Annotated in this window: 56 protein-coding genes, 4 tRNA genes and 1 pseudogene (2 of these 61 running past the window's edge); 21 read left to right on the top strand and 40 right to left on the bottom strand. The window is 62.1% G+C overall.

From position 1 onward, the window contains the following. The 9 genes from secF to QMK32_RS15075 all read right to left on the bottom strand — a co-directional run. On the bottom strand, nucleotides 1-413 hold the 5' end (the start) of the coding sequence (gene secF / locus QMK32_RS15115; protein WP_283475819.1) for a protein translocase subunit SecF. 781 nt of this gene lie to the left of the window's left edge; the window shows 413 of its 1,194 coding nt (coding positions 1-413); its start codon is at nucleotides 411-413; its stop codon lies beyond the left edge, outside the window. A gap of 1 nt (nucleotide 414) precedes the next feature. After that, entirely contained in the window at nucleotides 415-2,160 is a 1,746-nt protein-coding gene (gene secD, locus QMK32_RS15110) for a protein translocase subunit SecD (protein ID WP_283475817.1), read from the bottom strand. Nucleotides 2,161-2,335: 175 nt separating this feature from the next. Beyond that, nucleotides 2,336-2,752: a preprotein translocase subunit YajC gene (gene yajC / locus QMK32_RS15105; protein ID WP_283475816.1), complete on the bottom strand. Its 417-nt coding sequence runs from the start codon at nucleotides 2,750-2,752 to the stop codon at nucleotides 2,336-2,338. Between the two features lie 204 nt (nucleotides 2,753-2,956). Continuing rightward, entirely contained in the window at nucleotides 2,957-4,039 is a 1,083-nt protein-coding gene (ruvB, locus tag QMK32_RS15100; protein WP_136169109.1) for a Holliday junction branch migration DNA helicase RuvB, read from the bottom strand. Beyond that, nucleotides 4,036-4,644, bottom strand: a complete 609-nt coding sequence (ruvA, locus tag QMK32_RS15095; protein WP_283475815.1) for a Holliday junction branch migration protein RuvA — start codon at nucleotides 4,642-4,644, stop codon at nucleotides 4,036-4,038. The genes ruvB and ruvA overlap by 4 nt, the downstream gene beginning before the upstream one ends. Next, a complete protein-coding gene (ruvC, locus tag QMK32_RS15090; RefSeq protein WP_283475814.1) occupies nucleotides 4,641-5,291 on the bottom strand; it encodes a crossover junction endodeoxyribonuclease RuvC in 651 nt (216 codons plus the stop codon). Before ruvC ends, ruvA begins: the two co-directional genes overlap by 4 nt. Before the next feature lie 109 nt (nucleotides 5,292-5,400). Beyond that, a complete protein-coding gene (locus QMK32_RS15085; protein ID WP_269305550.1) occupies nucleotides 5,401-6,156 on the bottom strand; it encodes a YebC/PmpR family DNA-binding transcriptional regulator in 756 nt (251 codons plus the stop codon). Nucleotides 6,157-6,287: 131 nt separating this feature from the next. Beyond that, entirely contained in the window at nucleotides 6,288-6,890 is a 603-nt protein-coding gene (gene pdxT / locus QMK32_RS15080) for a pyridoxal 5'-phosphate synthase glutaminase subunit PdxT (RefSeq protein ID WP_283475811.1), read from the bottom strand. Further along, a complete protein-coding gene (locus tag QMK32_RS15075) occupies nucleotides 6,887-7,738 on the bottom strand; it encodes an acyl-CoA thioesterase (RefSeq protein ID WP_136169114.1) in 852 nt (283 codons plus the stop codon). Before QMK32_RS15075 ends, pdxT begins: the two co-directional genes overlap by 4 nt. A gap of 98 nt (nucleotides 7,739-7,836) precedes the next feature. Here QMK32_RS15075 and QMK32_RS15070 point away from each other — a divergent pair, with 98 nt between their 5' ends. Further along, a complete protein-coding gene (locus QMK32_RS15070) occupies nucleotides 7,837-8,472 on the top strand; it encodes a nucleoside/nucleotide kinase family protein (protein ID WP_283475808.1) in 636 nt (211 codons plus the stop codon). 31 nt (nucleotides 8,473-8,503) lie between these two features. Here the strand turns inward: QMK32_RS15070 and pdxS are convergent, their stop codons facing one another. From pdxS to QMK32_RS15015, 11 genes are all read right to left on the bottom strand, one after another. Further along, entirely contained in the window at nucleotides 8,504-9,439 is a 936-nt protein-coding gene (gene pdxS / locus QMK32_RS15065) for a pyridoxal 5'-phosphate synthase lyase subunit PdxS (protein ID WP_442972392.1), read from the bottom strand. A 204-nt stretch (nucleotides 9,440-9,643) separates the two neighbouring features. Continuing rightward, nucleotides 9,644-10,669, bottom strand: coding sequence for an NUDIX hydrolase (locus tag QMK32_RS15060; protein ID WP_283475806.1), 1,026 nt, complete (start codon nucleotides 10,667-10,669; stop codon nucleotides 9,644-9,646). Further along, nucleotides 10,669-11,793, bottom strand: coding sequence for a glycosyltransferase family 4 protein (locus tag QMK32_RS15055; protein ID WP_283475805.1), 1,125 nt, complete (start codon nucleotides 11,791-11,793; stop codon nucleotides 10,669-10,671). Before QMK32_RS15055 ends, QMK32_RS15060 begins: the two co-directional genes overlap by 1 nt. Then, a complete protein-coding gene (locus QMK32_RS15050) occupies nucleotides 11,790-12,695 on the bottom strand; it encodes a phosphatidylinositol mannoside acyltransferase (protein ID WP_283475804.1) in 906 nt (301 codons plus the stop codon). The genes QMK32_RS15055 and QMK32_RS15050 overlap by 4 nt, the downstream gene beginning before the upstream one ends. A 2-nt stretch (nucleotides 12,696-12,697) precedes the next feature. Beyond that, nucleotides 12,698-13,381, bottom strand: a complete 684-nt coding sequence (pgsA, locus tag QMK32_RS15045) for a phosphatidylinositol phosphate synthase (RefSeq protein ID WP_283475803.1) — start codon at nucleotides 13,379-13,381, stop codon at nucleotides 12,698-12,700. Between the two features lie 25 nt (nucleotides 13,382-13,406). Then, entirely contained in the window at nucleotides 13,407-13,949 is a 543-nt protein-coding gene (locus QMK32_RS15040) for an ATP adenylyltransferase (protein WP_269305537.1), read from the bottom strand. Nucleotides 13,950-13,951: 2 nt separating this feature from the next. After that, a complete protein-coding gene (thrS, locus tag QMK32_RS15035; protein WP_283475801.1) occupies nucleotides 13,952-16,015 on the bottom strand; it encodes a threonine--tRNA ligase in 2,064 nt (687 codons plus the stop codon). A gap of 99 nt (nucleotides 16,016-16,114) precedes the next feature. After that, nucleotides 16,115-16,573, bottom strand: coding sequence for a TIGR02611 family protein (locus QMK32_RS15030; RefSeq protein WP_283475800.1), 459 nt, complete (start codon nucleotides 16,571-16,573; stop codon nucleotides 16,115-16,117). A gap of 99 nt (nucleotides 16,574-16,672) precedes the next feature. Continuing rightward, nucleotides 16,673-17,221 carry a hypothetical protein gene (locus QMK32_RS15025; protein ID WP_283475799.1) on the bottom strand — a complete coding sequence of 183 codons (549 nt, stop codon included), beginning with the start codon at nucleotides 17,219-17,221 and terminating at the stop codon, nucleotides 16,673-16,675. 289 nt (nucleotides 17,222-17,510) lie between these two features. Next, nucleotides 17,511-18,491 carry an alpha/beta hydrolase gene (locus QMK32_RS15020; protein WP_283475798.1) on the bottom strand — a complete coding sequence of 327 codons (981 nt, stop codon included), beginning with the start codon at nucleotides 18,489-18,491 and terminating at the stop codon, nucleotides 17,511-17,513. A gap of 457 nt (nucleotides 18,492-18,948) precedes the next feature. After that, a complete protein-coding gene (locus tag QMK32_RS15015) occupies nucleotides 18,949-19,635 on the bottom strand; it encodes an LppP/LprE family lipoprotein (protein WP_283475797.1) in 687 nt (228 codons plus the stop codon). Between the two features lie 531 nt (nucleotides 19,636-20,166). Between QMK32_RS15015 and QMK32_RS15010 the strand changes: the two genes are divergently transcribed. After that, nucleotides 20,167-21,090, top strand: a complete 924-nt coding sequence (locus QMK32_RS15010) for a glycosyltransferase 87 family protein (RefSeq protein WP_283475796.1) — start codon at nucleotides 20,167-20,169, stop codon at nucleotides 21,088-21,090. Between the two features lie 397 nt (nucleotides 21,091-21,487). Here the strand turns inward: QMK32_RS15010 and QMK32_RS15005 are convergent. Further along, nucleotides 21,488-21,559, bottom strand: a tRNA-Val gene (locus tag QMK32_RS15005). Between the two features lie 233 nt (nucleotides 21,560-21,792). Here QMK32_RS15005 and QMK32_RS15000 point away from each other — a divergent pair. From QMK32_RS15000 to QMK32_RS14990, 3 genes are all read left to right on the top strand, one after another. After that, nucleotides 21,793-21,864 (top strand) — tRNA-Gly (locus QMK32_RS15000). Nucleotides 21,865-21,883: 19 nt separating this feature from the next. Beyond that, nucleotides 21,884-21,954: transfer RNA gene (locus tag QMK32_RS14995), tRNA-Cys, on the top strand. A gap of 41 nt (nucleotides 21,955-21,995) precedes the next feature. Next, nucleotides 21,996-22,070, top strand: a tRNA-Val gene (locus QMK32_RS14990). A gap of 106 nt (nucleotides 22,071-22,176) precedes the next feature. Here the strand turns inward: QMK32_RS14990 and QMK32_RS14985 are convergent. The 10 genes from QMK32_RS14985 to QMK32_RS14940 form a co-directional block, all read right to left on the bottom strand. Continuing rightward, entirely contained in the window at nucleotides 22,177-22,626 is a 450-nt protein-coding gene (locus tag QMK32_RS14985; RefSeq protein WP_283475795.1) for a hypothetical protein, read from the bottom strand. A gap of 191 nt (nucleotides 22,627-22,817) precedes the next feature. Continuing rightward, the gene (locus QMK32_RS14980) at nucleotides 22,818-24,056 is read right to left on the bottom strand and encodes a phage major capsid protein (protein WP_283475794.1); all 1,239 of its coding nucleotides are present in this window, start codon (nucleotides 24,054-24,056) and stop codon (nucleotides 22,818-22,820) included. Between the two features lie 273 nt (nucleotides 24,057-24,329). Continuing rightward, a complete protein-coding gene (locus QMK32_RS14975; protein ID WP_283475793.1) occupies nucleotides 24,330-24,467 on the bottom strand; it encodes a hypothetical protein in 138 nt (45 codons plus the stop codon). Then, nucleotides 24,464-24,811 (bottom strand): hypothetical protein, encoded by a 348-nt coding sequence (locus QMK32_RS14970; RefSeq protein ID WP_283475792.1) that lies wholly within the window; start codon nucleotides 24,809-24,811, stop codon nucleotides 24,464-24,466. Before QMK32_RS14970 ends, QMK32_RS14975 begins: the two co-directional genes overlap by 4 nt. Continuing rightward, complete coding sequence (locus tag QMK32_RS14965; RefSeq protein ID WP_283475791.1) at nucleotides 24,808-25,299, bottom strand: P27 family phage terminase small subunit; 492 nt, start codon at nucleotides 25,297-25,299, stop codon at nucleotides 24,808-24,810. Before QMK32_RS14965 ends, QMK32_RS14970 begins: the two co-directional genes overlap by 4 nt. Before the next feature lie 657 nt (nucleotides 25,300-25,956). Further along, entirely contained in the window at nucleotides 25,957-26,241 is a 285-nt protein-coding gene (locus QMK32_RS14960) for a hypothetical protein (RefSeq protein WP_283475790.1), read from the bottom strand. 345 nt (nucleotides 26,242-26,586) lie between these two features. Then, nucleotides 26,587-29,106, bottom strand: a complete 2,520-nt coding sequence (locus tag QMK32_RS14955) for a bifunctional DNA primase/polymerase (RefSeq protein ID WP_283475789.1) — start codon at nucleotides 29,104-29,106, stop codon at nucleotides 26,587-26,589. Continuing rightward, on the bottom strand, nucleotides 29,103-29,330 hold the full coding sequence (locus tag QMK32_RS14950) for a hypothetical protein (RefSeq protein ID WP_283475788.1): 228 nt from the start codon (nucleotides 29,328-29,330) through the stop codon (nucleotides 29,103-29,105). The genes QMK32_RS14955 and QMK32_RS14950 overlap by 4 nt, the downstream gene beginning before the upstream one ends. 282 nt (nucleotides 29,331-29,612) lie before the next feature. Next, nucleotides 29,613-29,789: a helix-turn-helix domain-containing protein gene (locus QMK32_RS14945; protein WP_283475787.1), complete on the bottom strand. Its 177-nt coding sequence runs from the start codon at nucleotides 29,787-29,789 to the stop codon at nucleotides 29,613-29,615. Between the two features lie 185 nt (nucleotides 29,790-29,974). Then, nucleotides 29,975-31,105 (bottom strand): tyrosine-type recombinase/integrase, encoded by a 1,131-nt coding sequence (locus tag QMK32_RS14940; protein WP_283475885.1) that lies wholly within the window; start codon nucleotides 31,103-31,105, stop codon nucleotides 29,975-29,977. 331 nt (nucleotides 31,106-31,436) lie between these two features. On the opposite strand from QMK32_RS14940, the gene QMK32_RS14935 reads away from it, so the two are divergent. The 4 genes from QMK32_RS14935 to QMK32_RS14920 all read left to right on the top strand — a co-directional run bounded on the left by QMK32_RS14935 (nucleotide 31,437) and on the right by QMK32_RS14920 (nucleotide 33,460). Beyond that, nucleotides 31,437-31,700 carry a hypothetical protein gene (locus tag QMK32_RS14935; protein WP_283475786.1) on the top strand — a complete coding sequence of 88 codons (264 nt, stop codon included), beginning with the start codon at nucleotides 31,437-31,439 and terminating at the stop codon, nucleotides 31,698-31,700. Beyond that, the gene (locus tag QMK32_RS14930; protein WP_283475785.1) at nucleotides 31,697-32,380 is read left to right on the top strand and encodes an alpha/beta hydrolase family protein; all 684 of its coding nucleotides are present in this window, start codon (nucleotides 31,697-31,699) and stop codon (nucleotides 32,378-32,380) included. Before QMK32_RS14935 ends, QMK32_RS14930 begins: the two co-directional genes overlap by 4 nt. 94 nt (nucleotides 32,381-32,474) lie before the next feature. After that, entirely contained in the window at nucleotides 32,475-32,927 is a 453-nt protein-coding gene (locus QMK32_RS14925) for a ribosomal protein L7/L12 (protein WP_283475784.1), read from the top strand. Continuing rightward, complete coding sequence (locus QMK32_RS14920) at nucleotides 32,924-33,460, top strand: GNAT family N-acetyltransferase (RefSeq protein ID WP_283475783.1); 537 nt, start codon at nucleotides 32,924-32,926, stop codon at nucleotides 33,458-33,460. The genes QMK32_RS14925 and QMK32_RS14920 overlap by 4 nt, the downstream gene beginning before the upstream one ends. A 57-nt stretch (nucleotides 33,461-33,517) precedes the next feature. Here the strand turns inward: QMK32_RS14920 and zapE are convergent, their stop codons facing one another. Next, a complete protein-coding gene (gene zapE, locus QMK32_RS14915; RefSeq protein WP_283475782.1) occupies nucleotides 33,518-34,531 on the bottom strand; it encodes a cell division protein ZapE in 1,014 nt (337 codons plus the stop codon). 34 nt (nucleotides 34,532-34,565) lie between these two features. Here zapE and QMK32_RS14910 point away from each other — a divergent pair, with 34 nt between their 5' ends. From QMK32_RS14910 to QMK32_RS14890, 5 genes are all read left to right on the top strand, one after another. Further along, nucleotides 34,566-35,384, top strand: a complete 819-nt coding sequence (locus QMK32_RS14910; protein ID WP_283475781.1) for a pyrimidine reductase family protein — start codon at nucleotides 34,566-34,568, stop codon at nucleotides 35,382-35,384. A 13-nt stretch (nucleotides 35,385-35,397) separates the two neighbouring features. Continuing rightward, complete coding sequence (locus tag QMK32_RS14905) at nucleotides 35,398-36,969, top strand: alpha/beta hydrolase (RefSeq protein WP_283475780.1); 1,572 nt, start codon at nucleotides 35,398-35,400, stop codon at nucleotides 36,967-36,969. Nucleotides 36,970-37,060: 91 nt separating this feature from the next. Further along, complete coding sequence (locus tag QMK32_RS14900) at nucleotides 37,061-38,317, top strand: glycosyltransferase family 87 protein (RefSeq protein ID WP_283475779.1); 1,257 nt, start codon at nucleotides 37,061-37,063, stop codon at nucleotides 38,315-38,317. Nucleotides 38,318-38,326: 9 nt separating this feature from the next. Further along, complete coding sequence (gene msrB / locus QMK32_RS14895) at nucleotides 38,327-38,752, top strand: peptide-methionine (R)-S-oxide reductase MsrB (RefSeq protein ID WP_084348760.1); 426 nt, start codon at nucleotides 38,327-38,329, stop codon at nucleotides 38,750-38,752. A 37-nt stretch (nucleotides 38,753-38,789) separates the two neighbouring features. Beyond that, nucleotides 38,790-39,248, top strand: a complete 459-nt coding sequence (locus QMK32_RS14890; RefSeq protein WP_283475778.1) for a MaoC family dehydratase — start codon at nucleotides 38,790-38,792, stop codon at nucleotides 39,246-39,248. Here the strand turns inward: QMK32_RS14890 and QMK32_RS14885 are convergent. Genes QMK32_RS14885 through hemE form a run of 5 tightly spaced genes read right to left on the bottom strand, consistent with a single transcriptional unit; the run spans nucleotide 39,229 to nucleotide 45,427 of the window. Further along, nucleotides 39,229-41,562 (bottom strand): molybdopterin-dependent oxidoreductase, encoded by a 2,334-nt coding sequence (locus QMK32_RS14885; RefSeq protein WP_283475777.1) that lies wholly within the window; start codon nucleotides 41,560-41,562, stop codon nucleotides 39,229-39,231. The two genes, QMK32_RS14890 and QMK32_RS14885, sit on opposite strands and share 20 nt — an antisense overlap. Continuing rightward, entirely contained in the window at nucleotides 41,559-42,266 is a 708-nt protein-coding gene (locus tag QMK32_RS14880; protein WP_283475884.1) for an HAD family hydrolase, read from the bottom strand. The genes QMK32_RS14885 and QMK32_RS14880 overlap by 4 nt, the downstream gene beginning before the upstream one ends. Before the next feature lie 38 nt (nucleotides 42,267-42,304). Next, complete coding sequence (hemQ, locus tag QMK32_RS14875; RefSeq protein WP_269305513.1) at nucleotides 42,305-43,000, bottom strand: hydrogen peroxide-dependent heme synthase; 696 nt, start codon at nucleotides 42,998-43,000, stop codon at nucleotides 42,305-42,307. A gap of 4 nt (nucleotides 43,001-43,004) precedes the next feature. Beyond that, nucleotides 43,005-44,366: a protoporphyrinogen oxidase gene (locus tag QMK32_RS14870; RefSeq protein ID WP_283475776.1), complete on the bottom strand. Its 1,362-nt coding sequence runs from the start codon at nucleotides 44,364-44,366 to the stop codon at nucleotides 43,005-43,007. Then, entirely contained in the window at nucleotides 44,363-45,427 is a 1,065-nt protein-coding gene (gene hemE, locus QMK32_RS14865; protein WP_269305510.1) for a uroporphyrinogen decarboxylase, read from the bottom strand. Before hemE ends, QMK32_RS14870 begins: the two co-directional genes overlap by 4 nt. A 156-nt stretch (nucleotides 45,428-45,583) precedes the next feature. Between hemE and QMK32_RS14860 the strand changes: the two genes are divergently transcribed. The 6 genes from QMK32_RS14860 (at nucleotide 45,584) to QMK32_RS14835 (ending at nucleotide 52,907) form a co-directional block, all read left to right on the top strand. After that, entirely contained in the window at nucleotides 45,584-46,183 is a 600-nt protein-coding gene (locus tag QMK32_RS14860; protein ID WP_269305509.1) for a DUF3000 domain-containing protein, read from the top strand. 42 nt (nucleotides 46,184-46,225) lie between these two features. Further along, nucleotides 46,226-47,554 (top strand): HRDC domain-containing protein, encoded by a 1,329-nt coding sequence (locus QMK32_RS14855; RefSeq protein WP_283475775.1) that lies wholly within the window; start codon nucleotides 46,226-46,228, stop codon nucleotides 47,552-47,554. Between the two features lie 72 nt (nucleotides 47,555-47,626). Continuing rightward, nucleotides 47,627-48,853, top strand: a complete 1,227-nt coding sequence (locus QMK32_RS14850; protein WP_084348754.1) for a thiolase family protein — start codon at nucleotides 47,627-47,629, stop codon at nucleotides 48,851-48,853. Next, nucleotides 48,850-50,985: a 3-hydroxyacyl-CoA dehydrogenase NAD-binding domain-containing protein gene (locus QMK32_RS14845; protein ID WP_283475774.1), complete on the top strand. Its 2,136-nt coding sequence runs from the start codon at nucleotides 48,850-48,852 to the stop codon at nucleotides 50,983-50,985. Before QMK32_RS14850 ends, QMK32_RS14845 begins: the two co-directional genes overlap by 4 nt. Before the next feature lie 215 nt (nucleotides 50,986-51,200). Next, nucleotides 51,201-52,598, top strand: a complete 1,398-nt coding sequence (locus QMK32_RS14840) for a sugar porter family MFS transporter (protein WP_269305500.1) — start codon at nucleotides 51,201-51,203, stop codon at nucleotides 52,596-52,598. Nucleotides 52,599-52,625: 27 nt separating this feature from the next. Then, the gene (locus QMK32_RS14835; protein WP_283475773.1) at nucleotides 52,626-52,907 is read left to right on the top strand and encodes a YciI family protein; all 282 of its coding nucleotides are present in this window, start codon (nucleotides 52,626-52,628) and stop codon (nucleotides 52,905-52,907) included. A gap of 42 nt (nucleotides 52,908-52,949) precedes the next feature. Here the strand turns inward: QMK32_RS14835 and QMK32_RS14830 are convergent, their stop codons facing one another. The 3 genes and pseudogenes from QMK32_RS14830 to dxs all read right to left on the bottom strand — a co-directional run. After that, on the bottom strand, nucleotides 52,950-53,417 hold the full coding sequence (locus QMK32_RS14830) for a zinc-binding dehydrogenase (protein WP_283475772.1): 468 nt from the start codon (nucleotides 53,415-53,417) through the stop codon (nucleotides 52,950-52,952). After that, the gene (locus QMK32_RS14825) at nucleotides 53,393-53,869 is read right to left on the bottom strand and encodes an alcohol dehydrogenase catalytic domain-containing protein (protein ID WP_283475771.1); all 477 of its coding nucleotides are present in this window, start codon (nucleotides 53,867-53,869) and stop codon (nucleotides 53,393-53,395) included. The genes QMK32_RS14830 and QMK32_RS14825 overlap by 25 nt, the downstream gene beginning before the upstream one ends. 68 nt (nucleotides 53,870-53,937) lie before the next feature. Beyond that, nucleotides 53,938-55,803, bottom strand: a pseudogene (gene dxs, locus QMK32_RS14820) (1-deoxy-D-xylulose-5-phosphate synthase); the annotation flags it as partial. 215 nt (nucleotides 55,804-56,018) lie between these two features. Between dxs and glsA the strand changes: the two are divergent. Continuing rightward, nucleotides 56,019-57,671, top strand: partial view of a glutaminase A gene (gene glsA / locus QMK32_RS14815; protein ID WP_283475769.1) — the 5' portion only. Its footprint extends 174 nt past the window's final position; only the first 1,653 of its 1,827 coding nucleotides appear in the window; the start codon lies at nucleotides 56,019-56,021; its stop codon lies beyond the right edge, outside the window.

Below are 57,671 nucleotides of genomic sequence, written 5' to 3'. Positions count from 1 at the left end.
ACCGAATTCACTTCGGCAGCATCGAGGGCCTCGGAACGAACCTGCACGGTGGCAGCCGCGCCGGAACCGACGGTCTGTACCGACACCGGATCGAATCCGAGGGTGTCGGCGAACACTGTCTCGACCTGCTCGGTGCTGACGTTGTCCGCGGCCGGGATCTGAATCCGGGTGCCGCCTTCGAAATCGATCCCGAGGGTGAATCCACGGACGGCGATGCTCAACAGGCAGATCAAGACGATCGTTGCGGTCAAGATGTAATAGAAGCGACGTCGACCGACGATCTCGAAAGCTCCGGTACCCGTGTACAGCCGATTCATCCAGCTGTGCTGCGGCTGATCCATCTGTTCGGCACCGGAATCCGTCAGCAGTGTCGAGGTCGGTCCTGAAGTGTTCTTCTCCGGTGAATCGGACATATCACGCCCCCTTGGTCGACGCGTCGGCCGATACCGTACTCGATGTCGTTCGGGCAGCCGCCCGCTTGCGTTCCTGCGCGACCTCCGCCACTGCGCCGAGGCCGTTGACACCTGGTTTCGACCAGAATGTCGACTTCGTGCACAGGTAGACCAGCGGCCAGGTCACCAGGAAGACGACCACTACGTCGAGGATCGTCGTCAGGCCGAGAGTGAAGGCAAATCCTCGGACCTGCCCGACGGCAAGTGCATAGAGCACCGCAGCGGCGATGAAGCTGACCGCGTTTCCGGACAGGACGGTCTTTCGCGCACGTGCCCAGCCTCGCGGCACCGCAGATCTGAAGCTTCGACCCTCACGAATCTCGTCCTTGATTCGTTCGAAGAACACGACGAACGAGTCCGCTGTCATACCGATACCGATGATCAACCCGGCAATGCCTGCCAGGTCGAGGGTGAAGCTGATCCACCGTCCGAGCAGAACCAGAATTCCGTAGACCATCAGACCTGCCAGCACCAACGACAGCGCCGTCAGCAGTCCCAATGCGCGGTAGTAGACGAGGCAGTAGAGCAGGACCAACACCAGACCGATGGCGCCGGCGATCAAACCTGCCTCCAACGACGCAAGCCCAAGCGTCGCAGAGACTGTTTCTGCTTCCGAGGAGGCAAAGGACAGCGGCAGTGAACCGTACTTGAGGGTGTTCGCCAACTCCGAGGCGCTCTGCGCGGTGAACTGGCCGGTAATCGAGGTGGCGCTCCCGGCAGGTGTCGCACCCTGGATCTGCGGTGCACTGACGACCTTCGAGTCGAGTGTGAACGCTGCCTGCTTGCCGATGTTGGCGCCAGTGAACTTCGCCCAGGTGTTACTACCTTCCGAGTCGAAACTCAGACTGACCTCGTGGCGCGACTGCTGGCTGTTGAAGCCCGACGTAGCATCGTCGATCTGCTGACCGTCGATGATGCTCGGCCCGAGTACATAGACGGAGGCACCGTCGGTCGAGCACGCAACGAGGGGTAATTCGGGGTCGTCGTTGCCTTGCAGTGGGTCGGGTGCATTGCAATCGATCGTCGCGAGGGCGGCCTGCTGAACCTGAGGGTCCTCGCTCTGCCTTAGCGCCTTCGCCTCGGTGATCTGATTGGCTGCCTCATCGGCTTCGGAGACCTCCGGGGGTGCCACTGCCGCCGGGGCTTCGGGGCTGCCTGGATCGCCGGTGTCAGGAGCCACCGGCACCGGATCGACCGCGCTGGGGTCCTGTGCCGGGAACGGACGGCCCTGAGGTACCGAATCGCCGGCCGGGGCCTGCTCGCCCGCAGCGGGCGCAGGTGCTCCGTTCGCGGGAGCTTGCTGTCCTGCCGCCGGCTGTCCTGCCGCCGGTTGCGCTGCGGTCAACACGGGACGAATGAAAAGCCGTGCGGTCTGGCCGAGCGAACGAGCCTGCGAACTGTCGTCACCGGGAACGGTGATGACGAGATTGTCGCCGTCGATCACCACTTCGGACCCGGACACACCGAGCCCGTTCACGCGAGTCTCGATGATCTGCTGCGCCTGCTTCAGAGAGTCCTGACTCGGCTGGCTGCCGTCAGGCGTCCTGGCGGTAAGCGTGACACGCGTGCCACCCTGCAGGTCGATTCCCAACTTGGGAGTTGGCGACTTGTCTCCGGTGAAAAAGACCAGCGCATACACAGCGGCCATCAATACCGCGAAGACGGCGAGATAGCGGGCTGGATGCACCGATCCGCTGGAAGGTGCCACGGTGTGTGATTCTCCTCTTGGCGTGGGACAACATGCGGTCGATCAGGGGACGCAAGCGGTCTCTGTCGGGTGATACGCGTCGGAACAGGTGATTCCAGACGAACTGGGCAGCATGTGCGCGGCAAGCGAAACCGCTGCCGGAGTTTCCCCGGCAGCGGTTTCGTTCACAGGTCGATCACTCTTTTTCGAGACGACGCGCGCTCTGCTCCACGGTCTCTTCCGAAGACGACGGGGATGCGTCCTTGTCGAGTGTCGTGCTTTTCTCGAGCGACGGAGTCGCGTCGTCGGACTCGATGACGTCCGCGGATCCGGCGAAATCGGAATCGAGATCGTCGGAATCCGGGGGCAAGACCTCTTTCACGACGGCGCGCGACCATGTCGTCACGATGCCGTCGGCGATCTCGAGGTCCACGGTGTCGTCTTCGACCAGCACTACGCGGGCGTACAGACCGGCTGTGGTGACTACTTCGTCACCGACCTTCAGCGAATCCTGCAAAGTCTGAGTCTGGGCAAGAGCCTTCTTTTGGCGCCGGACGTTCAGGAACATCGGCACGAGCAGAGCCACGATGAGAAGGGGGAATAGCAGTTCCATCTTTTACGTCAGTCCTCGAAGTTTCGGTTGTCTATCGGTTTCGGCATTGGTGCCCACGGTGTGTTCACGGTGGTTTCTTACGTTCGCGTACAGCCGAAGTAGGCGACAATTCGGTCACCGCGGCTGTGCTGAAGAACCACGCAAAGAACCAGTGTGCCATTACTGGACCGGTGATCCGGTCAGCTCCCACCGATTATCAGCAGATTATTCGGATAACTCCTGCTGAGCCTCGTTGGTTCGAACGGAAATTCCGCCGATGGCCAGATCAGGCGGCGGTACGAGTCCGAGGTGTTGCCACGCCGCAGCAGTGGCTACTCGACCGCGTGGTGTGCGGGCAACCATCCCGGCGCGAACCAGAAATGGCTCGCACACCTCCTCGACGGTTGCCGGTTCTTCCCCGACGGCCACTGCAAGAGTGGAAACTCCCACCGGTCCGCCGCCGAAACTACGAATCAGCGCGCTGAGCACCGCTCTGTCCAACCGGTCGAGACCGAGTTGATCGACGTCGTAGACCACGAGAGCCGCGCGGGCTGTGGCTTTGGTGATGGTGCCGTCACCGCGTACTTCCGCGTAGTCACGAACTCGGCGCAGTAGCCGGTTGGCGATGCGCGGTGTGCCTCGCGAGCGTCCAGCGATCTCGGTGCACGCAGCCTTGTCGATCGGAACACCGAGTATGCCGGCCGATCGCTGGAGAATGAGTTCCAATTCCGCAGGCTCGTAGAAGTCCATGTGTGCGACGAACCCGAAACGATCACGAAGCGGACCGGTCAGCGCTCCCGATCTAGTAGTAGCCCCTACCAGGGTGAACGGTGCTACTTCGAGGGGAATCGATGTTGCTCCTGGCCCCTTACCCACCACGACGTCGACCCGGAAATCTTCCATGGCCAGGTAGAGCATTTCCTCTGCCGGGCGCGCAATCCGATGTATTTCGTCGATGAAGAGGACATCACCCTCGACGAGATTGCTGAGCATCGCCGCTAGATCGCCGGCTCGCTCGAGCGCCGGGCCCGATGTGAGACGCAACGAGGTGTTCAACTCTTGCGCGATGATCATGGCCATCGAGGTCTTGCCTAGGCCCGGCGGACCGGACATCAAAATATGATCGGGGGTACTGCCGCGCAGCTTGGCGCCTGTCAACACCAACTGCAGTTGCTCACGCACGCGTGGTTGACCGATGAAATCAGTGAGGGTTTTGGGTCTCAGGCTCGTCTCGACATCTGCGTCGTCCGCGATCAACCCGGCCGCGAGCTGCGAATCCGCAAACTCCTCTTCCGGATCTCCGGTCATCTGCTCTTACCCAGATAGGCCAGCGCGGATCGTAGAGCTACCGACGTAGACGCATCGGGACTCTCGACCAAAACCGAATCCGTCGCGTCCTCGGCCTGCTTGGCCGGGAAGCCGAGTCCGGTGAGCGCCTCGACGATCTGGTCACGAACGGAGTTGACCGTTCCGGGTCCGGACTGCACGATCGTGGTGTTCCCTGCTGCCACGATTGCATCGACCTTGTCACGCAATTCCACGATCATGCGCTCGGCACCTCGTTTACCGATTCCCGGAACCCTGGTCAGCGCGGCCACGTTGCTGTCTGCCAGTGCCGTCCGCAGCGCCTGAGGATCGAGTACCGCCAATGTCGCCATGGCAATACGGGGGCCTACGCCGGAGACCGACAGCAATAGTGAGAACAGCTCGCGCGATTCACTGTCCGAAAAGCCGTACAGGGTCATCGAGTCCTCGCGGACGATCATCGTCGTCAGCAATCTCGACGCGGAACCTCGGCTCAACGTGCCGAGTGTGTCTGGCGTCGCATTGATTCGGTATCCGACACCCGATGCCTCGATGACCACGTGATCGAGGGCGATATCGAGGACCTCGCCGCTGATCGAGGAGATCATCGTGCCCCAGCCTCTCCTGCTGCACGAACCGGAGCGGCAGCAACAGCTGCAAGTCTGGCGCGTTCGACCTTCCGCGCTGCCTGTGCTCGCGATTTACGTTCCTCGGCGAGCCGAATCTCGTACTTCCGCTTCTGCTGCGCGGCCATCGCTTCGGCCTGCGCCATTCTGGCAATCATCGGCGCACGCCAACAATGGCAAATGCCCAGTGCCAGCGCATCCGCGGCATCGGCAGGAGTAGGGGCGGTCTGCAGACCGAGAATTCTCATGACCATTGCGGTGACCTGCGCTTTGTCGGCGCTACCGTTACCGGTTACAGCGGCCTTGACCTCGCTCGGAGTGTGAAAACACACGTCGATCCCGCGACGTGCTGCCGCAAGCGCGATAACTCCCCCCGCCTGGGCGGTGCCCATGGCTGTCCGCACGTTGTGCTGCGCAAAAACGCGCTCGATCGCGACCACCGTCGGCTTGTGCGTATCCAGCCAGTACTCCGCTGCCTCGGAGATTCGAAGTAGACGCTGCGCCAGATCCATATCGGGCGGCGTTCGCACCACGTCTACATCGAGCGCCACGACACTGCGACCGGCCCCGCCTTCGATCAAGCTCAGACCGCACCTGGTCAAACCTGGATCGACGCCCATCACTCGCACACTGACACCTTCCGCTTACGAACTTTTGTTCGATAGCGTATCGGAGCGGTGCGACCTATCGGGTGCGCGACACCCGTAAGCGAGATCAGTCTTCGCGCCCCGAACGGTTTCACTCCTCGTCGAGTGCAGCCATCACTTCATCGGACAGTTCGACGTTCGAGTACACGTTCTGCACGTCATCGCTTTCTTCCAATGCGTCGATGAGCTTGAACACCTTGCGGGCACCGTCGACGTCCACGGGAACGGACACCGATGCTTGGAAGGTGGCCTCCGCCGAGTCGTACTCGATGCCGGCTTCCTGCAGTGCAGTGCGGACCGCAACGAGGTCGGTGGGTTCACTGACAATTTCGAAGGTATCTCCGGTGTCGGTGATCTCCTCGGCACCTGCATCGAGGACGGCCATCAGTACGTCGTCCTCGCTTTGCCCGTTCTTCTCCAACGTGACGAGGCCCTTGCGGGTGAACAGGTACGACACCGAGCCCGGATCGGCCATGTTGCCGCCGTTGCGCGTCATGGCGACGCGAACTTCTCCGGCAGCCCGATTTCGGTTGTCGGTCAGGCACTCGATGAGCATCGCCACCCCGCTGGGGCCGTATCCCTCGTACATGATCGTCTGCCAGTCGGCGCCACCGGCTTCTTCACCTGCGCCGCGCTTGCGGGCACGCTCGATGTTGTCGTTGGGAACCGAGGTGCGCTTCGCCTTCTGAATGGCATCGAACAGGGTGGGGTTACCCACCGGATCGCCACCACCGGTGCGAGCCGCCACCTCGATGTTCTTGACGAGTTTGGCGAAGGACTTGCCTCGACGGGCGTCGATTACCGCCTTCTTGTGCTTGGTGGTGGCCCATTTGGAGTGGCCGCTCATGCGATAGAGCCCCTTTCCTGCTTCAGCTAAGTGTTGTGTACTTTACCCATGTGCTCGAGTGACCGGATCCACTATCTCGGTTCCGTCATCCATCGACTGCCATCCATGCGCTACTGCGCCCTGTCGTTCCACTAGGTAGTGCGTACCAAGTCTACGAACAGTTCGTGGACTCGGCGGTCACCGGTGATTTCCGGATGGAAGCTCGTTGCCATCACTGCGCCCTGCCGGACCGCAACGATCCGCCCAGCGGCCGGGCCATCCGGAACTTCGGCCAGAACCTCGACGCCGTTCCCGATTCGTTCCACCCATGGGGCACGAATGAATACCGCGCGTACCTTCTCACCTTCGATGCCCGCGAACGTCAGGTCGGTTTCGAACGAGTCGACCTGCCTGCCGAACGCATTGCGCCGCACAGCGATGTCCAGCGCATCGAGATGCTGGGCGTCGGGACGAGTATCGAAAATCTCCGATGCAAGCAGGATCATCCCCGCGCAGGACCCGTAGGCGGGCAACCCGTCCTTCAGTTTCGCTCTCAGCGGTTCGAGCAACTCGAAGACCGACAGCAGAGTACTCATCGTCGTCGATTCCCCACCGGGAATCACCAATCCGTCTACCTCGTCCAGTTCGCCAGGTCTGCGAACCGTCGTGGCGGTGGCGCCACAAGATTCCAGCGCGGCGAGATGCTCGCGGACGTCCCCCTGCAACGCGAGTACACCGATCTTGGGACCACTCACTGGGGCCTGGCCAGATCTTTGTTCACCCGGTCGGGGTTGCGATCGAAACGCATAAGCCCCTCCTGGACCACGGCAGCGACCATCCGTCCCTGCCGATCGAAGATTCGTCCCTGTGTCAGCGCCCGACCGAAATCAGCGGAGGGCGAAGTCTGGTCGTACAACAACCACTCGTCGGCCCGAAACGGCCGGAGAAACCACAGGGCGTGGTCGAGTGACGCGGTCTGCGTCGACACGTCGGGATGCGGGACCAATGCCGACCCGAGAAGCGTCATATCGCTCATGTAGGCGAGAGTGCAGACGTGAAAAACCTGATTGTCCGGCAGCTTGTCCCGGTACCGAAACCACACGCGCTGTTGGGCGGCAAAATCCGGGTGCTTCTCGGTCTGCTCATCCGGTACCAGCCTGACGTCCCATTCTTTCCACTCTCGAAAGAATGGACTTCCCCCGTCCGGGAGATCACGCGAGTCGGCCAGAGACTCGGGGTCGACGACCTTGGGCATCGTGTCCTGATGCGAAATACCCTCGTCCTCGACATGAAAGGACGCGGACATGGTGAAGATCGGCTTACCAGCCTGAATGCCAGTGACCCGACGCGTGCTGAACGACCTTCCGTCGCGGAGGCGATCCACCAGATAGATCGTCGGCTCGGTCGGGTTGCCCGGCCGAATGAAGTATCCGTGCAAAGAATGGACGCGATACTGCTCGCCTACCGTTCGGACGGCAGAAACCAGCGCTTGTCCGGCTACCTGTCCCCCGAATGTCCGCTGCAGCAGACTGGGAAATGTTCGACCGCGAAAGATGTCGTCCTCGATGCGCTCGAGCTCGAGAATGTCTTCGATACTCGCCATGATCCACCTTTCTGTACCAGCTGCCTGAAGGCTAACAAGGAGATGAACTCGTTCTGCGGCCGCCGCGACTTGAGCCTGTGCAGGAAGGATGTTCTTCTATGACCCAACTCGAACCGATCTCGCCGGCACGACTCGTCGAGACGTTCAGCGCTTTGCTTCCGTCGGGCCGTCGCTGCGTCGCGGTCGTCGACGGGCCAGACGGTGCTGATCCCGTCGACTTCGCCTATCGGACAAGCGCATTCGTTTCCAGTACCGGTCGCCCGTGTTATGTCGTCGACCTTCACGACTTCGTTCGTCCTGCCTCGCTTCGATTCGAGTACTCCAGAACGGACGAAATAACCTATCGCACAGGTTGGTTCGATTTCGACGCGATCGAACGCGAGGTGATCGCCCCACTAAGGCCCGGCGGTCGAGGCCAATTCCTGCCCCGCTTGTGGGACGAGAAGAGCGATCGCTCGGCGCGCGCTACGCTGCACGATGCAGCACAGACACACGTAGTGATCCTTGCCGGACCGATGATGCTGGGCCGAGGCCTCGACGTCGACGCGACGATCAGACTCGACCTCTCGGCAGGCGCATTGCGTCGTCGGACACGGCCAGAGGAACAGTGGACGATCGAGCCACTACTCACCTACTACCGTGAGATGGACCTACGCTTGGGCAATGCGTCCGCGGGACCGGCGCTCTGGGTTCGCTGGGACCATCCCGATCGGCCTGCGGTCCGGCTGGGGTGACGACCCCGGTGAATCCGTCACCGACGAGGATTCACCAGCCGCGCTCGGACAACCTGTGCCCAACCGGGAGATCGTCCACGTTGATTCCCACCATTGCTTCGCCGAGACCGCGCGACACCTTGGCCAGCACATCGGGGTCATCGAAGAAGGTGGTCGCCTTCACGATTGCCTCTGCGCGCTGTTGAGGGTTGCCCGACTTGAAGATTCCCGAACCGACGAACACGCCCTCTGCACCGAGTTGCATCATCATCGCCGCGTCGGCGGGCGTTGCAATGCCGCCTGCAGTGAAGAGCGTGACCGGGAGTTTCCCTGCGCGTGCAACTTCCACGACGAGATCGTAAGGCGCCTGCAATTCCTTTGCTGCAACGTACAACTCGTCCTCGGGAAGCGAGGTGAGTCGGCGAATCTCGTCGCGGATCTTACGCATGTGCGTTGTTGCGTTCGATACGTCTCCGGTGCCTGCCTCGCCCTTGGAGCGGATCATCGCAGCACCTTCGGTGATGCGACGCAGGGCTTCGCCCAGGTTGGTCGCGCCACACACGAACGGGGCGGTGAAGTTCCACTTGTCGATGTGGTTGGCGTAGTCGGCGGGGGTCAGGACCTCGGACTCGTCGATGTAGTCGACCCCGAGACTTTGCAGGATCTGAGCCTCTACGAAGTGGCCGATCCGTGCCTTGGCCATCACCGGAATGCTCACGGTGGCCATGATGCTGTCGATCATGTCCGGATCGCTCATTCGGGACACGCCGCCCTGCGCACGAATGTCTGCCGGGACACGCTCGAGTGCCATCACTGCGACCGCGCCTGCGTCCTCGGCGATCTTGGCCTGCTCAGCGGTGACGACGTCCATGATCACGCCACCCTTCAGCATTTCGGCCATGCCGCGCTTGACGCGGGAGGTTCCGATTCCGGGCTTCGAAACCTTCTCCTGGGAGCCGCTGGTGTCGGTCTCGGTGGGGGTACTCACGGCAAACTCCTGTGTTTGATCGAATGCATTCTCGATGTCGAATCATCCTTCAACGGCAGCGGGCGCACGTGCCCGCGGATCCGAAAGGACGTATTTGTTCGAGGTCGATTCTAGGCTGGCCTTCGACCACCACCTATAACCACTCGGCGATTGCTGGACTGGTAGCCCTCGATCACCGAGCAGTCGATCTGCCGCCGAAGGATGTCAGCGAATGGCTCGGACGTCCGGCTCCACTCGGCGGGCAAGCACGATGTTGACTTCGTCGAGCAGCTCGGCAAGTTCGAGGGGATAGACGGTTTCGCCGGTCGTACCCAAGGCTCGGATGTCGTCCTCCTCACACCAACGATGGCCGGTGACAGTTCGTCGTTCGAAATCGGTGAAGCCACCGTGCTGAGGTTCGAACTCCTGAGTGCGGTAGGCAAAGAACAGCTCTTCCGACCGAATCAGGGTTCCGTTGAAAGGGAACGTGGCTACCCGCCGCCACATCGGACCCCTGAGATCAGCTGCTTCGACTTCGAGACCTGTTTCCTCGTAGACCTCACGCACGGCCGCTTCACGCAGACTCTCGCCGGATTCGACCGCGCCGCCGATCGTGAACCAGAAGAAGATTTCCGGAACGATCGGGTCATGTCCACGCAACAACAGAACCCGGCCGCGTTCGTCGACGAGCACCACTCTCGCCGAGGTCCGCTGCACGGCTCTTTCCTTGTGGCCGAAGGTCTCCGACGCCGATCTTTCGGCAATTTCGAAGTACGTCGGCAAGGGCGCGGTACCGCCCAGATGCAAGATCCGCACGGGTGTGGTCGTTCGCAGCGCCAAGGTGTCCCGCACCGCGTCGTTATGGAAACGCCTCGCGATCAATACACGCGCTTCGGAATCTGCCAGTTCGGCAACCAGCTGCGGCGGAAGATCCGCCGGATCGAGAGCTGCGAGTGCCCCGGACACGGCATTCTCGGCGTCCTCACGTCGCGATCTCTCCGCCCTTTCGGCGGTGTCGGCCAAAGCGGCGAGTCGTTTACTGTCCTCGAGCTGATCGCGAGTCGCTGCCGACACTGCACGGGCCACCACGGCACGTCTGGCCAACGCCGAATCGAGTGATTGCCATGCGAGGTCCGACCGAACGTGAAGGCGATCCAATCGATTGGCCGTGGCGTAGGCCCACAGGCCGATGACCAGTATCACCACGGAAACCAAGCCCAGTACGAGAATTGTCAACGCAGACAGTGTCATCAGCTCGCCGCCCGCACCTTCTGGCCTCCGACGGTGACTGTCTCGTAGACGCGCATGATCTGTTCGGCGACCACCGGCCAGTCGTAGTCGACAACGGCTCGAACTGCGGCTTCGACCAATCCGACCCGTAGTTTCTCCGAGGACAACAGAGAATCGACAGCGGTCGCCAGCGCCTCGGAGTCGCCGATCGGAACGAGAAGCCCGGCGGCACCGTCGCGTAGCACTCGACGAAACGCATCGAGCTCACTGGCAACGACTGCTGTTCCCGACGCCATCGCTTCGACGAGCACGATTCCGAAACTCTCACCACCGAGGTTCGGCGCGCAGTAGACGTCTGCACTGCGCATCGCAGAAGCCTTTTCCGCGTCGTCGACCTGTCCGAGGAATCTCAGATGATGGCCGAGCACGCCTGCGTCGTTCCGCAGGCTTTCCGCGTCACCGCGACCGACGATGAGAATCTCGATATCGGGATGCCGCGCTACGAGCGACGGGAGGGCACCGAGGAGCACCCCCATACCTTTACGCGGTTCGTCGAAGCGCCCGAGAAACAGCACGGTTTTCCCCGCTCGCGGATAACCGGGCAAAAGCGGCGCCCCCGCGAATGCGGCGACGTCGACGCCATTGGGGATCTCGACGGCGTCGCCACCGAGGGCTTCGACCTGCCACCGTCGGGCAAGCTCGGACACCGCAATTCTGCCGCTGATCTTCTCGTGGTAAGGCCGAAGCACCCCTTGGAATGTGCTCAGGAACAACGACTTCGTGGTCGAGGTATGAAAAGTGGCGACGATCGGCCCGTCGGCGGCTTTGAGGGCGAGCATCGACAGACTCGGCGCATTGGGCTCATGAATGTGCAGAACGTCGAAATCGTTCTCACTGATCCATCGACGGATTCTCGAATAGGTCACGGGCCCGAAACGCAGACGGGCAACAGAGCCGTTGTACGGAATCGCCAATGCCTCACCGGCCGAGACGACGAAGTCCGGGAGCAGAGTCTCTTCCGATGCCGGCGCCAACACGCTGACACGGTGTCCGCGCTCGATGAACACTTCGGCAAGTTGTTGTACGTGCGCTTGCACTCCGCCCGGAACGTCGAAGGAGTACGGGCAGACCATCCCGATCCTCACGACTCCTCGATTCGTGCTCTTCGCTTGTCCGAAAGGTCGGACATCCACAGAGGTTGCAACATGTGCCAGTCCGCTGGGTGCTCGGCGATGTGCGAGGCGAACGAGTCGGCGAGCGCCTGAGTAGCAACGGCGACACCCTCGCCGACGTCGATGCGAGGTGAAATGGTGAAACCCCACCCGTCACCGTCGAAGTAGCCGTGTACCGGTAGCAGGTGTGCCCCGGTATCGAGGGCGAGCTTCGCAGGCCCGGCCGCCATCCGGGTCTGCTCTCCGAAGAACGAGACTGGCACACCGTGTTTCGCCAGGTCGCGTTCACTGAGCAGGCAGACGACCCCATTGGCTCGAAGCCTCTCGGACAATGCCGCGAAGGGCGGGGATTCTCCCCCGCTCAGCGGAAATATCTCGAATCCGAGGCCTTCGCGGTAGTCGACGAATCGCTGATACAACGATTCGGGATTCAGTCGTTCCGCAACGGTGGCGAAACGTCCGTAGGTTCGGACCAACCACATCCCTGCCATGTCCCAATTCCCGCTGTGCGGCAGAGCCAGCACCGCCCCGGAACCCTCACTCAGTGCGGCGTCGAGATGCTCACGCCCGTAAACACATTTGTCGATCACCGCGGCCTGGGAATCCAAGTCCATCGAGGGCAGCCGGAACGCTTCACGCCAGTAACGTGCATACGATCGGACGCTGTCGCGAATCAACTCGTCCGGCACCAAATGCGGGTGCACGTCGAGCACCCGAGCCAGATTCTTTCGCAATTGCTCCGGTCCACCGCGACGACGAGCAGCGAAATCTGCACCCTTGTCGAACAGCTTCCGAGCCAACGGGTCCGGAAGCGCTCGAACCACTCGCCACCCTGCGGCATACCCAGCATCGGTGGCGCGCTCGACGAGCGTCATCTCTATTCGGCCTTCCCATCGGATCCGGCTTCTGGCTGCGTGGTCGGCGGGAAGATGATCTCACGTGCGCCCTCGGACCGCCGCACGGCGAGTACTCGCTGAAAGACCGTGACCACGCTCGCCGCAGCGAGAATCCACATCGCCGGATAGACCAGGCTCTGGAGCCAAGGAATGTCGAAATGGAGACCGACACCGGTCAATCCAGCACCGACGAGCACAATCACCAGACGGTCCGGGCGTTCTATCCAACCACCGTCCGCCGACAGACCTGATGCTTCGGCACGGGCCTTGGCGTAGGAGATGACCTGCGAGGTGACGAGGCAGATCAGCGTTGCGATCAGCAACGGCTTGTCGTTCTCGGTGAACACAGCCCACCAGGCGAGGCCACCGAAAATGGCACCATCGGCGACCCGATCGCAGGTGGCGTCGAGAACCGCGCCGTATTTGGTACCACCACCTCTGGCCCGAGCCATTGCACCATCGAGCATGTCGAACAAGACGAACAACGTGATGACGACCGCTCCCCACCACAGGTGTCCGGCCGGGAACAGCGTCACCGCGGCAGCCACTGTCGCGACCGTTCCGATCAACGTCACCGCGTTTGGTGTCAGCCCGGTGCTGTTCAACGCCTTACCCAGCGGGGCGGTCAGTTTCGATACCGAGGCCCGTCCGAAGACGCTCAGCATGACGACGTCCCGTCGCCGCGTCTACTCATTCGTTCCATGCCGATGACAGGAGAGCACGAGTCTCACGTAGCAACTGAGGCATCACCTTGGTGCCGCTGATCACGGTGATGAAATTCGCGTCGCCTCCCCATCGTGGAACGATGTGCTGATGCAGATGCTCGGACAACGAACCCCCTGCTGCAGCACCGAGATTGAGGCCGACGTTGAATCCGTGTGGCCGCGACACTCTTTTGATGACGCGAATGGTGTTTTGAGTGAACTCCATCAGCTCGGCGCTCTCGGCGGAGGTGAGATCCTCGAGCGCGGCGACACGCCGGTACGGCACAACCATCGTGTGCCCGGGGTTGTACGGATAGAGATTGAGCACGGCATACACCTGCTCGCCCCGCGCCACGACGAGACCGTCCTCGTCACTCATCTGCGGAATGTCGGAGAACGGTTCGCTGGACTGATTTTTTGCCCCGGGTGCCTCGGCTATGTACGACATCCGATGCGGCGTCCACAACCGCTGCAGACGATCGGGATGACCGAGACCGGTATCGACGATCGCCGCATCCTGTTCGGGCATTGTCAGCTCACTCCTGAAGTGTCGGGAACAAAGAGCGCGGCAGTAGGAGATGTATTGGTGCGTGCGGTAACCCAGGCGACGATCAGAGTTACCGCATCAGCGGTCGGGACACCGTTGACCTGTGTGCCGTCACGGAAACGGAAACTGACAGCACCTGCCTCGACGTCGCGCTCTCCTGCCAGGAGCATGAAAGGAACCTTCTGCGCGGTCTGGTTGAAAATCTTCTTCTGCATTCGGTCGTCGCTCGCGTCGACCTCCGCACGTATCCCGAGCTTCTTCAAGTCGGCAATCACGGAGAACAAGTGATCCTGATGGACTTCTGCGACGGGGATGCCAACGACCTGCACCGGTGACAACCACGCTGGGAACGCTCCCGCGTAATGCTCGGTGAGTAGGCCGAAGAATCGCTCGATGGAGCCGAACAGAGCCCGGTGAATCATGACCGGACGCTCCTTCGTCCCACCGGACGCGGTGTACTCGAGCTCGAACCTCTCGGGCAAGTTGAAATCGAGTTGAATGGTCGACATCTGCCAGGTTCGACCGAGAGCGTCTCTGGCTTGCACCGAGATCTTCGGACCGTAGAACGCGGCACCACCCGGATCCGGCACCAAGTCCAGGCCCGATGCGGCAGCGACCTCGGCGAGAGTGTTCGTTGCCTCCTCCCACACCTCTTCGCTGCCCACGGACTTGTCCGGGTTACGAGTCGACAGTTCGAGATAGAACTCGTCGAGCCCGTAGTCCTTCAGGAGGCCGAGCACGAATTCCAACGCTCGAGTGAGCTCTTCGTGCATCTGATCCCGTGTGCAGAAGATGTGAGCATCGTCCTGAGTCATTCCGCGCACACGAGTGAGCCCGTGGATCACACCGGACTTCTCGTAGCGATACACCGACCCGAATTCGAACAAGCGCAGTGGCAGTTCGCGATACGACCGACCCCGCGAGCGGAAGATCAAGTTGTGCATCGGACAATTCATCGGCTTGAGGTAGTAATCCTGGCCGGGCTTGCGCACCGCGCCGTCCTCATCGAGTTCGGCGTCGAGATGCATCGCGGGGAACATGCCGTCGCGGTACCAATCCAAATGGCCGGAAACCTCGTACAGGTGGCCCTTGGTGATATGCGGGGTGTTGACGAACTCGTAGCCCTCTTCGATATGACGTTGTCGTGAATAGTTCTCGAGCTCGTTCCTGATCACGCCACCCTTCGGGTGGAAAACAGGAAGGCCCGAGCCCAGCTCATCCGGGAAGCTGAACAAGTCGAGCTCCGAACCCAATTTGCGGTGGTCTCGACGCTCGGCTTCCGCCAGCAACTCGAGGTGCTTGTCCAACGCCTCGGTCGACTCCCAGGCAGTGCCGTAAATCCGCTGCAGGTCCGCATTGTCTTGGTTTCCCCGCCAATATGCCGCGGAGCTGCGAGTCAATTTGAACGCCGGCACGTATTTGGTCGTCGGAATATGGGGCCCGCGGCACAAATCCCCCCAAATGCGTTCTCCGGTTCGGGGATTCAAGTTGTCGTACGCGGTGAGTTCGCCGCCGCCGATTTCCATGATCTCGGGATCGTCGATACCGGACTTGTCGTTCACGAGCTCGAGCTTGTACGGCTCATCTGCGAGTTCTTCGCGTGCCTGGTCGATCGACTCGTACACCCGCCGCGAGAATCGCTGGCCGGCCTTGACGATCTGCTTCATCTTCTTCTCTAGAGCAATCAGATCTTCGGGAGTGAACGGAGTCTTCACGTCGAAGTCGTAGTAGAAGCCGTCCTTGATAAAGGGACCGATTCCCAGTTTGGCGTCCGGAAAGAGTTCTTGCACGGCCTGCGCGAGGACGTGCGCGGCCGAATGACGGATCACGCTTCGCCCGTCTTCGGTGTTCGCGGCCACCGGTTCGACCTCGGCATCGCCCTCAGGAGCCCACGACAGGTCGCGAAGGTGCCCTTCGGCGTCTCGGACCACCACGATGGCGTCGGGCCCCTTGTTCGGGAGACCGGTGTCCCGTAACGCCGTTCCAGCGGTCGTTCCAGCCGGCACCATGATGCGGGCGGGTGAGACGTCTGTTGCGGGCATGGTCACGGCGATGTACTCCTCGATAGGTCATTTCGGTCGGGTGAGACCGAAGGACAGCCTATCGGGAACTCACTTCGGACTCTTACCTCACTCCGGCCTGCATGCTCAGAGTGGGCTCGCGAGCCAGTGCCAGTCCGGCCCGACCCAACCGGCGACCAGATACAGACCGCCGATCAACCACAACGTAGCGAGGACCACACCTGCGGTGAACAGCACTCCCAATGCCCTGATTGCGATCGACTGGCGCGAGAACCATTCCATGAACGCGTCGTACTTCCCGCGGGCGAACTGCAGGAGTCGATGCGCCCAGGTGAACTCGGATGCGAGGATGCCCAACCCGGCGAAGACGATCAGCCAGCCCGGACCCGGGTACGGGATCGCAATGATGCCGAGAACCAGGACTGCAAACCCGACGACACCGACTACGACGCGGTAAGTCAGGTCGACAGCAGGATTGGACCCGATCTTGGCGCGAAGTCGATGTCTCCGCTGAGAGAGGCGATCGAGAACACTGTTCTCGTCGTCGGTCTCTGCCTGATCGGTGCGAACGTCGTCGGCTGCCACGGTCCCAGGCTAGACGAATCAGCCACGCGGCGTGCCGCACCAACCACCTCGGCAGCGTGAGCTATCTCGGTCCGATCAGCATGCTGCCTGGCGAGCGGGCTATGGGTTGAGAAGCCCCACAGCAGGCACACCAATGGGAATAGGGGACGACACAGCGGTGGCCCAGATGCCGACGGGCCCGTTGCCTGTGGTGATGGTCGTAGGTGTCGACCCGACAACCGTGGCACCGCTGGCCCCATTTGCGAAGTTGATCCACCTCACCGACAAATCTTGGGTGAACCCAGCGCACCGTGGTCCCAGCGGGTTGCACATCGGACCAGCACTGAAACGGACGTTGCCGGTTCCATTGGTGGCTGCGTCGAGTATCTCGTATCCGAAGGGGAACGGGTCGCCTGCGACGAAGTCGGTTCGGAAAGTGTGCGAGGTGAACGCCGGTTCGTCCACCGGTGCGGCCGCCGCGGGAGCGGTGCCCACTACTGCCGCACCTGCCAGGGCACACCCAACCACGGCAGAGCGAATGAGATTCGTACGACGTGAAAGCATCGATGACTCCTCGGGTGGGCGCTGTGTGTGCCGTATCAACACGGCGCCACCGTACCGCTGCACCTGGATCTGGATCAATGGTTCGCGGCGCACACTCTCGTCCATCTAGTTACCAGCAAAAGAAGACGAGCGCAGTGAAATTCGATCGAGCGAGTCACTGGTGTGAGTTGGTGTACGAGCGAATCAAGAGAACGGCTACCGTGCCTAGCGAGGCACCAATAACCACGGTAGCCAGAGCCGCGACGAAAGAATCGCTTGTAATCCACACGGACACTGCGCCGAACGTCAGTCCGATGGCACCAGCGATCGCCGCTTGCTTTTCATTCGATCTCATCGAACCACGCCCGTCTCCGGCTTTGGACGATCCGCCCGGAGGTTTCTCGCGCCGGCACCACTATCGAGTATGCAGGGCAGGGGCAAGGGTGGTGCGCCAGGCTTCGCGGAGCTCGTCTTCGAACAGTCCCCAGGTATGCGCGCCTTCGGCGCGCATCGACACCGTCGCCGGCACCCCCTGCACTCGCAGCGCGTCGACGAAGATGCCGGTGCAATAGTGCACCAACGCTTCGACTGCCATCCCCCCGAACGGAGGGATGGCCCCGGCTGGAGTCTGGTCGACCGGCCCTGGATTTCCCTGCGAGGCAGAGACATACACCGCAGTTCCGCGTAGCCGCTCGACGTTGACGGCCGGGTCGTGCTCACGCCAGCCCGGGCTTCCCGGTAGACCCCACATGTTGAACGGATTGTTCAATCCTCCCGCGATCATTGCCGATATCCCAGCTACGGCAAGGGGGTCCGAGGGGGCCGGGCAACCACTGAACGAGGCAGCAGCATCGAATACATCCGGAGCCTGAATCGCCAAGTCCAATGCAGGGCCACCGGACATCGACAACCCCGCTACCGCACGACGCCCGTTCGAGCCGTACGCGGCGTCGATCGCCGCCGGCAGTTCCCGGGTGAGGTAGGTCTGCCAGCGATTGGTCCCCAGCACCGGATCAGGTGCCTGCCAATCGGTGTAGAAACTGAACCGGCCCCCGATCGGTAGCACCACCGTCACGTTCTTGTCTGCGAAGAACCCTTCGACACCGGAATTGTCGAGCCACCCCACCCCGTCCTCGTTACCCAAAGCGCCGTTAAGTAGAACCAGCGACGGGGTCACTCCACCAGATGCGGGACGGAGGACTTCGTTGGCGATGACCCTGTTCATCGACGGTGAAAACACCTCGAGAACCTCTCGGGTCGCCGACACCGGACGCCGTTCCACCGTCTGTCCAATCTCTGCCGAGCCGGAACCGGGCGGTTGCGCATACGCTGGAACCACGACAGAAGCCATCGTCGTGACCGCGACGGCAACCACCGCAACCGCTTTCGGCCCCATGCACTTCGTACCGGGCTTCCGACTCGATTTCTGTCTCATTGGCCACATACGCACCAGACGAGCATTCCACGAGCATCGTTGCCCTCCGCTAACGATCGAGTCACAAAACCGTTCGCTCCGTCCGTGTCGAGACCGCGTGAATGCAGCTTCTGCTCGACGGCCTGCACCTACTCGGCACCCGTTCGGTATGAGCAAGAGCGTAGACAGCACCAAAACATCCTCACCCGCACGCACAACACCTCGAAATACCGCTGCCCGGGCTACACCCAGAGGCAAATATGGCCGAACCCGGCCCCGCGACACCCGGGTCGTCATGATCGCGATATCGACGGTGATTACCTGCCGCAGCATCCGCTGGATGTGTTCGCGAACGGATCGGCCGCGCCGGTACCGCGTCGAATCCAATCCATTGAGTGATCGACGCAATGCATGGCTGAGCTACCACTACCATCGATAATCAACCGAAGTTGTATACCTCGGTCGGCACCGGTACGTCCGACACGACGTTCGAGCCGTCCCAGCTGAACGTCACGTCTGCATTGCCCTGCGGGCAGCAGTTCGGCTCGTTGCCCACCAGCCACGAATAGTGCACGGTCACCGAATCATCGGTGCTACCGGATATCGATGTGAACGCGGACGGGCTCGGGGTGGCAAGCCGGGCGAACTTGTCGGCGTGAAAAAACATGATGTTTTCAGGCGAACTACCGGTGCCACTGGGGGTCTCGGCGACCGCCCACGTGAGCGTCGGGCAGTTCGGCATTGCCGCCGTTGTGTGCTCACCGATTTCGTAGTAATCACTTCCCGGCGGCGGGCCCAATGTGGCTATGACATTCTGCACCAGGTCGGAACTGGTGTCCAAGCACGGATCCCCTTGGTGCACCGGCACCGTCGCCGATGGATCCGTCGGGTTGTCCACCGGCGTCGGCGGCGGTGGCGCGTCCGGAGTCGCCGGAGCACCCGACTCGCCCGCCCGGGACGACGCACCTACCGAACCGCTCACCCGGGTGGGTGCAGATGGCTGCGACTTCACCGCATCGACGGTGCTGGTTGCAGCCGCCCCCACACTGCCGTCGTCGGAACATCCGGTCGCCAAAGCTAGCACCACAACTGCAGCTATTGCTGCGTGCACAAGTGTCTTCATCATCCCCTCGGTCCTCCCGACTGTCGGGCGACCGCCAATCACCATCGCTCAACAGGTCTCTCGCATTGGGCGGGGTGACTGTTACGCCCGTCACGTAACGACTTGATCCAATAGGCAGGACATGCGCCGGTCCGCCAGCACCTCGCCCACAGATCCGCCCGCCGCTGTCCGGAGTGTCTGTCGGTCATGCCGGCATCACACCTGGCATATTCCATAGCATGGTGAACGAACTGCACCGTCCGGATCGGGCGGATGTGGAGGGGCACCCGACGTGGCTTCTCGCACTACTGGGGGTCACAGCAGCCGTGGCCTTTGTTGCGCATGACAGATTGTTGTCGTTCGAGCAGTTCTATGGTCCCTTCGGTAACTTCATCGACGCGGTGGTGTATCGGTACGGAGGCCACACCTTCCTGGAAAGTGAGCCGCTCTATACCTTCATGCTCGAGGATGCGTTGCCGTTCACGTATCTGCCATTCGCTGCGCTGATTTTCGCTCCACTCGCTTACTTGTCCCGTCGTTGGTGCGCAAACGCTGGTGGCGGTACTCGATATCGGACTCTTGTATGTGGCCGTTCACCTGAGCTGGCGTCAATTGGGATACGAGAACACGACGCGTTTACGCCTGCTGAGTATGTTTCTTGCAGGCGCTTTCACATGGCTGGAACCTGTGCGGATGACGATCTGGCTCGGACAGATCAACTTGCTGCTGCTCGTGTTGGTGCTGTGGGATCTTGGACGACCCGCAGACAGCCGCCTGCGTGGGGTCGGCGTGGGTATCGCCGCAGGGCTGAAACTGACCCCGGCCTTGTTCATCGTGCTTCTCGCCGTAGTCCGAGATACCCGAGCGTTCATTTGTGCCTCGGTGACGTTTGTCGCCACGATCATCGTGGGATTCGTTGTGATTCCGGGCGACTCCTGGACTTACTGGGCGGGGACCATCGTCCGATCGGATCGAATCGGACTGATCTCTTCACCGGCCAACCAGTCGATTCGCGGCATTCTGGCCCGTGTGTTGCACACCGAGAATCCGCCGATGGTGTTGTGGATCGCGTGCGCCGGCGTAGTAGCCATGGGCGGATTGTGGGCCGCCCACATAGCTCACAGTCGCGGTGAGCACTTGCTTGCTATAACCATCTGCGGCCTGACAGCTCCCATGATTTCGCCTTTCTCGTGGGGCCATCACTGGGTATGGACCGTCCCTCTGATAGTTCTGACCTTGCATTACGCAGCGCGCATCGGGACGTGGTGGTCAGCCGTCCTGCCCGTCGTGCTCGTTCTTCCCTTGTTCGCCTGGTACAAGACTTACCCAGACGGGACGGTCACGATCGGCATTTTCATGACCCATGGCATCCCAGTCGTTCGTGTCGCTGCGCAGACTGCGTATCCGATCGTCTACCTTCTGATGCTCACCACTGCAGTGGTGTGCCTGGCCCGCCGACCGGTGAGGTCGCCGATCTGAAGACCGGGGAGGGTAGCGGCAGAAGACAAGGCGGAACTCCAGATTTGCTGGACTGTTCCGAACGGCAGGTAACTTCTTGCGGCCGGCGTCATGTGAGAGGACTGCTGTTATCCCCGAGTTTCCTTTTCGCGACCTGCGGCGATAAACCGTCCGATCACTGCTCTCGGTAGGTGTTTGCCTACCACCGGGGGGCGTAGTTGCTCCGATGCCAGGTCAAGTTGTCGCAGAAGGAGCAGCGCCCACAGAGACCCACAAACCTGTCGGGCCTACGAGCCCAAGAACCGGGACCACCTGAAACGCAAGAAACGCAAGAAACGCAAGAAACGCAAGAAACGCAAGAAACGCAAGAAACGCAAGAAACGCAAGAAACCGCCTGTTACCAGGCGGTTTCTAGTTGTGGTCCCGGCTGGGATCGAACCAGCGACCTTCCGCGTGTGAAGCGGACGCTCTCCCACTGAGCCACGGGACCGTTGTCTGATCACGTCATGCGTGATCGAACGAGGCAAACGTTAACACGGGTCTCACCCGGATCTCGACTCGGCCTTATCCCGTTCTCCGGGCGCCATCTACGACCCCCGATTGCCGGCTCCTGCCACCTTTGACTCTCAAATCCACTTCTGACCACGCGATTTGTGAGTTCGTCTGCCGTTGGTCTAATGTTTTGACCGCACCGCAGAGAGAGCAACTGCCTCTGAGGAGCATGCGGATGTGGCGCAGTGGTAGCGCATCACCTTGCCAAGGTGAGGGTCGCGGGTTCGAATCCCGTCATCCGCTCGAGGGACTAGGGCCCGTTGGTGGAGTGGCCGAGTGGTGAGGCAACGGCCTGCAAAGCCGTGCACACGGGTTCGATTCCCGTCTCCACCTCGTAACGAAGCGAAGGTTCCCGACCTTCAACTTCTGATCTTGCGCGATTAGCTCAGCGGGAGAGCGCTTCCCTGACACGGAAGAGGTCACTGGTTCAATCCCAGTATCGCGCACCATAGAAATACCAGGTCAGACCCCCTTTCGAGGGGGTCTTTCTTGTGTTTGCACCACGTGTGCACGACGTGGTCGTGCACACCATGGCCGCCGAGCGGTCACCGAAAGTCATATGACGCTGTGCGTCCATGTCTCGTGGACCTGGCCCTCACGTTCGAGTTCGAGCTGGTTACGCAACTCTCGATCGCCTGGTGCCGCGTCGAGCCGCGCAGCTTCCTTCTTTGTGATGACGCGATAGTCGACAAGTAATTCGTCTCCCGGCATCACCCCCGAGACGTTGAGCACTAGATAGTCGCCCTTGCGCAGGGTTCGCCAGTCCGAATGCGGGTTCGCGCTATTGACGGGTATCTGACCGTAATCGAATATCCACGTGCCGCGCAGCTGCACAGGCTTACGCCCGGTCCGTGTCAACACAACGACGTCTGTCGGCGTTCTTCCAGTGAGCGTGAACGGCGGCGGGCGCAGGAACGCCTTAGCGTCACGCAGTCCCGCCGGGGCCGCGAATATGGCCGCTGCCACGGCGGCAATGGCGGTGACGATAATCAGTGATAGTTCCACTGCGAAAGATTCTCATAGCAACAGAGAGCGACCACAAACAACTGCCGCCGAGCGGTCACCGAACGCATCCGAGCGGTGACAGAACAGTGCCCCCGGCCTCGTGAGAGACCGGGGACGTTACTGCTGTTGTCGGCACCGCACCGACCGCACGGTGCCAACGCCGCCCGCCGTCGGTAGCGGGTGGGGTCTGGTTACGCGGTGAGGCTCACCTTGGCGACACCGAGGGGTGCGAACACGTCCACGTTGGCGCGTGTCTCCACGCGGCAACGTAGCTGGTTGCGGTTGAAATCGTCGCCCACGTTCTCGGACCACTTGACCTCGAACGCGCCGGTGATGCCGACGGCAACCGCCGCCTTGTCGATCACAAGGCCGGTGCCCGAGGGAACCGCCAACGAGGTACCCACGGACACGCCCCATAGCTTCAATTCGGCGCGGGCTACCGGCAACGCGCTACCCGCGTCGAACTGTCCATCGGATCGGCGGGCAAGCTCGATTGCCTCCCAATCGAACGGTGAGAGCAGAACGACGCCCGCGATGTGTCCGACGTTCTCCAACGCCGTGATCGCCTTGCGGATCGTCGTCGTGCGGTCGACCGCGTAATCGACGAGCTGGATACCGCTTGTCCCTAGGATGCCCGTCACCTTGACGGTCGGGTCGACGACCTCGGGCGCGGTGCCCGAGATGACGAGACGTTCGAGCGCCTCGGCCAACCCACCGACGAGTTCGTTCTGCACGAACTGGGTGAGGCTTGCCGCATCTTCGAGCCAGAACTTGTCCACCGGATCGCTCAAGTGAGCTACAACCTTCAGGTGCGACTCGATCCGTTCGAGGCTCATCTTGCTCGTGGGCTTGAGCGCGCCGGTCGCCACGACCGCGGCGTTGTTCTCCCGAGTGACCTGCCTCAAGTAGGCGTAGATCGCCCCGCGTTGGATCGCCGGGATGACGTCGAGCGCCGAGGTGGCGATACGCCCGAGGTCGTATGGCGCGTCGGTGAGTGGAATGTCGGTGACCGTGGTGCCGGGTGAGGCAATGGCTTTCTGCCCGAGCGCATCGGTGGCACCCATCTTGGAGCTGATTGCCCGCGTGGCGGCCTTACGGCCCGAACTGTGCAGGTCGATCCGGCCCATGCGCTCACCGCTGCCCTTGTACTCGACGTTGCCGTTGTGGTCGACGCTCACGTTCTTGAACTGTGCGGCCACCCCCGCGGAACGCTTGGCGGCTTGGATTGTCTTGTCGAGTTCGGTGACTCGATCCGCGGCTTTGCCGAGCGCGTCGGCCTCGTCCGCACTCGGTGCGCGGCCCTCACCTTGATACTCGGCAATAATTTCCTGTGCCGTCTCGATAAGTTTCTTGCGCAGTTCTTCCAAGGTCAATCCCGCGGCGGCGGGGTCGGCCTTGGATAGCTGGATTGCGCGCTGTGATGTGTTCATGGTGGTGCCCCTTTGGACTCACGCGCCTTGCGGCACAGTTGAATTGGTGAGCCATGCGGGCCGTTTATGCGACGGTCGGGGCGTTCGGCGGGCCATTTCGTTGTGCACATGGTTGGCCGATGCCCCGCTGCTCATACGGGTGGCATAGGCGACGACCTCGACGGGCCGGTCTGCCGCGGCGTATTGCAAGGCCCACGAACCCGGTTGGTCAAGATCGACGCAAGGGCCACGATACCCGCGGAACGTGTTGTGCAGCAATGCTACCCCTCGGGACTAGCGCCAGATTGCAGGATTCCAATGATCCGCGGCAAGGGGGGATTCACACTCGACGGTGTCCCACGGTTCCATCGGGTCGGGCGCGACCGTCAACGTCGACGGCTCGGGCACCGGGGCCTCGTCGTGGTCACTCATATGTCCTCACTCGGTGGTAGTGCGTCCTCGACGGTCTCGGCGTCGAAATCCCACTCAGCAGGTAGAGCGGGCTTGGCGGCCACCACCGACTCTTTCGGCCAGGAACCTAGGGTGTCGTAATGATACTGGGCACAAAGCGCCTCGGGGCGGTCGACATACTTGCCGACCAAGGCGGTGCACCGCTCGAAATCACCTTGATAACCCCACGAAATCCGCACCGCACCCCTCCCGAGGCACCAATAGACCCTTGGATGATCCGCGTCGGGGTCGGTGTTCTGCCCCTCGAACTTGAGGCGTAGTGCGGCGGTGGCGAAATAGGCCCGCAGCTCGGCCTCGGTACTCACGATTGCCCCGCGAATGGATTAGGGACGCCGTCGAGGGCGTCCTCGGTCGGCGCGCTGCCACGTGAGGCCGCACCCTCACTCACCGGGTTCAAACCGAACGTCGAGGTCATCAGTCGGTGCTCGACGAGGAAACCACGGTACAGCTTGACCTCGGGCCGTTCGCGGTACAGGGCCGTCACCGCACCGGCGGCGTCACGGACGGTGACACGTTGCTTGAATCCGTTCTTGCGCAGGTACTTTCGTAGCCGCACGAGTTCCGACCACGTTTCGCACAGGTTGACGAGTGCGGCGCGGTCACCGATCTTGAGCCAGTGCCCAATCGACTCGATAATCCGATCCCATTCGAGGCTTGCCTCGGCGGTGAGGTCGGCGGGCTTATCGGGTTCGTGACGCTCGACCCGAGGGTTCGGCATTGCGCGACCGGCAGAGTCGACGCCCTCGTGGCGGGCCGTGAGTAGCCGCAATTCGTAGGGCTTTTTGGCGGGCATCGGCAACGCCTCCGTTCGTGTGAACCGAGGCCCCGAGGACAGGTCGCCTCGGGGCATCGGGTGCGGGCATCTTGGGAAGGCACGCACCCCGACCTTACAGGTTTGTACCGCCCATTGTATTGCTACCCCGCGGCGCATGTGCATTTGTGCACCTTAGGGTGCCCTACTAAACCGCTTCCCCCAGGTCGGGGCCGATTAGTGGCCGATGCCAGGCCCCAATACGGGGTCGGACTGCCACTCACGTACCGATTCCCGGCCCTGAGAGCCACGCTCACAGCCGAACGCGCCGGTTGTGCAGGTAAATTAAGCCCGACAGAGGGGGGTCTCAGACCGACTCAGGGGCTTAGAACGGAACTCAGGGGGTGTCTCGGGTCGGTGACGTCGTCGCCCCGACCCGAAGCCGTTCCCACCGAGTCGTGCATTTCTGCACATGTGCATTTTTGCAGATCGACCTATGCCCCGGCGGCCCGTTGCCGGTCGATTATCTCACCGATCTGTCGAGCCGCCTCGGCGCGCCGGTCGATCCTCTGCCGGTCGAGCTTGTTCTCGAAATGCGACGGCGGGTTCCTGTACGGATCACCCCGCAACGCCTCACGGTGCCTACGTTCCCTGAGACCGTCGTGAGCCTGTTGGTACCACTCGTCGAGCGACGAGCCACTACCGCGGCGCACCGTCGTTGCCGCCCTCTGTGTAGTTCGCTGCCGCCTGCATATCCTCTGCCCACGCCGCAAGGTTGCCGAGCGCGCCGGCGGTTTCGAGAACGTCGCACAGCAGTGCCGCTTGAGCGGTCACAAGTTCGTTGACGCCGCAATCACCCGAGGCGGTGACTTGATCGAGTAGCAACGCCATAGCCGCTTGGTCGTTCGTCGAGACGCATAGCGCGGCGCGTGCGGCCCAAGCCTGGTGCAATACAGCGGGTTGGTATCGGTTCGATGTAGCCATGGTCGTGTCCTTCGGTTGTCGTCGGTTGATTGCTTGCCGGTGCGTCTTGGCGTCAATGCGCTACCGCTTGAGTGCGTAGCCGCATACGGCCCGGCGGCGGTGATCTGCTACCAAGGCCCACCTCGACCCGCACCGCCCGCCTCGGTACGTGATCGGTGAACCAAGGACCCAAGGACCCAAGGACCCTCGGTGTGCGGTGAGAATTGCTCACTCGGCAACCGACACCGCCGAACCGCATTTCCGCAGGTAAATAGGTATATATATTGATAAATATCATTTCACAGGTGAGGCGTTTTGACAGAGAGAGACGCGCTAGGGTCCTTGGGTCCTTGGGTCCTTGGTTCGTCACGACTCGACCGCCCTGTCGGCGTTCCACTCGAACGTTGCGGTGCCGGTCCTCGACGGTGCGCCATGACGCACCGTGCCCTCGTCGACGAGGACCGCCAACGCGTCGGCGCAGAACGCGTGCCGAGTGCTGCCGGTCTTGCACGCGTCCCGCACCTGTGCCCCGGTGAACAACTTGCCCTTTCGCTTGGCACCGGCCAACCACGAGTGGATCGCCGCCGCCGCCGCCTCGACCGACTTGTCACGTGTCTTGCGTGCGCCCTCGTCTCGGTGGGCATCGGCGGCCCCACGAGCCTCGTGGCCGGTTCGGGCGGCCTCGGCAAGCACTCGTTGCACCCCGGCCCTCACACGGTCACTGTGAGCCAACAACAGGCCCGCAAGGTGCCAATCCTCGGCGGTCACGTCGGCGCGACTGTGCAAGACCGCTACCGCCCCGGCCAACTTGAGGCGTACGAGGTTGCGGTGCGCCGCGAGGCCGGTGAGTGCGTCCTTGCTTCTCACGAGCACGTTCTCACGGTCTGTGACGATCTGCTCGACCACCGAGGGGTCGACGCCCATGAACACGACCTCGTTGTCCCCTCGGTTCCACGAGGGCGGCGGAACGACCAACGTGACCCGTTCCCCACGGTGCCCGCCGACGGTGCGCCCGAGGTCGGCGGTATCGGCCCACACGAGGCGTTGCGGTAGGCCGCCGCCCTCACCGGCCAACATTTCACCGGCCCGCTCGGGTTGGACGCCGAGCGTGACCACGGCGCGGTAGGTGAACGCCGCCAACTCGGATCGACGATCCTGTTCCTTGGTGTGCACGCCGAGGCCCTTGCCGTCCCACAACCGGCGTAGCTCGGAACTGAAGTGCAACGATTCACTTTTCATCATCGAACTTGCGCTGTCGACCTCGGCAAAGTCGATCCACGCGGCGCGTCGGACGAGCTTGTGCACCGGAATGGCGGCGGGGGTCTTGCCGGTGACGGGATCTTTCGGTTGCGGCACCTTGATCCACTCTCGGAACAGGGTTGCGAACGCCTGCCCCGACCCGACTGTGATTGCCGTAAGTGCGCTGTCGACGGTCTGCCCCGCCTCGACCAATCCGTCGTCGTCGAGCGGGTCACGCTGCCAGTCGAGAATGCCGCCGTCCGATCCGACGCCCTTACCGGCACCCGACCCGCCCACGAGGGCCGTTATCGAGTTGAGAGACGCCCCGGTGTTACCGATTACGGCGGGCAGGCGCACCCACCACGGCGTCAACAGGGCGGCGTGGGTGAGCGATAGGAACAACGCCGCCCACGGCCCCACGAGGCGAATGCGGGCCTGTTCGAGTATGTGCTCGGTGACCGGCGAATGACCGAACACCTCGGCCATGAGTGCCTTGTCGTGCGGGTCGGTCGAGGTGTCGGTGCCGAACAACATCGAGGCCGCCGAGGCGTCACCGTTGTCGGACACCGGGATACCGAGGGCCTTGGCCGCCGCCCCAATATCGCCGCCGTGACGAGTTGCCGCCACGAACTGCACCTTGCTCAAGGTCGACGCACCAAGCTCGGCGGCGGCGGTGTCGGACCATACGTGCAACGGCCCTTGCTTGTCGGTGTCGGTGTCGTACCGCTCGTCACTGCACCCGACGTCGTGAGCTACCGCCGACTTGGGATCACTCGCACCCGGCCTCGTCCACGTCGGGCACCCGCAGGTCTCGGTCTTGCTGTTCGGTGTCCATCCCTCGGCGGTGAGCAAGTCGGCCCACGTGACCGATGCCGCCCACGTGTCGAGGTTCGAGGTATCGCCGGATCGGTTGGCGGCCTTGGTTTCTCGTCGCTCGGACTGCTCGGTGATCCGTTCGAGCAACCACACCGGCAACTCACGGACATTGCCGGGGTGCCACTCGTAAGCCCCCTCGGCGCGCACGCTCGGCGGCACCAACACGAACCTGTTGTTCCAATAGGCCGTCCACCCGTCGGTCGAGTACGAACCGTTGCTCGGCAAGGTGACGCCCTCGGGCACGATGAACCAAAAGTGTGCACCGCCCTTGTGTTGCCACTGCCCGGCGGCGTCGATCACGCCGGGTGTCGACACGGTCGGTTGAGCGGCGGGCACCGTCGGGTCTGCCAACGCCCACGCCGCTTGAAACGCCTCGACGTCGGCGGCGTTGTCGGCGTCGACAGCGAGAATGTTGGACCGGCCCACCTCGACACCGAGGTTGACGGCGTCGACGCCGTATCGCTTCTCACCGTTGTCGACGTACTTGCCGAGCCGTGCGGCGTCGGTGGTGGCAAGGTGCGAACCACCTTGCGACTTGGCCCGCATCCAATCGGCGTTCCCAGCGGCCTTGGCAATCTCTTGCGCCTCGGTGTCGTCGAGGCGTGTCTCGGCGGTCGTGCGCAGGTCGAGTGGTTTCTTACCGTTCGGCTCAACGAACACGACGGCCAGCCCGGCGTCGGCCAATGCCTGCACGTACCCGCCGAGGTTGGTCTTATCGCCCGGCGCACGCGAACCGAGCACGGCCTCAAGGTCGTACACGGTCGCGGTCATCGTTTACCGCCACTCTTGCGTGCGCTGCGACGTGCGGCACGGTTGCACCCGCCGCCGTAGAACGGGCAGGTTGGCGCATGGATGACGTTGACGAGCACGGTGCCGTCGTTCTCGCTCAACACGCGGAACGTGGCGTTGCAATCGGAGCACGGTGCCGTCGGCACCTCGTGGGCCTCGAATCGTGACACGTACCCGCCAACTCGGTTACCATGGTTCTCGAACATGCTGTAGTTCCTGTCTGGTTCGGACTTAACCCCTGGTGTGGTGGCCGGGGGTTTTGTCATGTATGGGCGTGTCGGCTCACACAGCGCGCAGTGGGTTACGTTGTGGCAGTTGGGGTTACGCGACACGAACAAGGCCGGGCGGTTCACAAGCGGTTACCGGCCCCTGATATGTCCGGTACGTCACGTCACCGGCCTCGGGTACGGCACAGGACGGTTGAAACCGGCCCATACCGCATAGGTAGCCGAGGAACACGCCGAGGCCCACGAGGGCAAGGGCGGTAATCATGCCGACCGGATCGGTGTCAGCACGTTGTCGAGGGATGCGGCATCGACGCGGACGCCGTGACCGGCGAGCTTGAACCCGTCGAGCTTCCCGGCGGCAAGCCACCGACGGATTGTTGTCACGTCGACGGCCAGAACCTCGGCGGCTTGGGCTTGGGTGATGAGCTTTCGGGCCATGGCAATTCAACCTTTACGGGAGTGCGGTTTCCGCTGTCTCTCCGTACAAGGGTTCGCGTATGCGCCCTATGGGGACTAACGAGATACGTTGGCGTCTCGTCGGTGTCCCACAGTTCTACACCAATGTGTAGACATGTGGCAACCCGTACTTGATTGTGTACCAACACGTTTGAATATGCACGATTCTATCCGGTGCCGTTCACCATGGCCGACAGTGCCGCCGCAATCGCCTTGTCGCGTCCACCGGCCACGTGCTGATACCTCAAGGCCGCGGCTGGTGTCGAGTGCCCTAGGCGGCCCATCAACTCGGCCAGCGTGGCACCTGTAGCCGCGGCCAACACCGCGCCCGAGTGGCGTAGGTCGTGGAACCGTAGGTCGTCGCGCCCGGCGGCGGTACGTGCGGTGTAGAACCTCCGGTAGAGCGTTGCCGGGGCGAGGTGCCCGCCGTGCTGTGCAGGGAACAACAGGGCATCCTTGCCGGGGCCGACGAACTCGGCAAGGTGGGCCTCGATTGCGGGCACGAGGTGAGGCGGGATCGCCACGTCGCGGGTGTCCGCGTCACTCTTGGGGTCACCGACGACGAACTCACCGCCCACGCGGACGACGGCGCGGCGTATGCGGATCACCTCGTCGGTGAGGTCGACGTCGCGCCGACGTAGCTCGGTGAGTTCACCGAACCGCATCGCGCACCACGAGGCGAGCAAGATCATGGCGCGGTATTGGGCGGGCATGGCCTCGGTGAGAGCGGTGAGTTCCGGCAACGTGGCGGGCCGGATCTTATGAACTCGTTTGGCTGACCCGGCACCGCGTATGTGGCATGGGTTGACGGTGATCTTGCCGTCACTGGCGGCGGTCGCCATGATCGTTCTCACGAGTCCGTAGGCGTGACTTCTCAGTGTCGGCGTAGCGGTGCCGAGGGCGGTGTACCAACCTCGTACATCGTCGGGCGTGATCGAGCCGAGGGGTAGTGCGCCGAGGCCCGGCAACACGTGGGCGTCGAGCAACTTGCGGTAGTGCTCCCGCGTGCGGGGTTTGACGTCTCGGTGCACGAGCCATTGCTCGGCATAGTCACCGAACGTCACGCGCCGAGCCGCCGCCTTGGCCGGTGCCGCGTCACTCGGTGGTGACCACAACTCACGGTCTATCTCACGTCGACGGTCAACGAGCCATGCCTCGGCGTCGATCTTGGCCCCGAACGTCGAGGGTGCGTCGTAGAGCCGTCCGTCGGGGCCGGTGTAGCTCGCTTTCCACCGACCGCTACGGAATTGCCGTAGCCGCCCGAATCCACGTTGAGCCTTGCCCTTGGCACCGGCCATTACGTCACCCTCGACTGTCGCATCTTGCACCACGTTTGCACCACGTCAGAGTACATCGGTGCATATCTGTGCCGAGTTACGCACCGCGATACTGGTACTTGAATCTGCACGTCAGAGCGTTTTTGACGAGGCCGGTAGGCGTGTCGCCAGTATCGCGTTGAGCTAATTCAATCCCAGTATCGCGCACCACGTAAAAAGACCCCGGCCATGCGGCCGGGGTCTTTTTTGTACCGTCAGGTCTGTCGAGATGTTTACCGTCGATCGCGAGTGGTGATTCACGTCATAGACGTGCACTCTGGTTTTCCAGCCCGCGATCGAAAGGACGCCTGCGATGGCCGACGACAATCAACCGAGCACCGAGGGCAGCGAACCTCAGGTCAGTTCCGATGCGCACAAGCGCGCGCAAGATGAAGTGGCCGGCATAGATGCCAAGTACGAGGCGGGTTCGAGGCCGACGGTTGTTCTTCCGGGAACCAACGGAATGGTGTCGGGTACGGCTTTCGCCGACATGGTCGATGACGACGGAAACTTGAAGGAAAACCATTCCGAGGACACCGCCGACAGTGCACCGACGGCCGACGACCGAGACGAATGACCGAAGGAACCGAGAATTCCGACGACGTCTACGTGCCCGAGTGCGTCGATGTAGCCGAGGTACGCGGATTTCTGCATGCGCCCTCGGGGCCATCGTCGGGTTCTCTCGCACTCACTCACGGCGCGGGTGGAAACTTCGACGCTCCGCTGCTTGTCGCTTCGGCCGATGCGTGGTCGGCACGAGGATTCACGGTTCTACGGTTCGATCTGGCGTTCCGACGTCGAAAGCCGTCCGGTCCCCCGCACCCGTCGAAGGCCGATGCCGACCGTGCGTCGATCGAAGCAGCGGTGACGTACCTCCGAAGGCTTCGCAGCGGCCCTATTCTGCTCGGTGGCCACTCGTACGGGGGTCGGCAGGCATCGATGCTTGTCGCCGAACAGCCGGAACTCGTCGATGGGCTGATTCTGATGTCGTATCCGTTGCATCCGCCCGGAAAACCGGAGAAGCCCCGCACTGCGCACCTTCCCCAGCTGCGCACTCGAACGATGTTCGTACACGGCACCAAGGACCCATTCGGTTCACCCGCCGAGCTGTCCGAGGCAATCGCGTTGGTGCCTGCTCATACCGCCGCGATCGAGATCTCCGGTGCAGGCCACGATCTGTCGGCGCAAAAATATGGAGTGGCCGACCTGGTTCAGGAGGAAGCGTTCAAATTCTTCGACGTGGGGTCCTGGAATTAGGGCGAGCGGGTCACTGGGCGCGCTCGCGCTCGTCGTTATGCAATCGTCATGCCGCCGACTGTCGACTTACGAGTGAGGTGTTCTACTTAGAACTATGCCCACCTGGGGATGGTTCATCGTCGCATTGGTACTCATCGATGCCGCAGTGCTCGCGGTGTGGCTCCTCGCGCGCAAGAGTCCACCCAAGAACGTCGCTGCCACAACACAATTGATGCTCGCGGGTTTGGATCACTCGGCACGCGAGGACATATACCGCCTCGTGGGCGAAAAGAAGAAGATCCACGCGATCAAGTTGTTCCGCGAGAGAACCGGCGCAGGACTCCAAGAAGCCAAGGATGTTGTCGAGTCCGTCGGTCGCGGAAACCCTATTCCCACGCTCGGCGCCCCGATGGGTGCATCAGGCATGGACACCGCCGCTTGGGCGGACATCATTCCCAGGCTTCGCACCCTCAAGGCCGAAGGCAACACAATTTCTGCCATCAAGCTCTTGCGCGCGCGATCCGAGCTTTCGTTGCGTGAGGCGAAGGCAGCGGTCGACCGCCTGTGACTGTCACCGTATCCCCCGCAGGCCTGTGGGACGCCGAACAGCTAGCCGATGTCGCGGCCGTCACCTTTCCACTGGCATGCCCGCCTGGTTCTTCCAGAGCAGCAATAGCGGCGTTCATAGACGGTGTTCTCTCGCATGAGCGGTTCGGTGAGTACCTGGCGGATCCGCGACGCAAAATTCTGGCGGCTACCGAGAATGATTCCATAGTCGGTTACGCCATGCTCGTGTCCGGACCACCATCGGATCCCGACATCGCGCGAGCGCTGACGTACGCACCGACGATGGAAATCTCCAAGATGTACGTGCTGCCCGACCATCACGGGAGCGAAGTGGCGGCGGCCCTGATGGCTGAATCACTGGCCCGAGCAACCCTGGGCGGCTGCGAAGGTATCTGGCTTGGAGTCAACCAACAGAACCTGCGCGCTCAACGCTTCTATGCCAAACAGGGATTCGAGATCGTCGGAACCAAAACCTTCACGCTCGGCTCCGAAATCCACGACGACTTCGTGATGGAACGAGGACTACGTTCGTGAATCTGCCGACCCGAGCGTCACCCGGCTGACCTGAGCGTCATCCGACTGATCTGAGCGTCATCCGACGGCGGCGAAGCGAGACAAGGCAAGCAGACGAGACGTCGCGCGGAGGTACTTCTTACGGTATCCACCGGCCAGCATCTCTTCGGTGAAGATCTCGTCGAGCTTGCTACCTGACCCGGTCACCGGAATGCCTGCGTCGTACAGGCGGTCGGCGAGCACCACGAGTCGAAGCGCGACAGCTTGATCCGCAGCCGGATGCACGTTCTTCCAGAACACCGCCTGCACACCATCGAGCAGCTTTCCGTATCGCGATGGATGCAGAGTGCTCAAATGTGCCAACAACTCGTCGAAATCGTCGAGGGTCGCGTCCGCCACAGAATCTGCCCGTTCGATCAATTCGGCCTCGGACGTCGGGTCCGGGGCCGGAGGCAGGTCACGGTGTCGGTAGTCGGGTCCATCCACCCGGATGGACTCGAAGATAGATCCAAGCTTCTTGATTTCCCGCATGAAGTCCTCGGCTGCAAATCTTCCTTCGCCGAGCTGACCGGGCAGGGTGTTGGACGTCGCCACGATGGACACGCCGCGCTGGGAAAGCTCGGACAGCAATCGGGACACGAGCATCGTGTCGCCTGGATCGTCGAGTTCGAACTCGTCGATACACAGAACGCTGTGACCCGACAACTCCTCGAGCGCCTTGTTGAAGCCGAGCGCGCCCACCACGTGAGTCAATTCGACGAACGTACCGAATGCCTTCGGTTCGGGGACGCTGTGGAAGATCGAGGCCAGGAGGTGGGTCTTACCGACGCCGAAACCGCCGTCGAGGTACAAGCCTGCGCCGGTAGAGGGCGCCTTCTTGCCGAAAAGTCCGCGTTTTCCCTTCCCGCGAATTTTCGTTACCTTCTCCGCGAACAACTCGGCTTTGGCGACTGCCTCGGCCTGGCTGGGTTCGTTCGGATCCGGGATGTACGAGGCAAAACTGACTTCGTCGAACATGGCCGGGGGGACCATCTGCGCGATCAACTGATCGGAGGGAACGACAGGATTACGATCGGCAAGACGTCCAGGCATCTAGTAAGCGTAACGAGGTGGTCTTATCTACAATGTGCGCCTACTCGATATTGCGACCTACTTCACATCCGACTCCGGCTCCTCGTACCCGGCCGACGGCGTCGTCCACCTGGCCGAACTACGCCGGTTGTACGCCTATCCGGACAACCTGACCGCGCCGTGGATCCGGGCGAACTTCGTCTCCAGCATCGACGGAGCCGTCAGCGCCAACGGCGTGTCCTCAGGTCTCTGTACACCCTCTGACAAAACAGTGTTCGATGTCCTTCGGACCCTGGCGGATGCGGTTCTCGTGGGGGCCGGGACGGTTCGAAGCGAGAATTACGGGGGTGTCCGTCTTACGGAGTCACAGCAGAGCCAGCGAATCGACGCGGGCCTGGCACCGATCCCCCCGGTAGTGGTCGTCACTGCTTCGGCCTCGATCGATCCGAGATCGCGTCTGCTCACCGACACCGAAGTACCGCCGACGATCATCACGACGACCTCCGCGTCGGCCGAGTCACGTTCGATGCTTCGCGAAGCAGGTGCGCACGTGATCGACGTCGAGGGAACGACCGTTCCGACCTCTGCTGTCCTGGCTACCCTGGGAGAAATGAGTCTGAGGCGAGTCCTGTGCGAAGGCGGCCCAGGCCTGTTCGGAACGCTGCTTGCAGACGATTGTGTAGACGAACTATGCCTGACGACTTCGCCGAACCTGCTTGCGGGAAAGTCGGGGCGTATTGCGCACTCGAACGCCGCGGTACTGCACCGGATGAAACGAATCCACGTGCTCGCCGACGACGACGGAACCCTGCTGACCAGATGGGTCCGAGTACGCCCGGCCGGGACCGGTGAAGTTCCCGGTGCGGAAAAGTAGATAGCCTCGCAGCGTGACGCAGAAAAGATCGTTGCTCGCAGTTCTTCTCACGGTCTCGATGTTGGGGGCGGCATGCAGTGCTGGGCCGTCCGGACGTCCGGACGTCGCCGTCGAGCAGAACTCCCCTGGGCAACCCGAAGAGTCGACTGCCGACGCGGAGCCGGAGAATCCAGAACTACAGGCTCCGGTGAACGATCTTGCGTGGACCGAGTGCACACAGAGCACCTTCGATCTCTACGGCCTCACCTCTCGCACTCCCGGGGTCGTCCTCGAATGCGCAGACTTCGACGCGCCCGTCGACCCATCCGGTCAGATGTTCGGGTCCTTCTCCGTCGGCGCACTGCGTGCGAAATTGGACAGGACGCCGCCCGATGCCGCACCCCTGGTCTTCACCTCTGGGTCCGACCGTGCGTCGATCGCCACACTTGCCGACCTTGCGGCCGGCAACAGCACGACGATGCTGGAGGCTCACCCGCTCGTCGCCATCGATCGGCGCGGAATCGGCAGGTCGACAGCCATCGATTGCGTGAAAGCCGACACCCGCAAGACCCGCGAGACGCTGGCCAACCTGGGGCAATTCGCGGTGTCCGACGGTGATGCCGTGGACCGAGCCGTCGCCGTCGGACGCGAAGCGACGATCGAATGCACCGATTTACTGCAGCCACAGGAGATAGCTTTCGCCACCAGTTATGCCGCAGGCGATCTGGAACAGCTTCGAATCGCCTGGGGAATCGATGCACTCGGCATCATCGGCACGGGGAACGGTGCATCCACGGCGTTGGCGTTTGCGGCCCAGTACCCGGACCGAGTGGCGCGGTTGATTCTCGATTCGCCCACCGGAATGAACGTAGATCAAATGACCGTGGCCCAGCAGAAAACGGAAGGACGAGAAGCCGCGTTCACTGCGTTCGTGCAGCGGTGCCAGGCCCTCCAGTGCTCGCTCGGATCCGACCCCAAGGCCGCGGTATCCGAACTACTGACACAGGTGGCAAACGGAGCCTTGGCACCTCTGTCGACCCACTCTGTGCTCGACGGGATCGCCTATGCACTCGCCTCGTCCTCCGGCGACCCGTCGAGCCGGACACTCGAGCTTGCCGATGCACTATCTGCAGCCAAGTCCGGCGATCCGTCCGCACTGAGCCGGTTGTCCTCACGCGGTGCAGTTGCCTACGGAACGGACGGTCAGTTCGTCGCACGGTGCATCGACGGCCAGCAGTGGCCGTCCCCGCAGGCCGTGCGCGATGCCGGTGCAAGTTGGAGCGAGCAGTACCCCATCTTCGGCATCGACGCCGCTCTGACAGCACTCACGTGCTCGTCGTGGCCGACCGCACCCGCTCCGCCCTTGCCGACGTCGTTGTCCGTTCCGGTTCTCGAACTCAGTGGCGCCGGCGACCCGGTCGTCGGGAATGGGGGGTTCGCCGGTGTGACCGGGCTTGTTGCCGCCACCGGCGCGCGTTCGGCCGCCATGACGTGGCAGGGTGCCGGCCACCCGGTGATCGGCGGGTCCGTGTGCGGCCAAGCCGCGGCCGCTGCATATGCGACCGACGCGTCGCTTCCTCCCGATGGCAGCGTCTGTCCCGCGTGACACGTCTGGTGCCGATCCACGGAGTGGTACCGAACACACCCAACGGGTGTCGACGGTCATTGCCCGAGCCCGGTCAAGGTACCGTTCCCACGTGTCACTTAGCTTCCTCGAGCCCCGCAACGGCCGGACGACCGCGGATGTAGTCCGGTTCGCGCTATGGCCGATCGCCATCATGACTGTTCTCAACCGGGCGATCGTACGGGCGGTCAACGGTGACTTCACCAATGATTTCATCCCCGTATACCGGGCTGCTCTCGCGTTTCTCAATCGCGAGCCGGTGTATACGGCGAACTTCGACTCGGTTGATCCGCATTATCTCTATCAGCCGAGCGCGACGATGCTGTTGTCGCCTCTCGCAATCATCGACCCCGAACGTTCTCGCTGGTTGTTCATCTTGGCGAGCACGATTGCCATCGTTCTTGCGTTGTACATCTTGCTCAAGATCTTCGGCTTCGGTCTGAACTCTGTCGCGGCGCCTGCACTTCTTCTCGCTGTCTTCGCGAGTGAAACAGTGACCAACACTTTGGTGTTCACCAACTTCAACGGTTTCGTTCTGTTGGGTGAGGTTGCATTCATCTACTGGCTGCTCCAGCGAAAAGACTTGTCCGCCGGTGTGGCGATGGGGCTGACACTAGCCATCAAACCGATCCTCGCACCGCTGTTGATCATTCCGCTGATGACCAAGCAGTGGAAAGTTTTCATCACCGCAATCGCAATTCCGGTCGTGTTGCTCGTGATCGCCTGGCCGCTGTCGGTGGACCCGATGGAGTTCATCGACCGCACCCTCCCCTATCTCCTCGAGTCGCGCGATTACTTCAACAGCGCGATTGTCGGCAACGGCCGCTACTACGGATTGCCGGAGCTCCTGATCTACGGAATCCGCGGGGTTCTCGGCGTGATGGTTCTGGTGTCGCTGTGGTTGCTCTATCGCTACTGCCGCGAGGACCGCCTGTTCTTCATTGCGACAACGTCGGGCCTTGTCCTGACAGCACACTGGCTACTCGGGTCACTCGGCCAGATGTACTACTCGATGCTGCTGTTCCCGCTATTGATGACGGTCGTGCTCAAGAACTCGGTTCTCCGAAATTGGCCGGCGTGGCTCGCAATCTATGGATTCATGAGCTACGACCGCTGGCTGTCCGGTCGATTCCCGACGGGAGGCCGAGCAATGGACTACATGCGCACTACGTTCGGCTGGAGCTTGCTGATCATCGTGATCTTCTCGGTTCTGATCGGACGGTACTTCGCTGCCCGCAGTGACGGCCGCCTCGACGACGGAATCGAACCCGAGTACCTCCTTCCGGAGAGCTCACCTGCGCAAACAACGAAGCAGCTCGAGAAGTATTAGCGTGGTGTCATGAGTTCAGCGACCGAAAAAAATTCTGTTCCCGCCGTTCAGCTCACCGACGCACAATGGCGAGAGAAGCTCACCCCCGAGGAGTACGCAGTCCTGCGTCAGGCGGGCACCGAGCGTCCGTTCGTCGGGGAGTACACCGACACCAAGACCGATGGTGTGTACAGCTGCCGCGCATGCGGGGCCGAACTGTTTCGCAGTACCGAAAAGTTCGAGTCACACTGCGGTTGGCCGTCGTTTTTCGATCCTGCAGACAGTGACGCGGTCATCCTCAACGAGGACACCACGCTCGGGATGCGACGCGTCGAGGTCATCTGCAAGAACTGCCACAGCCACCTCGGCCACGTCTTCGAGGGCGAGGGGTACCCGACGCCCACAGATCAGCGGTACTGCATCAACTCGATTTCTCTCGTTCTCGACCCGTCCTGACCCCCGACCGGCCTGGCGCGCAGCGCATAATGTGACTATGCGCACTTTCACGTCAGCACAGCAGATCACCGCGGCCGTCGGCGAGGACCTCGGCACCAGTGACTGGATGCAGATCACTCAAGACCGGGTCGACACCTTCGCCGACGCCACGGATGATCATCAATGGATTCATGTCGACGTCGAACGAGCAAAGAAGGAAAGCCCGTTCGGCGGCCCCATTGCGCACGGTTACTTGAGCTTGTCCTTGATCCCGGTGCTCACTTGGCAGATCTACACCATCGAGAATGTCAAGCTCGGAATCAACTACGGGTCCAACAAGGTTCGTTTCATCAACCCGGTCAAGGTCGGATCGCACGTCCGGTTGCAAACCACACTGACGTCGGCCGAGGAAGTGTCCGGTGGCGCACTCCAGATCGTGGCAACCAACACACTGCACATCGAGGGCGAAGACAAGCCAGCGTTGATTGCGGAAACCATCAGCCGAGTCGTCTTCTGATTGTCTCTCGTTCTACGAACTGTGGCGGATCGAACGCAGTGATCGGTGGCACTACGCCCTCGAAGCGTTCGATCTGCACCAGCACATGCTGGCCCGTGCACCCGTGTGACAGCGAGGATGTACCGACGTCGGCTGTCAATACATTCGGATTGCCGTGTACGCACATAGATCCGGTGTCCGCAGGGTCCTCGGGGTCGTACCAGGCACCCGTCGCCAACTGCACCACGGCGGGCATCATGTCCTCGTCCACCACGACGCCTGCAAGACAAGACCCACGGTCGTTGAAGACCCTGACTACGTCGCCGTCGTGTAGCCCTCGCTCGCTCGCGGCCTTGGAGTGCATCCGGATCGGCTCACGGCCATGCACCTTCGAAGCCTGACTTCTCGCTCCGTGATCGAGTTGGCTGTGCAGCCGTGTTCGTGGTTGATTCGCGATCAGATGTAGCGGAAACTGTTGCGCACGTTCTCCTTTGAGCCACTCCACCGGTTCGTACCACGCTGGGTGCCCAATGCAGTCCTCGTAACCGAACTTCTCGATCGCCTCGGAGAATATCTCTATGCGCCCGCTCGGGGTTCGAAGCGGGTACTTCTCAGGATCGCCGCGGTAGTCCTCGAGCAGGGTCAGTCCGTCCTCGGTCGCCATCCGCCATGAACCGAGCTGCCAAAATTCTTCGAAACCTGGAGTGTCCACATTCATTCCGCGTAGGTAACCCCGCCACTGAGCGTAGAGATGCTCCACCCACTCCCCCGAAGTGCGCCCCTCGGTGAAGTGCGCACCGACTCCGAGTCTTTCGGCCAGCGCGGAGAATGTGTCGTAGTCGTCTCGCGCGTCGGCAAATCGCGGCACGGCAGGGTGCATGGCGACCAGCAGTGGATCGTTGCGTGTACAGCTGATGTCACTGCGCTCGAGCGATGTCGTCGACGGGACGACAATGTCGGCGTGCTTGGCCATGGGCGTCCAGTACGGGTCGTGCACCACGACCGTGTCGGGTCGTGCCAGCGCCCGGCGAAGTCGTCCGAGATCCTGATGATGATGGAAGGGATTGCCGCCCGCCCAATGCACCAGCCGAATATCGGGATACGTCAGTCGCTGTCCGTCGAAATCGAATTCCTCACCGGGGTGGAGCAGCATGTCCGACACGGCAGCCACCGGGATGAACGACTTCACCGGATTCGAGCCCTGGGGCAACGTGGGAAGGGGATACGGTACCGGCGCGAGACCAGGCTCGTTCATCGACCCGTAGCCGTGCCCGAATCCCCCGCCGGGGATGCCGATCTGTCCGAGCATCGACGCCAGTGTCACGCCCATCCACGGTGCTTGCTCGCCCGATTTCGTCCGCTGCAGTGACCACGTGACGGTGATCAAAGTGCGACGCCTCGCCATCTCGCGTGCCAGGTCGGTGATCTCCGAGGTGGAGACGCCGCAGATGTTCGACGCCCACTCCGCGGTCTTGGGTGTGCCGTCCGCGACTCCGAGCAGATACTCCTCGAAGCGTGCGTATCCGGTGCAATATCGGTCGAGAAATGCTGTGTCGTGCAAGTTTTCGGACACCAGAACGTGGGCCAGTCCGAGCATCATCGCGACATCGGTGCCGGGAATCGGCGTCATCCAACGAGCCGCACCGTCGAGATCGTTTCGAAGCGGACTGATGGTGACGATCTTTCCGCCACGGGCGCGGAGCGCATCCAGAGCCGAAGCCGTGGGATGGTCGGAGGTACCTCCGTGGTTGATGCCGGTATTCTTCAGCGGGATTCCGCCGAACGCGACGATCAGTTCCGTCTTCCGGGCGATCACGTCCCAGGAGGTGGAGCGAGAGAACATCTTCCAGTGGGCTCCCAGAACGTGCGGCATGACGACGCCGGTGGCACCGAGCGAATAGCTGTGCACCGAGCGCGTATAGCCGCCGATGCAATTGAGAAATCGGTGAACCTGGCTCTGCGCGTGGTGGAATCGTCCTGCACTGGCCCACCCGTAGGAACCGCCGTAGATCGCCTGGTTGCCATGCCTGTCGATCACGCGAGAAAGCTCGACTGCCAGCAATTCGGTGAGTTCGTCCCAGGACACCGAAACGAACTCTCCGCTACCGCGCCGATCTGTCGGACCTGGACCACGCTCGAGCCAACCGCGTCGAACGGCAGGGCCTTTCACCCGAGACCGGTGTGTCACCGAGCCGACGAGATTGCCGAGTACGGGCGAGGGATTGCGGTCGGTCTCCTGGGGATGCACGGCGGTCACCTCGCCGTCGGCACTTTCAGCTCGAAACATTCCCCAGTGACCCATGTGCTGAGACGTTTCCGGGTGCTGCGGCCTCATCGAATTCCGTTGCTCGCCAGTGCATCCAGCAAAGCTGTGGGACGCTCTCCCGTCGCGATCGGATCGACGAGGGCAAAAGAGCAGCCTATTGCCCGTGCCGCCCCGTCAGCCTCTTCACTGTCACCGACCATCAAGGTCCGCACCGGATCCACCCCGAGCGAACGCACCGCAGAAAAAAATATTTCAGGCTGAGGTTTGACGTAGCCGACCTCGTACGACAAGACGAACTCGCTGACGTAGTCAATCACTCCGAGCATGTCGAATGCCGAGCGGATGTCGAAGGCAATATTGCTCAGCACGGCCACTGGAATCGCTCTGCCGGCGAGCATCGACAGCACGTGCGCCGTGTCCGGGTACGGAGTCCAACACGAAGGGTCGATAACTCGGCCGTACACGGACTCGGCCTGAGCGCGATCTGTGACGCCGGATTCACGAAGAACATGCAAATATGCCTGACGGTGCAGCGCCGGATCGAGATCACGGTTATTCCAGGCGTGCCTATTCACTTCGTCGAACTCGACGACCTCCCCCATTGGCGCAGTCATCCGTCGCATCAATTCCGCCGCACGGTGACCGTCGACCGGTGTTCCATCCGAGTGCGTGACGGTCTCGAACCAACTCTCGTCCTCCTCCAAACGGAACAGCGTTCCGGAGAAGTCGAACACCACAGCCTCGATCGGAGACGCGACGGCCCGGTCCCGCACAACACCTGGTCCCGAAGCGTGCGTCTCCGACCCCGAGGTCACGGGAGTGACGTGACGAGTGCTTCGACGTCGACGCGTGGTCCGGTGAAGAACGGAGTCTCCTCGCGAACGTGCCGACGCGCCTCGGTTGCGCGTAGGTCCCGCATCAGGTCGACGATCCGATCGAGTTCGGGAGCTTCGAAGGCGAGGATCCACTCGTAGTCACCCAACGCGAACGCCGGGACGGTGTTGGCGCGCACGTCCTTGTACCCGCGCGCGGCCTTGCCATGGTCGGAGAGCATCGTGCGCCGCTCTTCGTCGGGGAGCAAGTACCAATCGATGGAACGTACGAACGGGTAGACACAGATGTAGGCACCGGGTTCTTCGCCTGCGATGAACGCCGGGACGTGAGACTTGTTGAACTCGGCCGGCCGGTGCAGCGCGGTGTTGCTCCACACTGGGGTACTGGCCTTACCGAGCGCGGTCGTGCGACGGAAATCAGAGTACGTAGCCTGCAGGTCTTCGATGCGTTCCGCGTGTGTCCACACCATGAAGTCGGCGTCGGCTCGCATGCCTGCGATGTCGTACACACCACGTACTGCGACGCCTTTGTCTTCCTGACTCTCGAAGAACACTCGCGCCTGCTTGGCGGCTTCGGCTCGGTCCTCACCCAGGACGCCGGGCGTGACCTTGAAGACCGAGAACATCAGGTAGCGGAGGGTCGAATTGAGGGTTGTGTAGTCCAAACGTGGCATGGCTCTATCGTGCCACTTCCGCAATGCGTGTGGCTGCTCTGGTGGCCGAAGCGACACAAGCAGGCACTCCGACACCGTGACTCCACGCACCTGCCACTGCCAACCCGTCGACATCGCGCACAGCTGCCTCGATTGCGGCAACTCGACCCAGGTGGCCGGGTGCGTACTGAGGTAGGCCGCCGTGCCATCGCTGCACGAACGAGGACGACGGTGCAGAATCCACGCCGGTCACCCGATGCAGGTCTCGTACGGCCGCCTTGACCAACTGTTCGTCGGACCAGGTGAGCGGGCCTGCGTCGCCGAATCTTGCCAGCGAGGCACGGACGAGTGAGATACCACGCTCTGCAATATGTGACCACTTCCTGCTGGACAACGTGAACGCCTTGACGGCCAGTCCGGCGTCGGTGGCTACGAGCACGCCGGAGTTGTCGGGGAGGTCGACGGCAGCGTCGAACGCCATGGCCACCACGACGGACGACGCGAGCTCGATTTCGGCTGCGGCTGCAGCGGCATCAGGAACGACAGCGCACAGTATCGACGCCAGTGCCGGCGCGGGAACGGCCAGCACCACCGCGTCGACGTGCCCGATCGGATCCACCACCCAACCCTTGTCCTCGCGGCGAACGGCCGTCACGGCAGTGCCGAATACGGTGCGCGGTGCTGCAGCCGCTATCAGCGCATCGATCAGGGTGCGATATCCATCACGCAGTGCTCCGAAAACCGGCGCTGAACTCGGAGCGGGAAGCGCAGATGCCACGGCCGCCGACAGACTGGTAGCTCCGGCGTCCAGGGCCGCTGCCAGGGTAGGTAATGCTGCGCGGACCCCGATCGAATCGGAGAGCCCCGAGTAGACGCCGCCCAGCAACGGGTCGACCGATCTCGCGAGAACCTGTTCACCGAATCGCGACCCGACCAATTCGGCGACGCTGACATCGCTGTTTCGGTCCCAGGGCAATTCGGTGTCGCCCTCACCGGCGATAGCTGCCAGCGTCCGTGCATCCACCAGCCCCTCCACGGAGGCCACGTCGGCCGGGATCCCCATCAGCGTTCCGGTCGGCAGTGGGTGAAGCTTCTCGCCCGAGAAGACGAGTGGACGCAATCCGGCCGGGTGGACGAGTTGCGCGCTCAATCCGAGCTCATCCATCAGGGCCGGCACTTCGGGTCGACGGCCGATGAAGGCCTCGGCACCGACATCGAACGGACCGCCGGCCAACGTGATCGTGCGCAACGTGCCGCCGAGGCGCATCGATTCTTCGACGATGGTGATGTCGGCTTCGGGACCCCACATCTGGCGCAACCTGAATGCAGCGGCAAGGCCGGTTATCCCGCCACCCACCACCACAACCCGCGGCGGCCTTCCGGTCACAGCGAGTGCACCAACTCCACCACCCGGGTCAGCACATCCGGATCGGTATCGGGCAGAACTCCGTGACCGAGGTTGAAGACATGCCCCAGAGCGCCACCCTCGACAGCGCGATCGCCCTCGGCGACGATGCGTCGAACCTCACTCTCGACGGCATCCCAACCCGCGAAGAGCACCGCAGGGTCCAGGTTTCCCTGCAACGCCTTCCCCGGGCCGACGCGTCGGGCTGCGACATCGAGGGGAATCCGCCAGTCCACACCGACCATGTCGGCACCGGCCTCTCCCATGGCACCGAGGAGTTCGCCGGTCCCGACACCGAAATGAATCTTCGGTACGCCGGCCGGGGACATCGCATCGAGCACCTTGGTCGAGTGAGGCAGCACGAACTCGCGATAGTCCGCCAGTGAGAGCGCGCCGGCCCAGGAGTCGAAGAGCTGAACCGCGTCGACACCCGCCGCTAGCTGTGCCTGCAAGAACGTGATCGTCGTGTCCGCCAGAGTGTCGAGAAGGGTGTGCCACGTCGCTGGATCCGAGCGCATGAGCGCTTTGGTCTTCTCGTGGTTCTTACTCGGTCCACCTTCGACCAGGTAGGAGGCAAGCGTGAACGGAGCACCAGCGAATCCGATGAGCGGGGTATCACCCAGTTCTCGGGTGAGCGTTGTCACCGCATCGGTGACCGGCTCCACCTGCTCGGCGCTCAACGGCGGCAACGCTGCGACGTCGGCTGCCGAACGTACCGGCGACGCCACCACCGGCCCTGTCCCGGCAACGATGTCGAGATCGATACCCGCGGCCTTCAGTGGAACCACGATGTCCGAGAACAGGATGGCTGCATCGACATCATGGCGCCGAACCGGCTGCAGCGTGATCTCGACGACCAGATCGGCAGTGAAGCACGACTCGAGCATGCCGGTGCCGACTCTGAGCTTGCGGTACTCGGGAAGCGATCGCCCGGCCTGCCGCATGAACCACACCGGACGACGCGATGTCGGCCGTCCCGCGATGGTGGCCAACAAAGGCGCGTCGGGCAGCTGACGGCGAGGGTACGGCGCGTTTGTGTTCATTGCCATCCATGCTGCCACGAGAACAGAATATTGCCGCCACGCAGGCCTGAGCGCGTCTCATGGCCCCGACGATCCCAGGCCGGTTGCCCTGCAGTCGGTCACACTTGCGGCGCGCCTCCGACGATCCCGAAGGTGACGAGTCTAACGTCCGGAGTCGTGACCAATCCCGGATCCACTGCCGAACCTGCGCCGTTTCGATCGGCTGTCGAGGCGATGCAACGGGCCGTCGTGCACCCCGCCATCGAACTCGGACCGATCCGGCCACCGCAACGCCTAGCCCCGTTCAGCTACGCGATGGGCGCTGAAGTTCAGCATTCGACCTCCGAAGATATCGCGGAACAATCCGACGGCGATGCGTTCGGTCGGCTGATTCTGCTCTACGACCCGGACGGTGACGAAGCCTGGAACGGAACAAGGCGTCTTGTGGCCTATATCCAGGCCGATGTCGATGAATCGCTTGCCTCCGACCCCATGCTGCCCGAGGTCGCGTGGAGTTGGTTGGTCGATGCTTTGGAGAGCCGGTCGGAGTCACTGAACGCCCTCGGCGGGACGGTGACGTCGACGAGTTCGGTGCGCTACGGTGATATCGCCGGTCCACCGCGAGCCCATCAGCTCGAATTGCGCGCGTCGTGGACCCCCACCACCGGAGAGTTGGCTCCGCATGTCGAGGCCTTCTGCGAGGTGCTTGCCTATGCTGCTGGACTGCCACCCGCCGGTATTACCGAACTCCGCACGCACGGTGGTAACCGGACCTGAGTTCGCACGGCTTCGCGGTACGAGGGCTTAGAGTCTGCTCTCATGTCAGCGATGAGTTCCAACGATGCCTCGGACGTAACGAACGACGGTGACAATGTCGATGCGCCCGCTCCGACACCCCTGCTGGCGCCTGTCGACGGCGTTCCAGCAGTCGTCGACACCCCCGAGGGCGTGGTGGCGGCGGCGAAGCTACTCGCGGGTGGTCACGGCCCGCTAGCGGTAGATGCCGAACGTGCGTCCGGTTTCAGATATTCGCAGCGCGCCTACCTATTGCAGTTTCGACGACGAGGTGCAGGCACCGTCCTGCTCGACCCGATCCCGGTAACCGGCGCACTCGAACCGCTGGCTTCGGTGATCAATCCACTCGAATGGGTCCTGCACTCGGCCGACCAGGATTTGCCCGGTCTCGCCGAACTCGGTCTCGTGCCGGCGGCTTTGTACGACACCGAACTAGCCGGACGACTAGCCGGTTTCGAACGAGTCGGGCTCGGTCCGATCGTGGAACGCACGCTCGGCTTGTCGCTTCAGAAAGGGCACGGAGCCGCAGATTGGTCCACACGCCCACTCCCTGACACCTGGCTGAACTATGCCGCGCTCGACGTCGAAGTTCTGCTCGAGCTGCGCGATGCGATGGCCGAAGAACTCGCTGCGAAGGACAAAACAGAGTGGGCACGACAAGAGTTTGCGCACATCCTTGCGCTGGGTCCACCAAAGCCCAAGCCTGACCGCTGGCGAAAGACGTCAGGAATCCACGCCGTCAAGTCGGCGAGGGTACTGGCCTCCGTGCGTGAATTGTGGCGTGCACGCGACGAGATCGCGGAGCACCGAGATATCGCGCCGAGCCGAATTCTGCCCGATTCGGCGATTGTCGCCGCAGCGACGGCAGACCCGAAGACAGAGGGCGAACTACGTGCATTGCCGGTATTCGGTGGTCCGCGTCAGCGACGCTCGACCAAGGTATGGCTGTCCGCCCTCGAGCGCGCACGACGCTTACCGAGCGAGGAACTTCCACCCAAGTCCGCTCCCTTCGACGGCCCTCCTCCAGTGAATCGGTGGGCACGTCGTGAACCCGAGGCCGCGGAGAGATTGACCACCGTTCGTACGGCGATGACAGCACTGAGCGAAGACGTCGAGGTGCCGGTGGAGAACCTACTCATGCCGGATCTGCTGCGTCGGGTGGTGTGGGATTGGACACCTGTCGAACGTGATGTCGCGGAGGTCATCATCGACAAGAAGCTCACCGAGGGCCGGGCCCGACCGTGGCAGCGGGAACTGGTCGTACCAGTTCTGGCCGACGCCTTGACTTCCGAACAAGAGCCTGGGACCCCTCAGCGAGAGAGCGGCACCCCTGAGCAAGTTACCGGCGAGTAATACCGGCTAGAGTGGATGGCGGTCCGGCGTCAGCCGGGCCGCAATTCCGCATCTTCCCGGGAGGATCGAAGCGTGTCTGTACCCGCGTCCACAAGCTCACAGCGCAATGTCGTGTTCGTAGACGGCATTCGCACACCGTTCGGCAAAGCAGGCCCCAAAGGCATCTACGCCGATACTCGCGCCGACGACCTCGTCGTCAAAGCGATCCGCGAACTACTGCGGAAGAACCCGGCTCTGCCCCCGGAGCGCATCGACGAAGTCGCCATCGCGGCTACGACGCAGACCGGTGATCAGGGGCTGACCATCGGGCGCACGTCCGCTCTCCTCGCCGGACTCCCCCACAGCGTCCCCGGATTCGCCATCGACCGCATGTGTGCGGGCGCGATGACGTCCGTGACGACGACAGGTTCCGGAATCGGATTCGGTCAATACGACGTCGTCATCGCCGGTGGTGTCGAGCATATGGGCCGTCACCCGATGGGCGAGGGCGTAGACCCCAACCCACGCTTCCTCACCGACAGGCTCGTCGATCCGAGTGCACTCGTCATGGGCAACACGGCCGAGAATCTGCACGATCGGTTTCCGAGTATCACCAAGGATCGCACCGACGCCTACGCCGTCGCGAGCCAGAACAAGTACGAGGCCGCCAAGAAGGCCGGCTTCATCGCCGACACACTCGTACCGGTAGCCACCAAGTCCGCTGCTGGTTGGGGCCTGGCCACCGAGGACGAGCCACCGCGTCCCGGAACAACCATCGACGATCTCGCCAAGCTCAAGACTCCGTTCCGCCCAGCGGGCCGGGTCACAGCGGGAAATGCTGCCGGTCTCAACGATGGTGCCACTGCTGCGATCCTCGCCGGCGAGGACACCGCGCACGAACTCGGCCTGAACATCGGTATGCGTATGGTCGGCTTCTCGTTCGCAGGCGTCGACCCTGCTGTGATGGGCATCGGACCGGTCCCCGCTACTGAGAAGTTGCTCGGTCGTACAGGTTTGAGCATCTCCGATATCGGGTTGTTCGAAATCAACGAGGCTTTCGCAGTGCAGGTTCTCGCATTCCTCGAGCACTACGGCATCGCCGACGACGATCCCCGCGTCAACCAGTGGGGCGGCGCAATCGCCTGTGGACACCCCCTCGCCTCCTCTGGTGTGCGACTGATGACCCAGTTGAGCCGCCAGTTCGCTCAGCGCCCCGACGTTCGTTACGGCCTGACGACCATGTGCATCGGGCTCGGTATGGGCGGAACCGTCATTTGGGAAAACCCGATCCACTCCGATTACTCAGGAGCGAAGGCATGAGCGACATCACCACTAGCCCCACGAGCGAAGCGACGAAGAAACCGGTGATGCCGGACGAGGTAGTCACGAACGCGTTCACCAAGATCATCTCCGTACCCGGCCTCGAAGGCAGCATTGCCCTCATCACGCTGGACAACGGCTACGACCACACCAAGCCGTCGACGTTCGGCCCGGCCGGACTCGCGCGGTTCGATGCCGCGCTCGACGAGGCCTTCGCAGCTGATCCCGTCGCTATCGCGGTGACCGGTAAGCCGTTCATCTTCGCGGTCGGTGCCGACCTCAACGGCGTACCCAACATCAAGACCAAGGACGAGGCGCTCCAAATCGGGCAGCTCGGCCACAAGGTGTTCCGTCGCCTGCGCGAGTCACCCATCCCGACGTTCGCTTTCATCAACGGCGCTGCACTCGGCGGTGGACTCGAAGTCGGATTGCACTCCCGCTACCGAACTGTCGCTGACAACGCCGCAGCGTTGGGGCTCCCCGAGGCATTTCTCGGACTCGTTCCCGGTTGGGGCGGCACCCAGTTGCTGCCCAACATCGTCGGTGCTTCCACCGCAGTGACCGTCATCATCGAGAACTCGCTCAACCAGAACCGCACGCTGAAGCCGCAGCAAGCGGTGGACCTCGGCGTCGTCGATGCCATATTCGGCGGCGCCGACTTCATCGAGCAGTCTCTTGCATGGGCTGTTCGGGTGTTGAACGGCGACGTCGTTCCGAGTCGGCCCGAGATCGACCGCGGCCAGGCGTGGGACGACGCCATCGCGCGTGCGAAGGGCATCGTGGCCGGCAAAACAGGCAACTTCGCACCGGGCCCCGTAGCTGCGGTAGAACTGCTCGAGCTTGCCAAGAACACCGACATCACCGATTCTGCTTCGCTGGACAAGGCCTTCGCCGCAGAAGACGACGCACTGTCGACGTTGCTGGTGAAGGACGAACTTCGCGCCGGGTTGTACGCGTTCGATCTCACTCAGAAGCGCGCGAAGCGTCCCGCCGGCGCACCCGACAAGTCGCTGGCTCGCAAGATCACGGGCGTCGGCATCGTCGGTGCCGGATTGATGGCCAGTCAGCTTGCCTTGCTGTTCGTGCGTCAGCTGAAGGTGCCCGTCATTCTGACCGACATCGACCAGGAACGCATCGACAAGGGCGTCGGTTACGTCCACGGTGAAATCGACAAGCTGCTCGGCAAGAAGCGCGTCTCCCCCGACGCAGCGAATCGACTGAAGGCGCTGGTGTCCGGATCGATCGACAAGGCCGCTTTCGCCAAGACCGATTTCGTCATCGAGGCCGTGTTCGAAGACCTCGATGTGAAGAAGAAGGTATTCGCCGAGGTCGAAGAATTCGTCTCCGCAGAAACGATTCTCGCGACGAACACGTCCTCGCTGTCGATCACCAAGATGGCTGCAGATCTGAAGCACCCGGAACGCGTTGTGGGGTTCCACTTCTTCAACCCCGTAGCCGTCCTTCCGCTTCTCGAGGTAGTCAAGGGCGAGAAGACCGACGATGCAACGCTGGCAACAGCATTCGCGACTGCGAAGACACTCAAGAAGTCCGCGGTTCTGTCCGCAGACCTTCCGGGATTCGTGTTCAACCGCTTGGTGACCCGCGCATCCAACGAGATCATCGGGGCAATCGACGAGGGCACCCCCTTCGCCGTCGCCGACGGTGCGGTGGGCGAACTCGGTATGCCGATGAGCCCGTTGACTCTCCTCGCTCTGGTCGGGCCTGCCGTCGCATTGCATACGGCCGAGACGCTCGCAGAGGCCTACCCGGATCGGTTCAAGGACTCCCCCGGATTCCGCGCCCTGGTCGAGGCGAAGAAGCCCGGCGTCTGGACGTACGGACCCGAAGGCCAGGTCGTCGACCCCGAGGTTGCGGCCCTATGGCCCCAGGGTGACTCACCGTCGACCGCAGAGCAGGTGCTCGATCGCACCCGCAACGCAATCGCCGACGAGATCCGAATCATGCTCGACGAAGGCGTCGTGGCGGCGGCCGAGGACATCGACCTCTGCCTGCTGCTCGGCGGTGGGTTCGGATTCTGGAACGGCGGCATCACGCCGTACCTCGATCGTAGTGGCGCATCGGAGGCGGCCACCGGGCAGCGTTTCCTCGCTCCCGGCGTTGCCAGCGTCTGAGTCGAATACTGAGAGACGGCCCGCACTTTCGATGTGCGGGCCGTCTTTCGTTTCGACACCCTTTGTCGTTTTGCCACCCCCACGGTGACTACCCGACACATGCGGTAACTCTTCGGGTGAAAATCCGCCGATTTGCACCACTTCCGCGCGGACCGGGGCCATGATGGCCTAACCACCATCGCTGCTGGCACACGACCTCGAAAGCTGGGTTCGCAATGACGCAACCTACAGATCGCTACACCGCAAAAGTCATCGGAGTCACCGTCGCCGCAGCAGTCGGCGGCTTTCTCTTCGGTTTCGACAGTTCGGTCGTCAACGGTGCGGTCGATTCGATTCAGGAGAATTTCGGCCTGAGCTCGTTCATCACGGGTTTCGCCGTCGCCATTGCGCTACTCGGTTGCGCGGTGGGCGCATGGTTCGCCGGTCGACTCGCCGATAGCTGGGGACGCAAACGCGTCATGCTGCTCGGCTCGGCACTGTTCACCATCTCGTCGGTCGGTTCAGGTTTCGCATTCAGTGTTCCGGACCTGATGCTGTGGCGGGTCATCGGCGGATTGGGGATCGGGATCGCTTCGGTGATCGCGCCTGCATACATCTCGGAGATCGCCCCGGCGAAGTACCGCGGCGGTCTCGCGTCACTTCAGCAGTTGGCGATCACCATCGGTATTTTCGCCGCATTGCTCTCCGACGCGGTACTGCAGAACGCTGCAGGTGGGCCATCGAACGACCTGTGGTTCGGGATGGAAGCTTGGCGATGGATGTTCCTCGTCGGCGTCGTCCCCGCGCTCGTGTACGGCTTCCTCGCCACGCTCATTCCGGAATCGCCCAGATACCTGGTAGGCAAGCACCTCGACGAAGAAGCCGCGCGCATTCTCGGTGAAATCTCCGGCGAAATGCATCCGAACGAACGAGTCAAGGAAATTCGACTCACACTCAGAGCTGAGGCCAAATCTTCGTTTGCGGACATACGGGGGCCTAAATTCGGACTGCAACCCATCGTCTGGGTCGGTATCACCATGGCGATTCTGCAGCAATTCGTCGGCATCAATGCGATCTTCTACTACTCGACGACTCTGTGGAAATCGGTCGGGTTCAGCGAGAACCAGTCGTTCGTCACCTCGGTGATCACGTCGGTCATCAACGTGAGCATGACCTTCGTGGCGATTCTGTTCGTCGATCGATTCGGCCGAAAGAATCTATTGCAGATCGGTTCCATCGGAATGTTCGTCGGTCTGGTTCTTGCAGCAGTATCCTTCACGCAGTCGATCGGGTCCGGGGACGACATCACCCTCCCCGATCCATGGGGTCCGGTGGCCCTTGTCGGTGCCAATTTGTTCGTCGTTTTCTTTGCTGCTACCTGGGGACCGATCATGTGGGTCATGCTCGGTGAAATGTTCCCCAACCGAATGCGCGCGGTCGCACTGGGCATCAGTACCGCCGCCAATTGGGTAGCCAACTTTGCAATCACGCTGGCTTTCCCTCCACTGACCGAGACAATCGGACTCGGATTCATCTACGCATTCTTCGCGTTCTTCGCTTTGCTCTCCTTCTTCTTCGTCAAGTTCAAGATTCGCGAGACCAAGGGCATGGAACTCGAAGACATGGTTATCTAAGCCACTTCTCGGAGAGAGTGAGATGTCATGTCCACGTTCGTCGTCGAATACTCCTACACACCGGAATCATCCTCCGGTAGAGACGATCACCGGACGGATCACCGTGCATGGCTCACCGAGATGATCCGACGCGGGATCGTGCGATCTTCCGGACCATCGGCGGACCACAGTGGCGCAAAGTTCATAGTCGAATCGACAGATTTGGACACGGCCAGTCGATTGTTCACCTACGATCCGTTCGTTCGTGCTCATCTCGTCGAAGACGTACGCATAGTGGAACAGACGAACGCGGAGGACCAATCGAGTTGAGGTGGACGAGTTCCTTTTCGATGACGAGGAGGAGAGGTCCGGTCACTCCACGACGACGACGAGTTTGCCTCGGGTGTGCCTGGTCTGTACACGTGCCAGCGCATCCAGAGCCTCTTCGAACGGATACGTACGCTCGATCTCCACGTGCGCTTCCCCTCGGGAGCTCCGGGCCATCATTTCCACCAGATCATCGCGCACACCGCTGAGATGCGGCACCACCTGCACCCGCACACCGCGTTCGGGCTCAACTCGATCCCCAGAGATCGAGATCAGGTGGCCACCGTCCTTCACTGCTTCCATTACCTGCGCGGAGGTGTTCGGCTGCACCACAATCGCAGCGTCGACCCCGTTCGGCGCCCACTGCCGGATCTGCTGGGTCCAATCGGAGTCCTGGTAATCCACCACGGCCTCCGCTCCGAGCATGCGCACATAGTCGTGATTGCGGGTCGAGGACGACGCGCCGACCCGCCATCCACGTTGCCGAGCTATCTGGACGGTGAAGGTACCCACCGCTCCCGAGCCGCCTGCGACGAACAACGAACCGCCCGGCGGGGCACTCCAAGAGCCTCGATCGCTCGCAGCGCGGTGTTACCGGCGACGGGTACTGCAGCCGCCTCGCCGAACCCCATCGCTGAGGGTATGGGGACGATGAGGGAACTCGACTCGACGGCTACATACTCCGCCCACGTGCCACCTTTGGACTGCATAGAGCTGATGAAAGCGATGCGATCGCCAGGCTGGAGACCCGACACGTCCTTCCCTATCTCCTCGATGACACCTGATGCCTCCATGCCGATCGGATACGGGTAGGCCGCATCGACGGGCACAAATGAAGTGTCGTGGATGCCCACGCCGAACGCGTGCACACGGACCAGCAATTCGACATCGTCGATGCGCGGTACGGGTACCTCGGCCAACTCGACCGCATCGTCCTCTGCGCTCTTCTTGACAAATGCTCTCATCGCGTAGTCTGCTCCCTACTTCAAGGACAAGGTATCGAAGACTGCGGTTCGACTCAGATCGACTTTGCCCAGCCCACGATTCGCTGTGCGACGTCTTCCGAGGTCAAGCCGAGCTCACCGAAAATCTGCTCGCGAGAGGCGTGATCCAGGAATCTCTGTGGCACACCGATGCTGTGACAGATCGTGTCGACCCCCACGGCGCGGACAGCGGCAGACACGCTCGATCCGATTCCGCCATGTAGGCCCGAATCTTCGATCGTGACGACGAGACGAAAATCCTTGGCCATCTCGAGGAGCGATTCCGGCACCGGAAGCACCCAGCGCGGATCGATCACTGTAACCGAAAGACCCTGAGCTGCAAGCTTTTCAGCTGCATCGACCGCCATCGAAGCGAAGGCCCCCACGGCAACAATGAGAACATCACGCTCTCCGGGCTCCGGCTCGACGAGGACGTCGATAATACCGTCGAGACGTCGCAGCGCTGGAACATCATCCGTCACAGCACCTTTGGGGAACCTCAGCGCCGTGGGACCGTCGTGTACCGCCAAAGCTTCGGCGAGCTCCTCCCGAAGGGTTGCGCAGTCACGAGGAGCAGCGACACGGATCCCTGGCACTATCCCCAGCAGCGACATGTCCCACATGCCGTTGTGACTGGCTCCGTCGTTGCCGGTGACACCTGCACGGTCGAGAACCAAAGTAACGGGCAAGTTCAGCAACGCAACATCCATGAGCAACTGATCGAATGCACGATTGAGGAACGTCGAGTACACGGCCACGACTGGATGCATACCGCCGAGTGCAAGGCCTGCCGCTGAGGTCATGGCATGCTGTTCCGCGATCCCGACGTCGAAGAGCCGACCGGGGTACTCCTCGCCGAATGCAGCCAAACCGGTCGGACCTGCCATCGCCGCACTGATCGCGACGATATCTTGGCGGTCGGCCGCGATATCGATCAGTTCACGAGAGAAGACCGACGTCCAGTCCGGTGCGGCCGCCGAGCGTGATTGTCCGGTGAGCGGATCGATGACACCGGTGGCGTGCATCTGATCGGCAACATTGTTCTCGGCGTGCGCGTAACCCATCCCTTTGCGCGTCACCGCGTGGACGATGACTGGGCCGCCGTAGTCCTTGGCGCGTCGAAGTGCCGACTCGAGCGCAGGCTCATCGTGACCGTCGACGGGTCCGAGGTACTTGATACCGAGATCGGTGAAAAGGACCTGAGGGCTCAGCGCATCTTTCACGCCGGCCTTCATGCCGTGCAACATCGCGTATGCGGTCTTGCCGACGAACGGAATCTTGCGGACGATGCGCCGACCGTTGTCGAGGACCCGCTCATAACCGGGTTGCAGCCGAAGCGCTGCGAGATGCTCGGCGAGGCCGCCTATCGTCGGTGCGTAGGAACGTCCGTTGTCGTTGACAACGATGACAACCGAGCGGTCTTTGCCTGCAGCGATGTTGTTGAGGGCCTCCCAACACATGCCACCGGTCAGGGCACCGTCGCCGACGACGGCCACCACGGACCTGTCGGTTTGCCCTTTCAGTTCGAAAGCTTTTGCCAGTCCGTCCGCGTAGGACAGCGAAGCCGATGCGTGTGAAGATTCGACCCAGTCGTGTTCACTCTCTGCGCGTGAGGGGTAGCCGGAAAGACCGCCCTGCTTGCGCAGCGAATCGAAAGCTCCGGTCCGACCGGTCATCATCTTGTGCACGTAGGCCTGGTGGCCGGTGTCCCAAATGATCGGGTCGTGTGGCGAAGAGAAGATACGGTGGATTGCAAGCGTCAATTCGACGACACCGAGGTTCGGTCCGAGATGACCTCCCGTCGCCGACACCTTGTCGACCAGGAACTCACGGACCTCGTCTGCCAGGTCTGCCACTTCGGACGGGGCCAGTCGGCGCAAGTCCTCGGGCGTCTGAATTCGAGCTAGGACACCCAACGAGATCGCTCCCTCCGGCCGGAAATCTTCGGTCCTTGCAGTCTTGCCTTGTTCGATGCGAACTGTCTTGTCTCCCCAGTCTACGTAGCGTCCCGTGGAGCGACGCCGAGATAGCTCCTACTGATCGACAATACTGCGGTCCGGCATATGCACCCAACAATCCCAGCGCGTCGATCGTCACATCGCAGGCGGTGGCCGCAGCATAGGGTCACCTCATGACAACTGTCGTGGATCAGATCCTGAAGGACGTGTTCGACGCGTGTCGAGACAATACGTCGGGCTCGGTTGCCGATTACATTCCGGAGCTCGCGGCAGTCGCACCCGACGGTTACGGGATATCCCTCGCGACCAGCGATGGCTATGTCTACGAAATCGGCGACACAGCGACCCCCTTCACCATTCAGTCGATCTCGAAGCCGTTCACCTATGCACTGGCACTGACAGATCGTGGTGAGGCTGCAGTTGCCCGCAAGATCGATATCGAACCGTCGGGTGAGCCGTTCAACGAGATCAGTTTGGACCCGATCACCGAACGTCCCAGAAACCCGATGATCAATGCCGGCGCCATCACCTCGGCGTCGTTGATCAAAGGACGCACGCGGAAAGAGCGGTTCGAGCGGATCAGGTTGGCGTACTCACGTTATGCGGGCCGAGAACTCACCTTCAACGAGAGCGTCTACGCCTCCGAGGCCAGAACCGGAAATCGAAACCGCGCGATCGGATACATGCTGCGGTCCTTCGACATCATCGAGGAGAATCCAGACGCGGCCGTCGACCTCTACTTTCGTCAATGTTCGATCGATGTGACCGCGGCCGATCTGGCCATGATGGCAGCCACCATGGCCAACAACGGCGTGAATCCACGAACGAGGGAACGAGCTTTGGCACCCGCCCTCGTCGAACGAGTACTCAGCGTCATGACCACCTGCGGAATGTACGACGGAGCAGGCGACTGGGTTGCGCGAGTGGGTATGCCCGCCAAGAGCGGGGTCGGAGGTGGACTGCTCGCAGTGTTGCCGGGGCAGATGGGAATTGCGGTGTATTCCCCGCGTCTGGATCAACACGGGAGCAGCGTGCGTGGAGTGGCGACCTGTCGCGAATTGTCCACCAGGCTCGAACTTCACTTCCTGCATGTGACCCGTGCAGCCCGTTCGGCAATACGCGCTCGCTACACGCTCACCGAAGTACCGTCTCGAAAGCGCAGAAGTGACGTCGAGCAAGATGCTCTCGCCGAATTCGGTATTCGCGCAAGGGTATACGAACTACATGGTGACCTGTTGTTCTCTGGTGCCGAAACAGCCGTACGCGAGATCGGCAACCTCGACGATAAGCTCGACGCGTTGGTCATCGATGTCCGCGGGGTCGGCGAGGTCAGTGACGTAGCGCGCAACATGTTCGACGACCTGCACAAACACCTCGCCGAACGTGGCTGCCGAGCCTCGCTGGTCGACCCACAGGGCATCATGGGACACAAGGTTTCCAGTGTCGACCCGAACGCTGTAGCGGGGCGGATTTTCTCCGATGCCGGCTCGGCGATTCGATGGGCGGAAGAGTTGCTACTCGACCGCTACTGCGTTGGTCCGCGGCAGCCCGAGACGATCTCGGTGTCCGAACACCCGGTCCTGTGTGGACTGACCCCCGCCCAGCATGAGGAAGTGGAAGCGCTGATCGATATCCGGCACTATCCCCGGGGTCAAGTGATCGTGCGCGGCGGCGACTCGGCGTCGGGGCTGTTCCTGGTGCTCGCCGGTGAAGTCAGCTCGATCCTCGTGGCTGAAGACGGTTCACGTCATCGAATAACGACGTTGTCGCCGGGCATGAGCTTCGGCGAGATGCCACTCTTGACCGGCACGACCTTCATCCTCGAC

Source organism: Rhodococcus sp. H29-C3, assembly GCF_030063405.1.
Classification (GTDB): domain Bacteria; phylum Actinomycetota; class Actinomycetes; order Mycobacteriales; family Mycobacteriaceae; genus Rhodococcoides.
Note: the sequence above shows the minus strand (reverse complement) of the source record. Positions and strands in the feature narration are given on the sequence as shown.

Bases quoted from the DNA above. Each gene is read 5' to 3' on its own strand.
- yajC (WP_283475816.1), bottom strand. From the start codon at position 2,752: ATGGAACTGCTATTCCCCCTTCTCATCGTGGCTCTGCTCGTGCCGATG.
- ruvB (WP_136169109.1), bottom strand. From the start codon at position 4,039: ATGACCGGAGATCCGGAAGAGGAGTTTGCGGATTCGCAGCTCGCGGCC.
- ruvA (WP_283475815.1), bottom strand. From the start codon at position 4,644: ATGATCTCCTCGATCAGCGGCGAGGTCCTCGATATCGCCCTCGATCAC.
- QMK32_RS15085 (WP_269305550.1), bottom strand. From the start codon at position 6,156: ATGAGCGGCCACTCCAAATGGGCCACCACCAAGCACAAGAAGGCGGTA.
- QMK32_RS15075 (WP_136169114.1), bottom strand. From the start codon at position 7,738: ATGGCGAGTATCGAAGACATTCTCGAGCTCGAGCGCATCGAGGACGAC.
- QMK32_RS15070 (WP_283475808.1), top strand. From the start codon at position 7,837: ATGACCCAACTCGAACCGATCTCGCCGGCACGACTCGTCGAGACGTTC.
- QMK32_RS15060 (WP_283475806.1), bottom strand. From the start codon at position 10,669: ATGACACTGTCTGCGTTGACAATTCTCGTACTGGGCTTGGTTTCCGTG.
- QMK32_RS15050 (WP_283475804.1), bottom strand. From the start codon at position 12,695: ATGACGCTCGTCGAGCGCGCCACCGATGCTGGGTATGCCGCAGGGTGG.
- pgsA (WP_283475803.1), bottom strand. From the start codon at position 13,381: ATGCTGAGCGTCTTCGGACGGGCCTCGGTATCGAAACTGACCGCCCCG.
- QMK32_RS15040 (WP_269305537.1), bottom strand. From the start codon at position 13,949: ATGCCCGAACAGGATGCGGCGATCGTCGATACCGGTCTCGGTCATCCC.
- QMK32_RS15025 (WP_283475799.1), bottom strand. From the start codon at position 17,221: ATGGACGAGAGTGTGCGCCGCGAACCATTGATCCAGATCCAGGTGCAG.
- QMK32_RS15020 (WP_283475798.1), bottom strand. From the start codon at position 18,491: ATGGGGCCGAAAGCGGTTGCGGTGGTTGCCGTCGCGGTCACGACGATG.
- QMK32_RS15015 (WP_283475797.1), bottom strand. From the start codon at position 19,635: ATGATGAAGACACTTGTGCACGCAGCAATAGCTGCAGTTGTGGTGCTA.
- QMK32_RS14980 (WP_283475794.1), bottom strand. From the start codon at position 24,056: ATGAACACATCACAGCGCGCAATCCAGCTATCCAAGGCCGACCCCGCC.
- QMK32_RS14975 (WP_283475793.1), bottom strand. From the start codon at position 24,467: ATGAGTGACCACGACGAGGCCCCGGTGCCCGAGCCGTCGACGTTGACG.
- QMK32_RS14965 (WP_283475791.1), bottom strand. From the start codon at position 25,299: ATGCCCGCCAAAAAGCCCTACGAATTGCGGCTACTCACGGCCCGCCAC.
- QMK32_RS14960 (WP_283475790.1), bottom strand. From the start codon at position 26,241: ATGGCTACATCGAACCGATACCAACCCGCTGTATTGCACCAGGCTTGG.
- QMK32_RS14955 (WP_283475789.1), bottom strand. From the start codon at position 29,106: ATGACCGCGACCGTGTACGACCTTGAGGCCGTGCTCGGTTCGCGTGCG.
- QMK32_RS14950 (WP_283475788.1), bottom strand. From the start codon at position 29,330: ATGTTCGAGAACCATGGTAACCGAGTTGGCGGGTACGTGTCACGATTC.
- QMK32_RS14945 (WP_283475787.1), bottom strand. From the start codon at position 29,789: ATGGCCCGAAAGCTCATCACCCAAGCCCAAGCCGCCGAGGTTCTGGCC.
- QMK32_RS14940 (WP_283475885.1), bottom strand. From the start codon at position 31,105: ATGGCCGGTGCCAAGGGCAAGGCTCAACGTGGATTCGGGCGGCTACGG.
- QMK32_RS14935 (WP_283475786.1), top strand. From the start codon at position 31,437: ATGGCCGACGACAATCAACCGAGCACCGAGGGCAGCGAACCTCAGGTC.
- QMK32_RS14930 (WP_283475785.1), top strand. From the start codon at position 31,697: ATGACCGAAGGAACCGAGAATTCCGACGACGTCTACGTGCCCGAGTGC.
- QMK32_RS14925 (WP_283475784.1), top strand. From the start codon at position 32,475: ATGCCCACCTGGGGATGGTTCATCGTCGCATTGGTACTCATCGATGCC.
- zapE (WP_283475782.1), bottom strand. From the start codon at position 34,531: ATGCCTGGACGTCTTGCCGATCGTAATCCTGTCGTTCCCTCCGATCAG.
- msrB (WP_084348760.1), top strand. From the start codon at position 38,327: ATGAGTTCAGCGACCGAAAAAAATTCTGTTCCCGCCGTTCAGCTCACC.
- QMK32_RS14890 (WP_283475778.1), top strand. From the start codon at position 38,790: ATGCGCACTTTCACGTCAGCACAGCAGATCACCGCGGCCGTCGGCGAG.
- QMK32_RS14885 (WP_283475777.1), bottom strand. From the start codon at position 41,562: ATGAGGCCGCAGCACCCGGAAACGTCTCAGCACATGGGTCACTGGGGA.
- hemQ (WP_269305513.1), bottom strand. From the start codon at position 43,000: ATGCCACGTTTGGACTACACAACCCTCAATTCGACCCTCCGCTACCTG.
- hemE (WP_269305510.1), bottom strand. From the start codon at position 45,427: ATGAACACAAACGCGCCGTACCCTCGCCGTCAGCTGCCCGACGCGCCT.
- QMK32_RS14855 (WP_283475775.1), top strand. From the start codon at position 46,226: ATGTCAGCGATGAGTTCCAACGATGCCTCGGACGTAACGAACGACGGT.
- QMK32_RS14845 (WP_283475774.1), top strand. From the start codon at position 48,850: ATGAGCGACATCACCACTAGCCCCACGAGCGAAGCGACGAAGAAACCG.
- QMK32_RS14840 (WP_269305500.1), top strand. From the start codon at position 51,201: ATGACGCAACCTACAGATCGCTACACCGCAAAAGTCATCGGAGTCACC.
- QMK32_RS14835 (WP_283475773.1), top strand. From the start codon at position 52,626: ATGTCCACGTTCGTCGTCGAATACTCCTACACACCGGAATCATCCTCC.
- QMK32_RS14825 (WP_283475771.1), bottom strand. From the start codon at position 53,869: ATGAGAGCATTTGTCAAGAAGAGCGCAGAGGACGATGCGGTCGAGTTG.